At 39.7% G+C, this 57,671-nt stretch carries 37 protein-coding genes and 1 other RNA gene (1 of these 38 running past the window's edge); 19 read left to right on the forward strand and 19 right to left on the reverse strand.

Features of this window, described 5'->3' with window-relative positions:
* Positions 1–186, forward strand: a 186-nt coding sequence (locus QNI15_RS10690) for a hypothetical protein (RefSeq protein WP_314031716.1), incomplete at its 5' end; no start/stop codon positions are given.
* Between the two features lie 1,346 nt (positions 187–1,532).
* Here QNI15_RS10690 and QNI15_RS10695 read toward each other — a convergent pair.
* Positions 1,533–2,543 carry a LacI family DNA-binding transcriptional regulator gene (locus QNI15_RS10695; RefSeq protein WP_313995175.1) on the reverse strand — a complete coding sequence of 337 codons (1,011 nt, stop codon included), beginning with the start codon at positions 2,541–2,543 and terminating at the stop codon, positions 1,533–1,535.
* A gap of 328 nt (positions 2,544–2,871) precedes the next feature.
* Here QNI15_RS10695 and QNI15_RS10700 point away from each other — a divergent pair, with 328 nt between their 5' ends.
* From QNI15_RS10700 to QNI15_RS10725, 6 genes are all read left to right on the forward strand, one after another.
* Positions 2,872–5,913 carry a SusC/RagA family TonB-linked outer membrane protein gene (locus tag QNI15_RS10700; protein ID WP_314031717.1) on the forward strand — a complete coding sequence of 1,014 codons (3,042 nt, stop codon included), beginning with the start codon at positions 2,872–2,874 and terminating at the stop codon, positions 5,911–5,913.
* A 108-nt stretch (positions 5,914–6,021) separates the two neighbouring features.
* Complete coding sequence (locus QNI15_RS10705; protein ID WP_314031718.1) at positions 6,022–7,503, forward strand: RagB/SusD family nutrient uptake outer membrane protein; 1,482 nt, start codon at positions 6,022–6,024, stop codon at positions 7,501–7,503.
* Between the two features lie 95 nt (positions 7,504–7,598).
* Positions 7,599–10,232, forward strand: a complete 2,634-nt coding sequence (locus QNI15_RS10710) for a glycerophosphoryl diester phosphodiesterase (protein ID WP_314031720.1) — start codon at positions 7,599–7,601, stop codon at positions 10,230–10,232.
* 26 nt (positions 10,233–10,258) lie between these two features.
* Positions 10,259–11,965, forward strand: coding sequence for a sodium:solute symporter family protein (locus tag QNI15_RS10715; RefSeq protein WP_314031721.1), 1,707 nt, complete (start codon positions 10,259–10,261; stop codon positions 11,963–11,965).
* 81 nt (positions 11,966–12,046) lie between these two features.
* Entirely contained in the window at positions 12,047–14,938 is a 2,892-nt protein-coding gene (locus QNI15_RS10720; RefSeq protein ID WP_314031722.1) for a glycoside hydrolase family 2 TIM barrel-domain containing protein, read from the forward strand.
* 70 nt (positions 14,939–15,008) lie between these two features.
* Complete coding sequence (locus QNI15_RS10725; protein ID WP_314031724.1) at positions 15,009–17,291, forward strand: FAD-dependent oxidoreductase; 2,283 nt, start codon at positions 15,009–15,011, stop codon at positions 17,289–17,291.
* A gap of 170 nt (positions 17,292–17,461) precedes the next feature.
* Here QNI15_RS10725 and ssrA read toward each other — a convergent pair.
* The 3 genes from ssrA to fbaA all read right to left on the reverse strand — a co-directional run bounded on the left by ssrA (position 17,462) and on the right by fbaA (position 20,347).
* Positions 17,462–17,825: a transfer-messenger RNA gene (gene ssrA, locus QNI15_RS10730) on the reverse strand.
* 131 nt (positions 17,826–17,956) lie between these two features.
* Positions 17,957–19,060, reverse strand: a complete 1,104-nt coding sequence (locus QNI15_RS10735; protein WP_314031725.1) for a sensor histidine kinase — start codon at positions 19,058–19,060, stop codon at positions 17,957–17,959.
* A 213-nt stretch (positions 19,061–19,273) separates the two neighbouring features.
* Positions 19,274–20,347 (reverse strand): class II fructose-bisphosphate aldolase, encoded by a 1,074-nt coding sequence (gene fbaA, locus QNI15_RS10740; protein WP_313977024.1) that lies wholly within the window; start codon positions 20,345–20,347, stop codon positions 19,274–19,276.
* Between the two features lie 208 nt (positions 20,348–20,555).
* On the opposite strand from fbaA, the gene QNI15_RS10745 reads away from it, so the two are divergent.
* The 3 genes from QNI15_RS10745 to QNI15_RS10755 all read left to right on the forward strand — a co-directional run bounded on the left by QNI15_RS10745 (position 20,556) and on the right by QNI15_RS10755 (position 23,099).
* Entirely contained in the window at positions 20,556–21,134 is a 579-nt protein-coding gene (locus tag QNI15_RS10745) for a DUF6452 family protein (protein WP_314031727.1), read from the forward strand.
* Complete coding sequence (locus QNI15_RS10750; RefSeq protein WP_313995201.1) at positions 21,082–21,843, forward strand: DUF6048 family protein; 762 nt, start codon at positions 21,082–21,084, stop codon at positions 21,841–21,843. Before QNI15_RS10745 ends, QNI15_RS10750 begins: the two co-directional genes overlap by 53 nt.
* Positions 21,844–21,914: 71 nt before the next feature.
* A complete protein-coding gene (locus tag QNI15_RS10755; protein ID WP_314031728.1) occupies positions 21,915–23,099 on the forward strand; it encodes an aspartate aminotransferase family protein in 1,185 nt (394 codons plus the stop codon).
* Here QNI15_RS10755 and QNI15_RS10760 read toward each other — a convergent pair.
* The 3 genes from QNI15_RS10760 to QNI15_RS10770 are packed head-to-tail and all read right to left on the reverse strand — an operon-like array spanning position 23,093 to position 26,404.
* The gene (locus tag QNI15_RS10760) at positions 23,093–24,514 is read right to left on the reverse strand and encodes a hypothetical protein (protein WP_314031729.1); all 1,422 of its coding nucleotides are present in this window, start codon (positions 24,512–24,514) and stop codon (positions 23,093–23,095) included. The genes QNI15_RS10755 and QNI15_RS10760 overlap by 7 nt on opposite strands.
* A complete protein-coding gene (locus QNI15_RS10765) occupies positions 24,489–25,406 on the reverse strand; it encodes a glycosyltransferase family 2 protein (RefSeq protein WP_314031731.1) in 918 nt (305 codons plus the stop codon). Before QNI15_RS10765 ends, QNI15_RS10760 begins: the two co-directional genes overlap by 26 nt.
* Complete coding sequence (locus QNI15_RS10770; protein ID WP_314031732.1) at positions 25,403–26,404, reverse strand: glycosyltransferase family 2 protein; 1,002 nt, start codon at positions 26,402–26,404, stop codon at positions 25,403–25,405. The genes QNI15_RS10765 and QNI15_RS10770 overlap by 4 nt, the downstream gene beginning before the upstream one ends.
* 34 nt (positions 26,405–26,438) lie before the next feature.
* On the opposite strand from QNI15_RS10770, the gene QNI15_RS10775 reads away from it, so the two are divergent.
* Entirely contained in the window at positions 26,439–27,440 is a 1,002-nt protein-coding gene (locus QNI15_RS10775; protein ID WP_313995215.1) for a glycosyltransferase family 61 protein, read from the forward strand.
* Between the two features lie 32 nt (positions 27,441–27,472).
* Here QNI15_RS10775 and recG read toward each other — a convergent pair whose 3' ends face one another.
* The 5 genes from recG to ispE form a co-directional block, all read right to left on the reverse strand.
* Positions 27,473–29,617: an ATP-dependent DNA helicase RecG gene (gene recG, locus QNI15_RS10780; protein WP_314031733.1), complete on the reverse strand. Its 2,145-nt coding sequence runs from the start codon at positions 29,615–29,617 to the stop codon at positions 27,473–27,475.
* Between the two features lie 183 nt (positions 29,618–29,800).
* Positions 29,801–30,865, reverse strand: a complete 1,065-nt coding sequence (corA, locus tag QNI15_RS10785) for a magnesium/cobalt transporter CorA (RefSeq protein ID WP_313995221.1) — start codon at positions 30,863–30,865, stop codon at positions 29,801–29,803.
* A gap of 44 nt (positions 30,866–30,909) precedes the next feature.
* Complete coding sequence (locus tag QNI15_RS10790) at positions 30,910–31,806, reverse strand: PhzF family phenazine biosynthesis protein (protein WP_314031734.1); 897 nt, start codon at positions 31,804–31,806, stop codon at positions 30,910–30,912.
* A gap of 16 nt (positions 31,807–31,822) precedes the next feature.
* Positions 31,823–32,890: a tetraacyldisaccharide 4'-kinase gene (gene lpxK, locus QNI15_RS10795; RefSeq protein WP_314031736.1), complete on the reverse strand. Its 1,068-nt coding sequence runs from the start codon at positions 32,888–32,890 to the stop codon at positions 31,823–31,825.
* 133 nt (positions 32,891–33,023) lie between these two features.
* Positions 33,024–33,839 (reverse strand): 4-(cytidine 5'-diphospho)-2-C-methyl-D-erythritol kinase, encoded by an 816-nt coding sequence (gene ispE / locus QNI15_RS10800; protein ID WP_314031737.1) that lies wholly within the window; start codon positions 33,837–33,839, stop codon positions 33,024–33,026.
* Positions 33,840–34,056: 217 nt separating this feature from the next.
* Between ispE and QNI15_RS10805 the strand changes: the two genes are divergently transcribed.
* The 3 genes from QNI15_RS10805 (at position 34,057) to QNI15_RS10815 (ending at position 39,528) form a co-directional block, all read left to right on the forward strand.
* Positions 34,057–35,379: a glycoside hydrolase family 140 protein gene (locus QNI15_RS10805; RefSeq protein ID WP_314031738.1), complete on the forward strand. Its 1,323-nt coding sequence runs from the start codon at positions 34,057–34,059 to the stop codon at positions 35,377–35,379.
* 366 nt (positions 35,380–35,745) lie between these two features.
* Positions 35,746–38,493, forward strand: coding sequence for a non-ribosomal peptide synthetase (locus tag QNI15_RS10810; protein ID WP_314031740.1), 2,748 nt, complete (start codon positions 35,746–35,748; stop codon positions 38,491–38,493).
* A gap of 246 nt (positions 38,494–38,739) precedes the next feature.
* Complete coding sequence (locus QNI15_RS10815) at positions 38,740–39,528, forward strand: DUF4476 domain-containing protein (RefSeq protein ID WP_314031742.1); 789 nt, start codon at positions 38,740–38,742, stop codon at positions 39,526–39,528.
* A 70-nt stretch (positions 39,529–39,598) separates the two neighbouring features.
* On the opposite strand, the gene QNI15_RS10820 is transcribed toward QNI15_RS10815, so the two are convergent.
* The 4 genes from QNI15_RS10820 to QNI15_RS10835 form a co-directional block, all read right to left on the reverse strand.
* The gene (locus tag QNI15_RS10820; protein ID WP_314031743.1) at positions 39,599–40,885 is read right to left on the reverse strand and encodes an amidohydrolase family protein; all 1,287 of its coding nucleotides are present in this window, start codon (positions 40,883–40,885) and stop codon (positions 39,599–39,601) included.
* 75 nt (positions 40,886–40,960) lie between these two features.
* Entirely contained in the window at positions 40,961–41,476 is a 516-nt protein-coding gene (locus QNI15_RS10825; RefSeq protein ID WP_313995240.1) for an O-acetyl-ADP-ribose deacetylase, read from the reverse strand.
* A 26-nt stretch (positions 41,477–41,502) separates the two neighbouring features.
* Complete coding sequence (locus QNI15_RS10830) at positions 41,503–42,321, reverse strand: sterol desaturase family protein (RefSeq protein WP_313995244.1); 819 nt, start codon at positions 42,319–42,321, stop codon at positions 41,503–41,505.
* A gap of 146 nt (positions 42,322–42,467) precedes the next feature.
* Positions 42,468–45,530 carry an amidohydrolase family protein gene (locus QNI15_RS10835; protein ID WP_314031744.1) on the reverse strand — a complete coding sequence of 1,021 codons (3,063 nt, stop codon included), beginning with the start codon at positions 45,528–45,530 and terminating at the stop codon, positions 42,468–42,470.
* 438 nt (positions 45,531–45,968) lie between these two features.
* Here QNI15_RS10835 and QNI15_RS10840 point away from each other — a divergent pair, with 438 nt between their 5' ends.
* From QNI15_RS10840 to QNI15_RS10855, 4 genes are all read left to right on the forward strand, one after another.
* Complete coding sequence (locus QNI15_RS10840; RefSeq protein ID WP_314031745.1) at positions 45,969–47,126, forward strand: lycopene cyclase family protein; 1,158 nt, start codon at positions 45,969–45,971, stop codon at positions 47,124–47,126.
* Between the two features lie 202 nt (positions 47,127–47,328).
* Positions 47,329–48,585, forward strand: coding sequence for a methionine adenosyltransferase (metK, locus tag QNI15_RS10845; RefSeq protein ID WP_314031746.1), 1,257 nt, complete (start codon positions 47,329–47,331; stop codon positions 48,583–48,585).
* A 368-nt stretch (positions 48,586–48,953) separates the two neighbouring features.
* Positions 48,954–49,778 carry an FkbM family methyltransferase gene (locus tag QNI15_RS10850; protein ID WP_314031748.1) on the forward strand — a complete coding sequence of 275 codons (825 nt, stop codon included), beginning with the start codon at positions 48,954–48,956 and terminating at the stop codon, positions 49,776–49,778.
* 131 nt (positions 49,779–49,909) lie between these two features.
* A complete protein-coding gene (locus tag QNI15_RS10855; RefSeq protein WP_313995257.1) occupies positions 49,910–50,710 on the forward strand; it encodes a DUF5672 family protein in 801 nt (266 codons plus the stop codon).
* A 36-nt stretch (positions 50,711–50,746) separates the two neighbouring features.
* On the opposite strand, the gene QNI15_RS10860 is transcribed toward QNI15_RS10855, so the two are convergent.
* Positions 50,747–52,087, reverse strand: a complete 1,341-nt coding sequence (locus tag QNI15_RS10860) for a sensor histidine kinase (protein ID WP_314031749.1) — start codon at positions 52,085–52,087, stop codon at positions 50,747–50,749.
* Positions 52,088–52,221: 134 nt separating this feature from the next.
* The gene (locus tag QNI15_RS10865) at positions 52,222–53,604 is read right to left on the reverse strand and encodes a sigma-54-dependent transcriptional regulator (RefSeq protein ID WP_313977066.1); all 1,383 of its coding nucleotides are present in this window, start codon (positions 53,602–53,604) and stop codon (positions 52,222–52,224) included.
* A gap of 223 nt (positions 53,605–53,827) precedes the next feature.
* Here QNI15_RS10865 and bglX point away from each other — a divergent pair, with 223 nt between their 5' ends.
* Positions 53,828–56,110, forward strand: a complete 2,283-nt coding sequence (gene bglX, locus QNI15_RS10870; protein WP_313995263.1) for a beta-glucosidase BglX — start codon at positions 53,828–53,830, stop codon at positions 56,108–56,110.
* 847 nt (positions 56,111–56,957) lie between these two features.
* Here bglX and QNI15_RS10875 read toward each other — a convergent pair.
* On the reverse strand, positions 56,958–57,671 hold the final stretch of the coding sequence (locus QNI15_RS10875) for a M28 family peptidase (RefSeq protein ID WP_314031750.1). 873 nt of this gene lie beyond the right edge of the window; the window shows 714 of its 1,587 coding nt (coding positions 874–1,587); the start codon falls outside the window, past its right edge; the stop codon is at positions 56,958–56,960.

Consider the following 57,671-nt stretch of genomic DNA (forward strand, 5'->3'; position numbering starts at 1 on the left):
GGTTTAATTAAAGATCATTTGCTACTTTTTCTACTTAATCCCACCATATATATGGTAGATTATCAACAACTTATTGAAAGAATTAAAAAATACAAGATCCCTTGGCGACCAGGACGTACCTTCCCTAGACCCAGACAGAAAAGTTCCCGACGAAAATTTCCTACTCATAAACGATCTGGATTGTAAACAGTCCTTAAGTTGACAGCATTGAGCGGACGCTTGTGTCCATTTTGAAAGCAGCATCCGCTGCGTTGGTCGGTAAAACCCTGTTTGGGGGCTATCACGAATCTAGATAAGGTACCACCCATCTGAATAACGTACCATACACCTGAGCTTGGCTCTCTTTGTCCCAACGCAACGGACGTTGCTTTCAAATTAGGTCCGAACGGACGTTCGAACCAGTGCTCTCTTTTAAAACATTTATTTCCAGAAAAGTTATGGGACAGGATAAGGGGCCTTATCCTGTCCCATAACTTTTTCAGAAACATGGTTTGTAAATAAAGAAGAAAACACTCTTCCTGTCCTCCTGAAAGGATCTCTTGACAAATAGAGCCATGCATGGTTTGTGAGAAAAACAAATACATTCCAAATCCAAAGGCCGCCGGTCTTGCCACGAGATCCTTTCAGGAGGACAAAAAAGGGGGTAAGGGCACAAAAAAGAGATTATCCCCTAAAAGCTGCAAAATTGAAAAAGTTATGGGACAAGATAAGGATAAGGGGCGAGCCCTGCCCCTACATGGTTCTGATGACCCCATTGGGTGTGTTTGATTGTGTCTGAAATGCCCTGTATCGACATAGAAATACTCCAGGCAACACCCTAACCACTCCCATTGATCGATTTAAAGCGCCTTTAATCGCGTTTTGAGAGGTGTTGTTGTTCATGTGTAGCAAGTCTGTTTGTCTGAATCACAGATGACACGGATTAGAGGATTTTACGGATTTTTATGTGCTCTATTTGTGCTATTCGCGTCTTGGATATATTTGTCAAACTCTACAGATGGTTGATTAGTGGATGACTAGTCGGCTGTTTTTTTAATCCGTGAAATCTGTGCCATCTGTGTCATCTGTGATTCAGACAATAGTTGTGTTTTTAGTAATTCAATTTGTACTTATCTTACTTTATGGGTAAGGTGGGTAAGATGCGGGTAAGATCCTGGGTAAGATTAACTGACTGATACTAAGGGCGGGTAGGATGGGTAAGATTCGCTCTATATATTATATAGATATATTATTCTATTTATAGTATATATAGAGCTCTATATTCTCTTTTTTCTTTTTATATAGAAAAGTTTCGAGCCAAAAAAGCCACCCATCTTACCTCTATTGATTATCAAATAGTTACGCTTACCCAATAATCTACCCAGTTTACCTATTCTGCCCAATTGTGTATATCTGGTAGCTTCGCTCTTTGACCCAATAGCCGTATCGCTTTTGGTTTCCAGTACACCTGTCTGAGAGGCAAGTCTTTCTGAAAGTTGTGAGGATTCCTGTCTGAATTTTCACAAACAATGGTATAAAAGTGATTTAGAAACTCAGACTGTTGACCTTCTGATAATCAGTTCCGTTTTTAATTGCTTTATGATGGGTTTGTCGCAATCGGTTTCGATCTGGTTGATCAATAAGCGGGCAGCGGTGCTTCCGACATCCTGCACTGGTTGAGCCACTGTGGTTAGACTAGGCTCAATATAGGCTGAATAATAATCATTGCTGAATCCAACAACAGCAATATCATCGGGAATGCGCAGGCCACGTTGTTTGATTACTTGTATAGCTTGAATGGCTGTTGGATCATTAATACAAAAAAGAGCATCAGGTCTATTTGCGAGATTCAGCAAATGATTGACATAGATATCCACTTTCTCCATAGTCAGGTCATAGGATATAATCAGCGATTCGTCTGAGGGGATGCCATAGCGGCGTAGTGCGTCCCGGTATCCGTCAAGCCGTTTGCGGCTGATTGCCAATGTAGCAGGCCCAGCCAGATGGGCAATTCGTTTCCTTCCTGTTGTAATGAGATGTTCTGTGGCTCGGTAGGCTCCTTCATAATCATCTACAATCACTTTTGGTACTTCCATGTCTTCGCACACCCGGTTAAAGAATACGACTGGAATGCCTTTGCGCTGAAATATTTTTAAATGGTCATAATTAAGTGTCTCCTTAGTCAGCGAGACTAACAGTCCATCTACCTGGCTAGCCAGCAACAGACGCGCGTTGGCTACTTCCTGTTCGTATGACTCACTGCATTGTGTAATCAAAACCGTATACCCACTCGTTCTGGCTACCTGCTGAATTCCAAGAATAACCTGTGGGAAGAACGAAGACATAAACTCAGGAACAATCACACCAATGGTATTGCTCTTATTTTTGACAAGGCTCACAGACAGCATATTGGGTTGATAGTCCATCTGAACAGCCAGTTCAAGGACTGCCTTTCTGGTCTCTGGGCTTACTTTCGGATGTCCGGTTAGCGCACGCGAAACGGTTGACTTAGAAATATTCAACTGCCGGGCAATGTCAAGGATAGTAATCTGGTGCTTTTTCACAATAGAAAATCTTTACGACATATAATTTTTTCTAGTTGCTGATTGAAAAATTTTCTAGGCGATAGATCAGATAGTGCAACCGTTCCCACTAAATGCAACCGTTCCCACTCATATTTTTTCAGTAATGTATATGTAAAATATGAGTTTTAAATCAATTTTTATGAAGATTTCAATGAAATTTAATTTTCATCTCAATACCAGCAGCGATTTAACAGGCAGTAGTCCTACTAATCAATACTTAACAAAAGTTTATGAGTATGCAAGGACGAATCCTTTAATAAACCATTTTCTTGTACTATACCTATCTTTTACCTTTACTCATATTTACATGCAATACCTTTACCAATTCGTAAAACGGCCACTTCAACGGTTGTTTCTGGGGCTACTTGTGTTGCCCTTGTCTTATACATATGGACAGGTAGTAATTAAGGGCAAAGTCACCGATGACGCCAATCAACCCATGGCTGGAGTAGCCGTTTTTGAGAAGGGCTCAACGAACGGCACCAGTACAAGTGGTAGTGGTGATTACGCTATTACTGTTAGTAGTGATAAAGCAGTACTCGTTTTCAGCTTTATCGGTTACAATCCCGAAGAGATTACAGTAGGGAATCGTACCCAGATCAGTGTTAGCCTGGTTCCTGACATTAAATCCTTGTCAGAAGTTGTCGTCGTAGGGTACGGTACTCAGAGACGGGCAGAAGTAACTGGGTCTGTGGCCTCTGTAAAGTCTGCTGATATCACCCAAACTCCGGTAACCAATGTAGCTCAGGGTCTGCAGGCTCGGGTGGCAGGTGTGCAGATTACTCAAAACTCATCAGCTCCTGGAGGCAACATTAGTGTACGTGTCCGAGGTACCAATTCCATCAATGGCACCTCTGAACCGCTCTATGTCATTGATGGAATTCAGATTTCCAATGGTGGCGGGGTGAATGATGTCAGTCCGTTATCAACGATTAGCCCTAATGACATTGAGTCGGTAGAAGTCCTCAAAGATGCTTCCTCTACCGCTATCTATGGAGCCAGAGGTGCCAATGGGGTAGTGATAATAACTACCAAACGTGGCAAGGCAGGAGCAACCCGCTTTACCTATGATGGCTATTATGGCGTACAAAATGTTACCAAAAAACTGGACATGCTCAATGCTGTAGAGTTTGCCAGGCTTGAAAACGAAATTTACAAAACCAATGTATATGATAACCCTGAAAGCCTCGGCCAGGGAGTAGACTGGCAAGATCTGATTTTTCGGCAAGCACCAATCCAAAGCCATCAGCTTTCGGTAAATGGTGGTAATGAAAAAACACAGTTTCTCCTCTCTGCCAATTATTTTAATCAGGAAGGGGTCGTTCTTAATTCCTCCTTTGATCGCTATTCACTACGCCTGAACCTGGATCATACGCTCAATGACCGCTTTAAAGTAGGAACCAGTATTTTTGGCAGTTATTCAGTCAACAACCGTATCCGTACCGGCGAATCGTCTATTGATAACCCAGTAGTTACCAACAGTATGGTGGGTGCTGCACTGGGTGCCCCTCCAACTCTGCAACCGTATCGTCCTGATGGCTCGCTTTTTCCCTTTGCCGATCAGTTTAATGGCCGCTATCGGGAAGTAGTGAACCCGCTGGGATTTGCCAACATCCTGGACAGGTCTGGAACCATTCGTACGCTGGTCAACCTTTATGCCGAAGCTCAGATTGTCAAAGGATTGACTTATCGGGCTACATTTAATGTAGACCTGAGCGATGGAGCCCGTGATTATTATAGTCCTATTTTTATTGTAGCAGAACGGGATCGGAACGCCACAACGGGTTTTGGTGGGAAATACGCCGAACGCAGTACTACACTGTTACACGAAAGTATTTTAACCTATAGCAAAACAATTGCCCAGCATCATTCGCTAAAAGTGACAGGCGTACTTGCCAGTCAATCTAACAACTATACCAACAGTACAGCTGAAGCGTTTGGCTTCCCCAACGATGTAACTCTAAACGAAGCACTTGGCTTTGCACCACCAGCCAACCGTAACACCAACAGCTTTCGAAATCGGGAGAGACTCGATTCTTACATGGCACGGATAAATTACGGTTTCAAAAGCAAATACTTTCTGGATCTGACAGCCCGCTATGATGGTGCCAGCAAGTTTGGTGAAAACAATAAGTATGGTTTCTTTCCAGGCATTTCAGCAGGATGGCGTATTAGCGAAGAAGGGTTTATGAAAACTATTCCGTTTGTGAGTGATCTGAAATTACGGGCCAGCTATGGTTCAACTGGTAATGCAGGAGCAATAGGCCCATATGGATCACTGGCTTTGTTTAATCAGAGTAGTGGTTACAGTTACAATAATCAGCCTCCTTCGGTGGGTATTGCTCCTGTGCGTATTCCCAATAAAAACCTTCGTTGGGAACGTTCGATACAGGCTGATATTGGCTTGGATATCGGCTTGTTCAACAATCGTCTGAATCTGGTTGTCGATTACTACAATAAAAGGACCAAAGATCTGCTTTTTGTGAAGAACCTGCCGCTTTCATCTGGGTATGGTACCTATACTGGTAACTTTGCTGAAATTGAAAACAAAGGAATTGAGCTGGCTGCTGATGCTCATATATTAGACGGTGACTTCAGCTGGAATGTAAATGCCAATATTACCTTTAATCGCAACAAGTTGATAAGTCTGGTGGACAATCAACAGGAGTTTATTGTCAATAACTACAGCATCATTCAGGTAGGGCAACCACTAGGTATCTTCCGTACTTTCTTATTTGATGGCATTTACCAGACAGGTGAGACAGTACTTCCCGGATCTGATAGCCGTGTAGGTGGCGTCAAAGTAAAGGATCTGAACAACGACGGCCAAATTACCGGAGCTGATCAGGCCATTACCGGCAGCGCCAATCCAAACTTCATCTTTGGGTTCTCCACCAATCTGAAGTATAAAAACTTTACTCTTGATGCCTTCTTTTCGGGTGTGCAAGGCAATCAGGTTTTTAATCTGGCACGTTACTCATTCGAAAACCCACTGGGACAGCGCAACTTGCTGGCAGGTACTGCCAATCGGTGGTCACCGGAAAATCCAAGCAATGAGTATACCAATGGCTTTCAGGGTGGCCGTATTCCTATCTCTAACCGATTTATGGAAGATGGGTCGTACATACGTTGTAAAAACCTGACGCTAGGATATAACATCTCTAAAATCAAAGGTATATCCGCTGCCCGTGTGTATATAAGCGCCAACAATCTGTTTACTCTTACCAAGTACACTGGTTATGATCCTGAGGTTAATACGTTTGGTAATTCGAATGTGCAGGTAGGAGTTGATAATGGAGTGTACCCATTGGCAAGATCAATTCTGGGCGGAGTGCAGCTTACTTTCTGATCAAAAAGCTACCTGGAACCAATAGTTTTTTTGAAACATGATAATAAGTAAAAACTATCAGTCTTTTTAATTATACCTGACAACATTCACATATAAAATACCTGACATATGAAAAAATATGTTTTTAGTGCCTGTATCCTGCTCTTTGCATTAGGTTCATGTCAGCTAAACGAAACGGTATATTCTTCTATTGCCGAAAATAACTTCTACAAAACCGCCTCTGATGCGGAAGCGGGGCTTACAGCTGTTTATGGAGCACTGGGTGATCTTTACTCTGGGCCTTCTCCACTGATGATTGCCGATTTTAGTGCTGATCAGGTATATCCACGTCCAGTGGTGGGACGCAATACCTATACCTTATACAGCTATGATCCCAATTATACAACTGCCAAAAGTTTTGGAAGAGCCTTTGAATCACCTCTGGATGTATGGCAGAATTGCTATCGTGGCATTGAACGAGCCAACTGGGTTATTGACCGTGTGCCATCTATTGCTATGGAAACTGTCAGACGAGACCAGATCGTAGCTGAAGCATACTTTCTACGGGCTTTTTTTCATTGGATGCTAGCCAAAAACTTTGGCAGTGTGCCTGTTAAAACAAATCCAACCCTAAGTGAGGCAGATGCCTATACACTCAAAAGTGAATTAGCAGATGTTTACACACAGATTTATAGTGATCTGGAAAAAGCTGAAGCAGCTTTGCCTTCCTATTCAGCTGCTATACCGACTGGTCGTCCCTCTCTGGAAGTGGCTGCCGCTTTGCATGCTAAAGCCGCATTATATGACCAAAAATGGTCCATAGCCTTACAAAAGGCTCAGGAAGTTATTAATTCAGGTAAGTATAAGCTACTACCTGATGTACAACAGGTATATGGAGCCTCTAACGAACAAGTGGGTCGAGCTGAGAATATGTGGGCATTCGAAAGTGAAAGTGTTTCAGGTGGCCGCTCTTCTCAGATCATGAGTTTATATGGTCCTCGCAACAGTGATGGCCCCGCATACGGAAAGTCTTCGTTTGGATCAATATTCGCTTATCAGGCATTTTTTGATTCATTTGAGGCAAATGATAAACGTCGGCAGTTGCTTGATACAACCTATATCAACGTACAGGGAAAAGTAGTACACCAAAAAGATATTACACCCGTTACAACGCAAGGTGTACTGGTCAAAAAATACCAGGACCCTAATTCCAATGGAGGAAGCGCCGCCGCCAACATCCCGATTTTACGCCTGGCAGATGTGTACCTGATAGCAGCTGAGGCAGAGGCTCATCTGAACGGAGCTACAACTACTGCGTATCAATACATAAACATTGTTCGTGCACGAGCAGGACTGGATGACTTGGCTGAAGGGCTCAGTCAGGATGCTTTTATTGATGCAGTCTTACAAGAACGTAGCTGGGAGTTTTTTGCTGAGGGAGACCGCTGGTATGACTTAACACGCACAAATAAATTTTTGACTGTTATACCTGCTGCTGTCAATAGTGTATTTCCAGTTCGCACACTCCTGGCAAAACACAAGTATTTTCCTATTCCACAGGATGAAATCAATGCCAATCCCCGTATTGAACAAAATCCGGACTGGAAATAATTTTCTTGTGCTAGTTCTATCTTGTGTAAAAGAAGTATTGACTTCCAATACAATAAACTTACTTGTAGTGAACAGGTTCTTTTTGAAACATTCGTATGAATATAACTCACTATCTAAGGCTGTCTACTATAACGATATATCTGGTTGTCTTGTCAGCACAACTACAGGCAGCTGCTCAGACAAGCTTGACGCTTTCAGATGCTGCCATACAAATCACCTGGAAGAAAGGAAACGTTGGGTATCAGGTTAACAAGGTCAGTGTGAAAAAAGATGGTAAGTCTACATCCCTGAATTTTCCATCCGGAGAGTATACTATTTTGTACTCTCCGGCCAAACCTGATTCCTTGCCCTTACTGGATCAGGTAGACGCCCATACAAAAAATTTTCCTGAACCGATTTATAAGTATATCATCAATACCTGGCATGAAAATCTAAAACCTGTGCCAATGAATACTGCGGGTACAGCCCTGCATTTTTTTCCTGAACAAGGTACAAAATCGGGTCAGGAGATTGTTTTTATACATCAAACCAAACAAGCTTCCCTGCAAGCCACCTGGAAGCTAGACGCCCGGTATCCAGGTGACTTGCTAGTGAGTATGCAACTCACCGCCCGTCAGGCAGGTTATTTTTCACTCGCAACACCCACACTGGCAACTATTTCTGAAAAGGACTTAAGCTGGGGTATTATACCTGGTCATTTGCAGGGAACAACCCTACAGAATGATCTCGTCCTTGCCTATGCGTATGGCCAAGGGATTCCACGACGTCCTATTGTAGTTCGTGACCGTACAGCAACTACACTGGCCCCTCTGCTGAGTCAGAAAAACGGACTTACACTTGCTGTCATTCCTCAACCTGGCACCAGCCGTGATCCCTGGCAAAAAGACCACAATACCCATAGCGACTGGCAACTAGGTCTATCCTTAATGAACCGCAAAGGACAATTAACGCCTACAACCTATCATCCGGTGCTGGGTGAAAAAGGTTCGTATCTCAAGGCAGGCGAAAGTCAGACCTTTACCTTTCGATATAGTCTGCAGGCTTCCGACTGGTACACAGTTTACAAACATGCCATTTATGATATATATCATTTCCGGGATTTTCTATCTTTAAAACAGACTCGGCAGTCCTTAACATCCCGCATTGAGTCCATGCACCGATATGTAAACAGTGATAGTACATCCCTGTGGCGCACTGAACAATTTAATGGACAAACTATTGGAGCTCAAGCCTACCTGGGCGGAGTAGTAGGTTCAGATAAGGATGCGATGAAAAATTCTGATTACGGAGCTATGTGGATGCTAACTACCATTACAGGTGATTCCTTACTAAACAAAACCCGTTTGCCTTATGCCCGCAACTTTAAGCTTATGCAGCAACAATCCGAGCCCGGCTTTTTTCAGGGAGCAGCTGTTGGGCAGTATTATCTTTCCAAAAGTCACCGGTTTACCGAAGAATGGGGCCCATACGTTGAGCCTATTGGCCTGACATACTATACAATGCTTGATATGGGCAATATCCTGCTCTTTGAGCCTAATGATGCCGAACTGAAAGACCGCCTTCGTCAGGGTGCCGAGCGGTTATTATCCTGGCAGTATCCGGATGGACATTGGGAGGTGGCTTACGACAGACAGAGTGAGAAGCCCCGCTTTACTGAGCTACAGGACTTACGTCCTACATTTTATGGATTGCTGGTTGCTTATCGGATTCTGGGAGATGAACGGTATCTGTTTGCTGCCCGTAAAGGTGCTGATTGGTTTATTCACAATGCTACTGAACGGGGAAACTTTCTGGGTGTATGTGGTGATCTGCGTTTTGTCCCCGATTTTGCTACCGGGCAGAGTGTACAAGCACTACTTGATCTATTTGATATAACGGGAGACAGTCGCTATAAGACAGCAGCCCTAAACACTGCCAGAATTTATACTGCTTCTATCTATACACATCCAATACCCACCAAAGAAATAAAAAACGTCAATGGAACGACCCGTCAGGATTGGGAGATTAGTCAGGTTGGGCTTAGCTTTGAACACGGCGGCAGCATAGGTTCGGCCAATATGCATGGTCCTATTCCGCTGGCTAGCCATGCAGGAATGTTTATCCGTCTCTTCGCTATCACACAGGACTCTCTCTTTTTGGATATGGCTCGGGCTGCGGCTTGGGGACGGGATGCGTTTGTCCATCAACCCACAGGAGTTGCCTCCTATTATTGGCGTACCATGAATGCTGGTGCTGGTCCATATCCGCACCATGCCTGGTGGCAGATTGGCTGGATTACCGATTATTTGCTTTCTGAAGTAAGTCTGCGTTCAGAAGGAAAGATTACTTTTCCGCGTGGGTTTATTACACCCAAAGTCGGACCACATCAAACATATGGCTTTGCCAATGGCAAAATCTTCGGACAATTGACTCGGCTATATATGCCTGATGGACTCATACAAGTAGATGACCCACAGGTGGACTACTGGACAGCGACAGCAGTGCAGACCCCACGCATATTTGTACTCTTATTGAACAATGACGATCAGGCCAAAACAAGTACACTCAAATTGAATAGTCAAAAAATACTACGCAATGGACAGGCAACTATACGATCAGTTGCGCTATGGGATGCCAAAGGCAAACAAATTAAACAGCTTGATACATCCGGAAAATGGGATGTATCTGTGCCTGCTTTCGGATTAACCATTGCAGTGATAGACTATGAGTCAAACCGTACTAACCGCTAATTCACACCAGATATTTACAATTTCTTATGAATCATACTGTTGATACGATTGTCATTTTTGTTTTTTCCGCTTTTGTTCTTGGAATTGGCTTGCTGTTTGCCCGCACAGGCCGTAATCTGAAATCGTTTTTTGCAGGCGGAGAGGCTGTGCCGTGGAGTATTGGAGGGCTGTCACTATTTATGAGTTTCTTTTCTGCCGGAACATTTGTTGCCTGGGGGTCGATTGCCTACAAACACGGATGGGTAGCTATCACTATTCAGTGGACAATGTGTATTGGGGCTTTGATTACAGGACTTTGGTTAGCCCCACGATGGAAAGCTACTGGTAATCTTACAGCTGCAGAATTCATCCGCAGTCGACTTGGGACCCAAGTACAGAAAATATTCATCTATGTTTTCATCCTCGTTTCAGTATTTATCAAAGGATCGGTATTATATCCGGTGGCTAAGCTAGTGAGCGTCTCACTGGATTTACCACTGGTACCATGCACTATTGTTCTAGGTTTGTTTATGATTGCCTATACTGCTGTAGGAGGGCTGTGGGCTGTAATGGTAACTGATATTCTCCAATTTGTGATTCTGTCAGCGGCAGTGTTTATTCTCTTGCCTCTTTCCTTACAAAAGGCAGGAGGTGTTGATCAATTTATTCAACATGTGCCATCAGATTTCTTTAGCTGGTTTGCAGGAGAATATACTATAGGATTTATATTTTCTTTCCTGATCTATCATATTTGTTATATCGGAGGCAACTGGACATTCGTGCAGCGCTACACCAGTGTAGACAGTCCACAATCAGCACGGAAGGTAGCTTTCTTGTTTGCAGCCCTTTATCTGATTAGTCCGGTTATCTGGATGCTCCCTCCTATGCTGTATCGGTCTATCAATCCTACCCTAAGTGGATTGGATACTGAAAATGCATACTTGTTGGTATGCAAGCTGGTACTACCACCCGGGCTACTCGGGCTCATGCTCACAGGTATGTACTTTTCTACTTCGGCTAGTGCTAATACTGCACTTAATGCGGTATCAGCTGTATTCACTAACGACATATACAAGGGGTTTCTCAAACCAGAAGCAACGGATCTGCAATTGATGCGCGTAGCCCGATTATCCTCCTGGTTTTTTGGGTTGGGAATGATCGTAATTGCGCTACTGGTACCAGCAGCTGGTGGTATGGTTGAGGTAGTATTGAGTATTTCAGCCATTTCGGGTGGCCCTCTGCTGGCTCCGCCCCTATGGGCTTTGTTCTTCAAGCGTCTCACAGGCAAAGCTACACTTTGGATAAGTGGTATAGGTCTTAGTGCCAACCTGTTTTTTAAGATTCTGGCCCCTTGGCTGCTTCACTTCAAGCTGAGCCGTACACTGGAAACATTCATTGGAATTGGGTTGCCATTACTGCTATTGCTCGGTTATGAGTTATGGGCTGTCCGAACTAGTAAAATAGCACCCGAATATGAAGAATATCTGAATAATAAACGTGCAAAAAAAGCTGAGCAACTCTTTGTGAAAGATGCTGAGAGAGTATCCATTGCCCAGCAAAATCGCTTTGGCTTGCGCATCATTGCCTTTGCGTTGGTTTTCACAGCTTGTATGTTATTTATACTGAGTCTGCTCACTACCTCTGGAAGTATACTAACAGCGGGCATAGCTGTCATCATTCTGTTTGCAGCCGTTATTCCCTGGAAGGCCGCCCGACGTAACACTGAACAAATTATTACCCCAGAGAAAGTATAATAGGCTTGCTTTAGAATAAGCAGTCTTATCAAAGAGAGCTACCACAAACCATTTTTATTCATTAGAAACTGAAATTATGTGATGAAGTATATAGTAAATATTTTTGTTTTATGGCTACTCTATGTTCCAGTAGTCCTATTCGCCCAATCTACCAGCAATCAGGAATCTTTGCTATTGAATGGCAAGTGGGATTTTCGTATTGATCCGGAAAACATTGGTGAGGAACGAGGATGGCATACCTCTGGTTTTCAGGCGACAGGCTGGGATGCAATGGAAGTTCCAGGTAATTGGGACCTATACAATCAGTATGCAACCTACAGTGGCAAAGGATGGTATCGTCGTTCGATAGAGATACCTGCCAGTTGGCAGGGCAAAACTATTCGTTTGGCATTTGAAGCAGTTTACCACGATGCAAAGGTCTGGCTTGATGGCACCTTACTTGGTCAAAGCCATAGTGGCTTTTTCCCATTTGAATTTGACATTACCAAACTCATAAAGTCCGGTCAGCGAAGTACACTGGTAGTATGTGCTGATAACACGTTCCGGCGTGGAGCTATCTGGAACTGGGGTGGCATTCGTCGACCAGTTTCCCTTATTGCAGCTAATCCAGTACATATTGAACAAATACATATTCTGCCAGTTGCTGATCTGAAAAGCGCTACTGCTTCTGTGACTGTTAAGCTACGGATCAAAAACAATACCGATCAACCTCAATCAGTAAAATGCGACATTGTTCTCAAAGATAAAAGTGGACATATACTAAAGGCCAGTAAAAATTTACCACCTTCTCTAACCATACCTGCTCAAAGCAGTCAGGAATATAGTGTGCAAACATCAATACCAAAAAGTGACACTCACTTATGGCATTTTGATGATCCGTATTTGTATACAGCTCAGGCCACACTTTATATGGCAAATACACTTTCTGGTAAGCAACCCAACAAATTGACTAATACTCTACCATTACTTCATATGGTGAGTGACCGGTTTGGGATTCGTAAAGTAGAAATTGATGGTCTGAGTGTAAAGCTTAATGGCGAGCCGGTACGGTTAATGGGCTATAACTGGGTACCTGATGACAGAACCACTGGCAATACGCTGCCCGCATGGCGATACCGTCAGGATATTGACCTGATGAAAAAATCAGGTGCGAATATGGCACGCCTCTCACATTTGCCATTGCCCAAAGAGGTGCTTGATTATCTGGACGAAAAAGGGATGCTGGTATTTAGTGAAATACCACTCTGGGGACGTGACCAGCTCGTAGATCCAGACAATCCACTCCCTAAACAATGGTTGAAAACTTTAGTCAACCAGCAATTCAACCACCCTTCGATTATTGGCTGGTGTGTAGGCAATGAAATTGGTTTTATCGGGGCCAATCCCAAAGTGCTTGAGTACGTTGAGTCTGCTATTGGGTATGTAAAAAAGCAGCTTGACAGTTCACGTCTGGTAGTGTATGTCAGTAATTCAGCAGATATACAGCAGCGTGATCCGGTACAGTTTTCAGATATGATTCTTCTTAATAAATACGGAGACTTAGGTAACAATGCGGATAAGGCGCACCAGAAGCATCCGGGAAAGCCTCTATTTTACTCTGAATATGGTTACAACCTTACTGGCGAGACTCCAGACCAGGGTGTAATCAATGGCACTAAAATGTTGAATGACATGCGGGGCCGTGACTATCTGATGGGTGGTGCGTTGTGGACTTTCAATGATTACCGCAGCCATTGGCAGGCTCATCAATCCTGGAATACGGCACCCTCTGGCAACCGATCCTGGGGAGTGGTCAATGTATACCGCCAGCCTAAGCAAGCTTATGAAATCTTCCGTCGCCAGTACGCTCCTATTCGTTCACTCACAGCCTCAGGTACGGGTAAGTCTGTAACAATTAGCATTGAACCCAGAACTGTACTCGATCTACCTGCTTATACATTGAAAAATTATACACTGGTCTGGCAGGCAACAGATAGCCAAGATCGCTACTTAGATGGTGGCTTTACAACTCTTCCTACTATCGCTCCTGGAAGTAAAGCCTTCCAACAATCTATTACCTGGAAGGCTTCTTCTACTCAGATTGCCAAGACTACCTATACATTACTTTCGCCAACGGGGTATGCTGTTTATGACACAACCGTATATCTGCAAAAGCCTACCCCACCTGTTATAAAGCAAATGATTACGGGTGAAGGAGGGGTACGCATCCTGTTTGATAAAGTAGCTTCTGCTCAGCAGTACTTTCTTCGTTATGGCAAAACCTATTTTTCATCTGTCAGTGATACAACTACCCATCATTTTATCGATATAAGCAAATTAGAAGCTGGTCAATCATATCAGTTCCAGCTAGTGGCAATTAATGCCGCAGGTGAAAGTATACCGTCTGCTACGGCAAAGACCACCCCAGAAAGTCAATTGCTACCTCCTATAGTCTGGCATGCTGAAGCAGCCAATAATGCTTTCTTTATTGGATATAGCTACGCCAACTATGATTATCTCTACCAGATTCGTTACGGAACTGACCCAGCCAATGAAGATACATGGAAGTCGTTAAAAGTAACTACCAAAGGCATGTGCCGCATACCTAATTTGCAAAACGGCCAGACCTATTATTTCCGCATGAAACGTACCGATCAGGCATATGTAGAAAGTGGATGGTCTGAAATGCATAGTATAGTGTTACCTGGAAATACTGATCCTCAAGCGGTAGAAGCTAAGGCAGTCCTGCGTTCAGGATCGAAGGCTGTGATCGCCATTCACCCAGTTCCACAAGCAGCCGGATACCAGGTTCGGTATGAGCAGGATGGCAAGACACAGTCTGTTATTATCCAGGGATCGTCGCTGGACTATCTACCCATTGATGGACTCAAGTCAGCAAAAAACTATTCATTTCAGGTTTCTACACTTGGGAAAGAAAGCTCAGGTATTGTGCAAAAAGCATCTACACAGATAGGAGATTTATTAACAAGGTAGATTCTGCCATTTTAAAAGATATTATTCTCTTGGCCTAGTAGCCAGACAAATCTGATTTCTATTCAAAGCTATGATAAAACAAGACGCAACTGATCATCGACAGCTACATATTGAGTCATACCAGGCTGATCTGGTTGTAGTCGGGGGTGGACTTTCCGGCACATGTTGTGCCATTACGGCTGCCCGTGCAGGCATCCGGGTCATTTTGGTACAGGACCGTCCTGTGCTGGGTGGTAACTCTTCCAGTGAAGTTCGATTGTGGGTGTTGGGTGCTACCTCTCATATGGGGAATAACAACCGATGGGCCCGCGAAGGGGGTTTAATTGATGAGATTCTACTGGAAAATACATACCGAAATCCAGAAGGTAACCCGGTTATTTTTGATACTGTACTACTTGAAAAAGTAATGCTGGAGCCTAACATCAGATTACTACTCAATACGGCTGTTTTTGATGTAACAAAATCCGATGCTCAGACTATAAGCAGTGTTAAGGCATTTTGCAGTCAGAACGGGACACTTTATGAGCTTTCAGCGCCGCTGTTCTGTGATGCATCCGGAGACGGAGTAGTTGCCTTTAGTGCGGGTGCTGCCTTTCGCATGGGAGCTGAGTCTACAACAGAATTTGGCGAAAAATTTGCCCCATCCACTGAATATGGCGAGTTGTTGGGTCATTCAGTTTATTTTTATACCAAAGATACTGGCAAGTCGGTGCGTTTTGTGCCTCCTGCCTATGCCTTACAGGATATTACTCAGATTCCCCGCTATCGCCGATTTACGGCCAAAGAACAAGGCTGTCAGCTTTGGTGGCTTGAATATGGCGGACGGCTTGATACAGTACACGATACCGAAGCGATCAAGTGGGAACTCTGGAAAGTTGTTTATGGTGTATGGCACTATATCAAAAACTCAGGCAACTTCCCTGAGGCTGATACCATGACACTTGAATGGGTGGGCACTATTCCCGGCAAACGGGAAAGCCGTCGCTTTGAAGGAGATTACATGATCTGTCAGCAGGATATTGTTGAACAAAGAACACATTATGACGCCGTTGCTTTTGGTGGCTGGAGCATTGACCTGCATCCAGCCGATGGCGTATTTTCTGAAAAACCTGGCTGTAATCAGTGGCATAGCAAAGGTATTTACCAGATTCCTTACCGTTGCCTTTACAGTCGTAATATTACCAATCTGTTTATTGCAGGCCGTATCATTAGTGCCACGCATGTTGCCTTTGGCTCTACACGGGTAATGGGAACGAGTGCCTATGGAGCCCAGGCTGTAGGTATGGCGGCTGCTTTATGTTATAAAGGTCAGTTAGTACCCCGCCAGCTCACAGAAATAGATCATATAAAAGTATTGCAGAACGAGTTACAAAAAACAGGGCAGTACATCCCTGGATTTAAGTTAGTTGATCCTGCGGACTTGGTACAAAATGCTCAGATTAGTGCCTCCAGCGAACTTGTATTGACTGAACTACCTACCAACGGAGAGTGGTTTGCTCTGCAGGACAGTGCAGCTCAGCTCTTACCTTTGCGCTCAGGAACACCTATGCCAGAAATTGTTACCTGGGTACATGCCAGTGCTGATACAGAGCTCGTGGTTGAACTTCGGCGTTCTGGTAACGCCACTAATCACACACCTGAAGTAATCTTAAGCAGACAGAGCATTCATATACAATCGGGCAGACGAAGCATTCATTTGAATTTTAATGTCAGTGTTGAAGAAGACACCTATGTGTTTATATGCTTTCTCAAAAACCCACTGATCGAAATGTGTTACAGTAATGTACGTATTTCCGGAATCCTATCTGCTTTCAATAAAACTAATCCGGCTGTGTCTAATTATGGCAAGCAGCAGCCAGTGGAAGACCTGGGAGTAGATGCATTTGAGTTTTGGTGTCCGGATCGTCGTCCTAATGGTAAAAACATTGCTATGCAAATTAATCCAGGTATTGCTTTATTTAAGGCAGATAATGTTCGTAATGGTATTGCTCGTCCTACAAATCAACCCAATGCCTGGATAGCCGATTTGACGGATGAAAAACCCACCCTTTCACTCGAATGGGCAGATATACAAACTATTCGAAAAATAGAACTCAGCTTTGACACCGATTTTGATCATCCGCTGGAAACAGTTCTCATGCAACATCCCGAAACCATCATGCCATTTTGTGTTCAGGACTTCTCGTTGTGTAATGATCGGAATGAACGGATCTATGAAAAACAGGGCAATTACCAAACACGTCATACTATTCAGTTTGCTACTCCTATTCATACTCGCCAGTTAAAGCTCCACTTACAGAAAAGTCATCAGATGGTAGCCGTATCACTTATGGAAATTCGCTGCTATCAATGATATAAAGGATGTGATGATAAAAAAATCTACTTATCAAAAAGTAGAATGAATTTTCTTTAAGCAAAAGCATTCTTTGACTTAGTGAAAAAATGAAAAGCTTTTGCAGATCAGGCTTACCTAATCCATCAAAAACAAAAACCCTCTGAATATCAGAGGGTTTTATCATTAACTTGTGGAGCTGGAGGGATTCGAACCCTCGTCCGGACAAGGAAACCGTCGAGCCTTCTACATGTTTATTGGCTGGTTGATTGTCGGATTAATGCAAGGTAGCCACACCCCGCACATTAACCTTATTTACTAATACTGTATGTTGCGCGTAACCTTACAACACAAGACACTTACCTGATGATGCCCTGAGCGTTATCCCGGTAGTGTGTAGAGATAACAGGACACATGCGACTTAATTCTTAATTAAGCGGCAAGGGCGTAGTTAGATTCGCCAATTATAGTTCGGAAGAATTTTTAACAGGAGGTCCTTCCAACTCCCGACATGCTTACTCGCAGCCGCACAGGCCGTCAAAACCGGTCAGCCCCAAATACATTTTGAGTATCGCTACAAGAGATTACAAAATTCACACTTTTTTAGTTTCATTCATACTAGAAAAGTGTTTTTCTTTTAAATAAATCTGAAAATTCATTCCCACATAATACAACCTTATATAATTTTATACTGGATTCAATAAAGGAAGGGTAACAGAAAACTCCTGTCCGTTATCAACAACCAAGGGCTCTGGCTGATCTAACATGCGATATTTTGTAATAATTGTACTAAGCCCTACCTGGTTAGATAAGACACGTGTTTGTTTGCGTTGCAGATTATTTTTAACAATTAACTGTGCATGCTTCGTAGTTTCAAGTTGTATAATTAATCGTTTATCATGCAAGATCACATTATGTTTCACTGCATTTTCAACCAATAGCTGTAAGGTCAAAGGAGGAATTTGATAACAGGTATAATCTTCATGAATATTGATAATCAGATCCAGTCCATTGCCATGCCGGATTTTCAACAAATGGTAATAGGACCGAATAAAATCCAGTTCAGAAGAAAGAGTGGTAAGGTCATGATCGTTAGCTCTTAACAGGTAACGGTAAACCTGGCTTAACTCATTTAGGAAATGTTCAGCTTGTTGCGGATCTTCCTCTATCAGGGTAGAAAGAGAATTTAAACTATTAAATAAGAAATGAGGATTTACACGACTTTTTAACGCTTCCAGCTGATTGTGCAGACTGATCTTTTTCAATTCTTCATTCTCCTGCTCAGCCAGATAGAGTCGTTTGGTATCTCCACTTGCCTGTTGGATAAAAAACCAAAGTTCATATACAATAAAGAGCAGAATAAAAGAGAAAGTCCCCAACAAAAAATCGATCTTATAGATATTGAGAGATAACGTTTTGTGATTAAGTCCAATATGTGTTGTTTGTCCGGGAGATTCAAAAAAACCTTTTAATGTGCCATATTTAACTATATACTTACTTATTCCAGCTACCCAGCTTATAAGTGCCACACTCACTGTACCTGACAGGACAGTAAACAAAATCCTCTGAAGAAGATGTTTTCCCAAAGAATATTTTCGTCTGAAATAGATGATTAGAAAGCGGGAAACTTGCCAGGAAAGTATAATACTCCCCAAAAGAATCAAAACCCGAAGGACTGTAATGAGATTCCATTCTTCAATATAATTAACCTCAATTACGGCATTAAGAATAAACACCAGCAAAACTCCAGCAATCCGGAGCCATTTATCATTCAATCTATTCTTATTCACAAGGCTGATGGTTTTACATAGAGATCAACAAACTGTTAAAATTACACAAGCAAGAATGAAAAATCAAAGAACTTAGATTACGAGTGGTTATTCTTTTGGTTAACAGGCGTTTACAGCCTATTCTTTGGTAAATAAATTCCTGTTATCTACATAAAATAAAGCAATGACCAGGAAAAATAAAGCCTCTCAATAATTGAGAGGCTTTGTAAAATATTACAGTCTGTTTATTGCATTCAAATCTTCAAAAGCAACCTTCAAACGTTTGATCATAGATTCTTCTGCTTTACGCAACCATACACGTGGATCGTAGTATTTTTTGTTTGGAGAATCTGGTCCTTCAGGATTACCTAACTGACCTTGCAGATAGGCTTTCTTATCTTCATAATAATTTTTAACACCTTCCCAGGTAGACCATTGCATATCAGTGTCGATGTTCATCTTAATCGCACCATATTTAATAGCTTCCCGAATTTCTTCTCTGGATGATCCTGAACCTCCATGGAAAACGAAGTTAACAGGATTAGGACCAGTCTTGAATTTCTCCTGAATATAATCCTGAGAGTTTTTCAGAATGATTGGAGATAATTTAACGTTACCTGGTTTGTATACACCATGTACATTACCAAAAGCAGCAGCAATGGTAAAACGATGACTTACTTTAGAGAGCTCTTCATAGGCATAAGATACCTCAGCTGGTTGTGTATACAATTTTGAGCTATCTACATCTGAATTGTCAACGCCATCTTCTTCACCACCTGTAACACCCAATTCTATCTCCAGTGTCATGCCTATCTTCGACATACGTTCCAGATATTTCACACAAATCTCAATGTTTTCATGTAGGGGTTCTTCTGAAAGATCAATCATGTGTGAGCTAAATAATGGCTTACCATGTTGTGCAAAGAATTTTTCACCTGCATCTAACAATCCATCAATCCAGGGAAGTAATTTTTTAGCAGCGTGATCTGTATGTAATATTACAGGTATGCCATATAGTTCCGCCATCTGATGCACATGCAATGCGCCAGAGATAGCACCCGCTATAGTAGCCTGTTGTTTATCGTTAGGTACACTTTTACCTGCATAAAACTGAGCTCCACCATTTGAAAACTGTATAATAACAGGAGAGTTTACAGCTTTTGCTGTCTCTAATACTGCATTCACAGAGTTTGTACCTACTACATTGACAGCAGGAAGAGCAAAATCGTTTTCATTTGCATACCGAAAAAGTTCGGTAACCTGCTCACCAGTTACAACACCAGGAGCTATAGTTAGTGTGTTATTCATTATTTGTATATTTTAAAGGTATTATTTGATGAATTCCAGAAAAAAACTTTTCCTCTGCAAATCAGGGCCAAAATATCCGCATTTTTTCGATAAGTCCCTACTTTTGCGGAACAATTCTTGTTGAGAAATTATACCTACATCCTACTCAATGTATCTATAATAGAAACAGTTTACTATTTTTGCCAGATCCTTTTTGACTTCTGTTTACATGTTTTATATACAAGTTAAACGCTTTCTTTTTTTAGGAATCCTGATTTGTGGGTTTCTTAGTGCCTGCACAGATTCGGAATGTACTGTCAGTACAGATCCTCGTTTGCGTATCCGCTTTCTGGTGCGTGTTGCAAGAATTACAAATGGGACAACTACCTATACTCAGAAAGATACAACTATACGGATTATCAGTGTAACCGGTATAGGCAATCCTTCTGCCTATCCGGTAAGCCAGATTGGCGATGATACACTCACATCAGGAAATATTGTTGCTTACTTATCGCAAATTTCAAACACTACATCATTGGTAATCAAATGGGATACAGCAGGTGTTGCCGCAAACAGAAATGAAACCTCTGTTTTTACAGATACACTAAAAATTAAGTATAAGCCACAACCTTATTTTGTCTCAGAAGGATGTGGTTTTAATTACAAATACACAGACATAGAACTTACTAAAGAAACTTTTACCAGTTCCACATCCCAACAGATAAGAACTGTCACAGTCGCCAACTCAACTGCTGATGAAACTTTACAACCCAATATCAATATCATTTTTAACCATCGTACTAAGTAGTTTTCTCACTGCACTTTATACACCTGCTTATTCACAGAAATCTGCCTCTGACACCATATTATCCAATGGTTTACGGATAGGATTTGATTTGGGCAGGATAGCAAACTTTTACATGAAGAATCAGAAGAACTTTTCATTAGAAGGAAGTGCAGATATAGGGTATCAGCGTTGGTTGGGAGTAGCTGAATTAGGCTATGCCAATATTAAAAGTAGTAAAGACCAGGTTTATGACTATAATAGCAATGGTATTTATGGTCGTGTAGGAGTTGAAAGAAACTTATTAAAGGGTGGAGATGATGTAGTATTCTGGGGACTCAGATATGGTATCAGCCAGATGAATTACTCCTATGGGTATTATAATGTCATTGATACAATCTGGGGAGGCACAAGTGGGAGTATTCCCAAAACTTCCGCCACTCAGCATTGGGGAGAACTGGTTGGAGGTATTAAAGGATTGGTATGGAACAACTTTTATCTGGGATTCACATTACGTTTTCGTTTCAAAATCAGTGGAAGCTATAATGCGGATCTAGGTCCGATAATCATTCCTGGCTATGGTGCAGCAGATAAATCTACAGCCTTTGGAGCTAACTATTATATCTCGTATCGAATTCCTTTCAAAAAACCAGCGACATTCCCTAAAAAGAAGAAGGTCAAAAAGGATAAAAAAGGTGCTCCTTTATTACCAGCAGTACCTGCAAAGAAGTAATACTTTATTTGTAAAAGACTTTTCCATTTGTCAGGTGTCGAACATCATTGTGCAAGACACACAATATTGCTATGTATACTCATCGCCAACAGCTATTTCTTGATCATGTAGCTCAAACATCCGAATTTCCACTATTACTTGAAATAGAGAGAGCAGAAGGTATTTATATGTACTCACCTGAAGGAAAGCAATACATAGATCTCATCTCAGGCATTGGAGTAAGTAATGTAGGTCACCGTCATCCAAAAGTGATTGCAGCTATTCAGGCACAATTGGAGAAACATATGCACCTGATGGTGTATGGAGAATTTGTTCAATCCTCTCAGGTTCTACTAGCTGATGCATTGGCAAAGACATTACCTGAACCGTTGGAAAGTGTATACTTTACAAACTCAGGTGCTGAGGCCATAGAAGGCGCAATGAAGCTGGCAAAACGGTATACTGGCCGACACGAAATAGTATCCTGCTTTTATTCCTATCATGGTTCTACTCAGGGAGCTTTATCCTTGTCCAGTGCAGAATCTTTTAAACAAGCCTATCGCCCTTTATTACCCGGAATAGATCATATCCAGTATAATAATCTAGCAGATCTTACAAAGATAACACATAAAACAGCTGCGGTTGTTATTGAAACCATTCAGGGAGAAGCAGGTATTCGTATAGCAGATGACACCTATTTTACATCTCTTCGTCAACGATGTACCGAAACAGGGACATTGCTGATTCTAGATGAAATACAAACTGGCTTTGGACGTACAGGCACTTTCTGGGGATTTGAACAATATAATGTAGTTCCTGATATTGTTGTATGTGCTAAAGGCATGGGAGGAGGAATGCCGATTGGTGCATTTATTTCATCTAAAGAAATAATGTTTGCATTAGCGAACAATCCTATCCTTGGGCACCTCACTACCTTTGGTGGACATCCGGTAAGCTGCGCAGCCGCCTTGGCTACATTACAAGTGATCCAACAGGAAAATTTGTTGGAAGGTATTACAAGGAAGGAACAACTATTCAAACAATTACTTATCCATCCTAAAATCCGCAGTATTCGCAGCAAAGGATTAATGATAGCTGTTGAGTTTGAATCATTTGAAGTCTTAAAACCTATTATTGATAAGGCAATCCAGAACGGAGTTATCACAGATTGGTTTTTACATTGTGATAACTCTATGCGCATAGCTCCTCCTCTTATAATTACAGAAGAACAAATTGAACAAGCCTGTGCAATTATAGTAGAGTGTGTTAGTTACTGAGTTGTTCTTTCTGCAAAAGTCTCATATTGAGGCCTTCTCCTAAACCAAGTCAATGTATCGATAGCAATCAATAGTATAAATGGATCAGCATAATACCGCCATCTTTGATCAACGAAGAAAATTACAGAAAAAAGAAGAGCAACTATAACTACAAGAAAAGGAATAATTTGTGTCAATATTTCATAATTAAATCTGGATTTTATCAAATTATATAGATATACACAAAACCCAATAAAGAATAAAGAATGTATTAATCCTGTAAAGAACATAGCAAGATTAACTTCTTTAGGATGTAAAAAGTTATCTGGTAAAAAGAAAATCGCAACTTTTCGTAATGATAGCTCCATTTCCTTAGTAGGATTATTAACTATCCAATTTATAGCAAGTTTTTTACGAGCTTGAGCTTCCTCATACTCATTTAATTCATTAATACTAGGAAGCTGTTTACTGATATAAGTATCCCAAGCACTTCCAACTCCTGAATCCCCTAACCAAGAACCTCTCGCATACTCATTATGGCCTTGTAAAAACATAAACCCTGTCTGATTTGAGAGAAATAGTTCACCAAACAACATATGATTTTTATATAACACAGGTATCTGAACTAAAAAAAACAGGAGCCAGTTAGTGATGATTAATAGTAGAAAAACTTTATTTTTAATATAGAAGCTTATTTTTTTTCTTAGATATAAAGCTGAAAGAATCAAAATACCACCTAAACTATAAAAGATCAAAGTAGTATGGGGACGTATTAATATTGCAAATGAAGCTAATAAACAAGTTATTATTAACAAATAAGTAGGAGATTTCTCCTGAAAACCTATAAATCTATAATAGATTTCAACAACGATGACAACGATAGATAATGCAATGTTTTCATAACACGCCATAGAACCTATATAATATAATACAGAAGGATATAATCCATATAAAACTGTAGCTACACTTGCCAGTTGCTTCTTTTTCAAAAAAAGAGTAGCAATTTTATAAAATGAATAGACAGATATACCAAATAAGATAAGAGAAATTATATGTATAATTGCAGCATACCCTCTGAAGTAAGAATCTGTTGGAGTCAATACTATATCTTTACCAGTAAGATTGGTATAAATTCTCTGGCCGAGAATATGTAAAAAGATGGGCAAACTTGTCCTCCAGGCAGTTTTTTGTTTATCTTTTCGGGCGTAGTAACCTTTATTTGCAGCAAATCCATATCCATCATTGTAGTTTTTTGCAATACTCGCAATATCCATTTCATCAGGATTGACAACCAATGAATATTGAAATGGATATTCTGCAAAAGGAGAGTTAGGTCCTGACTGATTACAATCACTAAAGATTATTACCAGACATTTAAGTAAAACAAGGAAAATACAAATCTTCCTGATATCACTTTTTGGAATTATATCCTTCATAAATAGCAACGGTAAGGAGAATATTTACAATTCTGAAATATATTGAATCAAAAGCTGTTTTGTTGGGAAGTCTTCTAACAACAAATTGAATTAAAGGAGAAAAAAAAGATAATACATTCAAAATTATTTTTTTGGTAAAAGAATAAGAAATAGCGACTTCTTGATATCCCAATCCTACGGCTACTTTTCGGGTAGCCCCTCCCCGCCTGCGTCTATCCAGCCACGCATTAATATCCAGACGATCTGATTCGTTGTGAAATAGTCTGCTTTTTGGATAAATATAAAATGTGAAGCCTAAAGCCTGCAGCCTTTTTGCAAACTCATAATCCTCAAAACCTGCATGAGGAAATACTTCATTATACCCTCCAGACTCATTGAAATCTCTCTTAGCCATAGAGAGATACTGGCTTGTTATTCCATGAGTCACAAAGAGTTCTTCATCATTCCAGTCATTACCACGATTCCAACCTTTCAACGAAGTAAATCCATAATGAATCAAATATCGGCCAAAAGGTGTCTGGGCTATCTTAGCACTTCTCTCTGGTGGATAAATCCAGTTTAGGTTAATACAACAACGTTGATATTTCTCATGCAGCCTAAATGTTGTCTGTATATCTTCTGCCTGTATAAGCATATCATCATCAATAAAAAGCAATAGCTCTCCTGTAGCATTCTTTGCTCCAAAATTACGTGCCGATGCCACTCCAGCCTTAGGATTACGCAGCACAGTTACTACATTGGTTAAGGTATCAGGTAAAATAAGAGGCTTTTCTGAGTCATTTACTACCAAAACCTCATTATCAACTCCTTTGACTGCATCGGCAACAGCATTTAGTGTTTCAATCACAAGCTGTGGACGGTCTTTTGTTGGTATAACTATACTGAGTTTCAAGCTGAACGAAGTTTACGAATCAAGGATAAAAAAGTAGCGAATGGTTCTGTTGTACGAAGTTTTAGTTTGCGCAAGAGCCCTCTTTCTGTATCTGTTAATAACTGATGATTTATAGTAGATAACAATAGCCGGGCTTTTCCATTACTAAATGCAGCATACGACTCATCAGCCCTAAATAAGAGATAGTACTGTAAGGCATGTTTGACAAGTTCGGCGCTGTAGTTGTCTACGATCTGGATCTGAAAATCTTTCTTCACAGAAAAACATTTCTCTATTAATTCTTTCTCGTCTGTAAATCCAAACTGATTAGCGAGAGCATAAAAAAAGGAATCATGTTCTACTTGAAAAGCAGCATTCTGTGAGACAGTTTTTGAATTTTGGTGAAGACGAAAATTGACCAGCACATCTGGTATTTGAACAATCCCGTTTAATCCATAACTAAATAAATACTTGATCCACCAATCCCGATCCATTAGATAATGTAGGCGAGTATCCAGCAGCCCTATATGCCGGATCACATCGTGTCTGAAAAAGGTTTCTGGCTGATCCATTCGTGCCCAGCCAATTGTTTTGGCCAGATTGTCACCATATACATCTACGCCTTTTGTATAATGACGGGTAGACCCGGAGTCATCAAATACCCGGCCTTGTCCACTTACAATTAGTGTCTCAGGATTCATAAAAGCCACACCTACTTTTTGCAGGGTATCAGGCTGATAATAATCGTCAGAATTCAACCAGTTTACAACCTCCCCTGTTGCTTTCTGCAAACCTTTATTTATAGCATCACTTTGTCCCTTATCTTTTTCACTAATCCAGAAAGCAAGGTGCTTCTCGTATTTTTTAATAATTTTGACAGAGTTGTCTGTACTGCCACCATCAATGATCATATATTCCAGTTTGGGATAGCCTTGGCTTAAAACAGATTCTATGGTCTGTTCAAGGTAATGGCCTTGATTATAGGATGGTGTAATAATGCTAATAGACGGAAGTGACAACGTTATTTGAAGATAAAATTTAAAGTTCTGAGACTTGAAAAAAACAGTAGTATACGAGTCTGAAACCATTACTCGTCGTGCACCGCTAAATTACGAAGAAATTTCACAATCAGAGGAACCTTTCATCCGGTTGGAAGAAACATTGCCTGCATGTTATCTATGTGAACTGAGTAATGCCCTGGTCTCGCCTTATGGAATTGTATTCAAAAATGGACGTATTATACAGGAATCCGTATATTCTATGTTTACTAAAAACAAGAATGCACTTACTTTTTATAAAAAGCTTCTTTTAGGCAAAGTAAAACGTGTGTCAGCAGATTGTGTAATTGCCCATAATGCCTACTATGACAATTATTATCACTGGACTACAGAAGCTTTGCCTCGTTTGTTTAGCATTCGGGAAAAAGCCCCTTCTCTTACATTACTCCTTCACGAAAAAACACCACGATTCATTGACGAATACCTTCGTTTCTTTTCCTTTCGTGAGATTGTGCGTGTAAAAGATGATGAGATTGTCTGGGCAAAAAAACTCTGGCTACCTATGCATACAGCTCGAGGACTTGCACATCGGTTAGCTGTCGTTACACAGCTGGGAAACTGGATTCGGAGTAAGGAAGGAATAGCGCCTCAAAAAGTAACAAAGAAACTATTCATCAGTAGAGAGAAGGCTAAATACAGACGTGCAATCAATGAAGCAGAGGTATTTCAGCTTTTTGAGCTATTAGGTTACGAAAAAATATACCTGGAAGAACTTACACTACCAGAACAAATACAATTATTTACTAATGCTTCTAAGATAGCAGGCATTCATGGAGCAGGCTTTAGCAACCTATTGTACTCCTCTCAGGCTACCTTACTTACAGACATTATTCATTGGGAACATCAGCAGGATGCCTTCTATAATCTGGCCGATGCAATGAATGTTGACTATCTGCGTATAGAATGTAAAGGAGTTGGCAAAGAAAGCTACTGTGGCACAGATGATATCATTGTCGATCTCAAGCAATTGGAAAAACATCTTACATTATTAACCTAACCCAGGAAAGGAATTATTTCCTTTTCCTGTATTTAACTTATCCTGCTCCAATTGGTTTCTTCTTTGCGAAGTGATTCTATATGGCGGCGGATAGGTTGATTTTGCTGTGAAGAAAGATCAGGATCAGCTTCTAATAGCTGAGTCGCAGCATCTCTTGCTTCCTGTAGGATGTATTGGTCTTTGGCAAGATCGGCGATTAATAGATCTAGTACTCCACTTTGTTGTGTGCCAGAAAGATCACCAGGACCCCGTAATTGAAGGTCAACTTCCGAAATCTCAAAGCCATCTGTCGTACGTACCATGGTTTCAATACGGGTACGAGCTTCTTTGCTTAGCTTATAGTCGGTCATCAATACACAATAACTCTGTTCTGCTCCCCGACCCACACGTCCCCGAAGCTGATGCAATTGGGCTAGTCCAAATTTCTCTGCGCTCTCTATTACCATTACACTGGCATTAGGCACGTTCACTCCTACTTCTATTACGGTAGTAGCAACCATGATGTGTGTTTCGTGTTTCAGAAAGCGTTGCATTTCATAGTCTTTATCTCCGGAGTTCATACTTCCGTGCACAATACTAATCTGATATTCCGGAAAAGCTCTCGCAATACTTTCATAGCCATCCATCAGGTTCTTATACGACATCTTCTCTGATTCCTCAATCAATGGATACACAATATAAACCTGACGCCCCAGTTGTAATTGTTCTCGCATAAACCCAAACACACGCAAGCGATGTGCATCATACCGATGTACAGTCTTAATAGGCTTGCGTCCGGCAGGAAGCTGATCTATCACAGAAACATCCAGATCTCCGTACAAAGTCATGGCCAGTGTACGTGGAATTGGTGTCGCGGTCATTACTAACACATGTGGGGGGGTACTCTCATTTTTCTGCCACAAACGAGCACGCTGGGCTACACCAAAGCGGTGTTGCTCATCAATAACAGCCAGGCCGAGATTTTTGAATTGTACTACATCTTCCAGCAAAGCATGCGTTCCCACAAGGATTTTCATCATTCCCAATTGTAGCTGTTGATGAATATCACGTCGGGCAGCAGCACGCGTAGAGCCTGTCAGACAGCCAATGCGAATACCCAGCATATCCGCAAACTGTTTCAGTCCATTATAATGTTGGTCTGCTAAGATCTCTGTAGGTGCCATCATACAGGCCTGAGCACCATTGTCTATTGCCATCAGCATACAAATAAAGGCAACAATGGTTTTTCCACTCCCTACATCTCCCTGTAAAAGGCGGTTCATCTGCTTACCGGAACTCATATCCCGGTAAATTTCACGGATTACCTTTTTCTGTGCATCTGTCAGATCAAAGGGAATATGTTTGCGGTAAAAGACATTCAGGAATGTATCACCTTCTGGCGAATTTTTAAATATTTGTCCAGGAAACTCAACTTTTCGAATCAGCTTTTGCTTTAACAGCTTTAACTGAATATAAAAAAGCTCTTCAAATTTGAGTCGGTTCTTGGCTTGCTCCAATGCATGTACTGTCTTAGGAAAGTGAATACTCTCCATGGCTTCCATCTTGGATATGAGTTGTCGGCGCTGAATTATATTCTCAGGTAGCGTTTCCCGCAAATGACTACTTGCCTGATCCAGCACCTGCCTCACCATTTGCGCTATTTGCTTACTTCCTACAAACTTCTTACGAAGCTTTTCTGTCAGATTGTAGACAGGTTGCAACCCTCCACTTGGCTGTACAGCTTTAGGGTCATATAGCTCCATCTCAGGATGTAGAACACTATACTTCCCGTTAAAAAACTGAGGCTTGCCAAAAACTATATATTCTTGTTTAACTTTTAAGTTCTTTGCCTGCCACTGAATTCCCTGAAACCACAGTAATTCTATTTCACCTGTACTGTCAACAAAATAGGCGATCAAACGTTTTTTACTTCCTTCTCCAGTTTCTTCTACATAATCCACCTTGCCTCGTATCTGCACATAGGGCATCCCTTCATACATCTCACGAATTGTATAGAATTTTGTACGATCTTCATGTCGGAACGGATAATACTGAATAACATCACCATAGGTGAATATACGTAGTTCGGTATTAAGGATAGCCGCTTTTTGAGGACCAACCCCTTTCAGGAATTCGATTTTGGTATCGAAGAAGCTTCGTCTGACGTTCTGGCTGGGTATGGTTTCAGTTTGCATCATTTCATTTTCAGATTACCGCTTTATAGTATCTCGCTACAAAAATAATATCTTTTCAAAACTAAAGACGAATAACTATCTGAAGAGTTTCTGCCTGTACATTGTACCTCTTATTTTGAATAAATGGATATTCAAAGACATCCACTTCTCCTAAAATATATTTTGGAGTAAATATAGCCCAAGGTATTACAACCAATTCTTCCTTCGAAACCAGGCAATCATACAAAGACAGCAAACAAACATTACGCCTAAAGTCCAGAAATAGCCGTAGCGTAAGTGTAATTCGGGCATATTATCAAAGTTCATCCCATACACACCTGCAATGAAAGTCAAAGGCATAAATATGGTAGAGATAATGGTCAGGACCTTCATGGTATCATTGGTCTTATTACTTAGGCCAGATAAATACACATCCAGTAATCCGGCTGCTATGTCCCGATACGATTCCAGTGTATCAATTACCTGAATAGTGTGATCATAGGCATCTCGCAGATATTTCCTTGTATCTTGCTCAATAAGAGGGCCTTCGTCCTGATACAAGGTATTGATAATCTCACGCATAGGCCATACTGCCTTACGAACAAAGATCAACTCGCGCTTTAGCTTATACAATATAGCCAGATTCTGACGAGAAGGAGACTGGCTTATCTCTTCTTCCAGGCCTTCCAGTTTCTCGCCAATCTTTTCAAGTACCAGAAAATAATTATCAATTATCACATCCAGTAATGAATACAGCAGAAAGTCAGCTCCTCCCCGACGAATTCTGCTACCATTAGATTTAATACGTTCCCGTATGGGATCAAAGACATCTCCTGGCACCTCCTGCAGCGATAGCACATAGTGATCCCCCAGTACAAAACTGACTTGCTCAATAAGTACCTCACCCTTCTTATCATCATACGAAAGCATCTTGCACAACACAAAAACATAATTGTCAAAAAACTCTATCTTAGGGCGAAGCTGGGAGTTTAAAATATCTTCCAATACCAGATTATGTAGGCCATAGGCATTTCCCACTTCTTTCACTACCTCCACTTTCTGAATACCATCCATATCTACCCATTTCACTAGCCCTTTTTCATGGTTAGGGAAACATTGCTCCAGATGTGTAACTTCAGTGACTTGAAAACGATCCTGATTATATGTATGTATACTTATCCGAACATTCCCTACAGGTTTATCCCCAATGTAAATGAGGGTACCGGGAGGAGTTCCTACCCACTGTGTATTATGGTGCAGTTTATGTGACATAGCTGTTATGTAATAATCCTTAGAAGTTCTACTATTCTCTTACCTCATACGTCCCACCATCCATGTGAGACCTTTTGTACTTTTCCCCCGATACGAATCGTATATTGGTCTCTGCCCAGCCGTTTTCCATCATGGTAAAGCAAAGATGGTCGGGACATAGCATATCCCTGTTCTACACGGATTTGCAGAGAATTCTTACTCAACACCTGATTTTTAAGCAAATAGGCTAATAAACAACCATTCGCACTACCCGTAGCGGCATCTTCTACCATACTGTTATTCATAGGGTAAAACATTCTGCTACTAATATGATTGTCTGGTTCATACGTTTCCTGTGTAAACACCATACACCCCATTCTGCTAGTACCCATGTGCCGGTTATAATGTTGCAGAAATCTCAGAAATTTTGCCAGATCTACCTGAATAGATTTCAATGCAGCCAGATTACGTAATGGCACAATCTGAAATAAAATTCCTGTTGATACTTCTTCTACAGGAAAGTCTGATAAAATATCATCAGGAGTCAAACCCAGAAAATCAGCTACCTCATCTTTTAAATACATCTGCCCAAAGCTGGGATTTATTTGTTGCATCCAAAGCACATTGTCTGTAAAATCAACGGGAATGACTCCTACCTGTAAGGATAATACTACTTGGGCTACTAATTGCTTTAGAATTTCTTCACGAATGATATAAGCAGTGCCCAGTGTGGGATGTCCGGCAAATGGCAACTCCTGATCAGGTGTAAATATCCTTACTTCAAAACCATTGGAACTATCAACAGCCCTATTGATAAAGGTAGTTTCGGCAAAGTTGATCTCCTTTGCTATTGCAAGCATTTGTATCTTGTTGAGTTGCCCTTCGTGCTCGAAAACAGCCAGCTGATTACCTTCGTATTTCTTCTCGGCAAATACATCCACAATGTGAAAAGGGATTTGCATAAAACTGACAGATTATTTAATTAACGATCAATTGATTAAAACTCTCTTTTTCCTCAAATAAAAAATAGATCTCAATAGGCAAATAGAAAAAGGAAATTTCAGGTGGCAACTCCAGTTGTGATAACTTAACAAAATCCTTTTCGGTTGTCAATACTGTTGAAACACCTGCTTTCTGACAAGCAGCTTGTATAGTTGTGATATCAGCTTGTGTATAATTGTGATGATCCTTAAAATCCAGATGCGCCTTACAATCAAAATTTTGTTTTATATACTCTTCTAGAATATGTGATTGGGCAATTCCTGATACGAGTATCAATTGATTGGAGAATATATTTCTAGAAAATTCTGAAAATGGCAGAGGAGCACTATACCGAATGCTGGAGAAAAAGACTGGTGTAGTAAGCTTTGTGTATTTGCGGATTTTTGAGGAAATCTGTTGTCGGGCAGAATCGGGCAAATCAGGAGGACATTTGCTTACAATTACGACATCGGCTCTTCGTGCACCTATTCGGGTTTCTCGCAGATTACCCGTCGGCAATAACAGATCATTGTAAAATAGTCGATTGTAGTCTGTTAACAGAATAGAAAGGGAAGGTTTGACAGGTCTGTGCTGAAATGCATCATCCAACAAAATAAGTGGAGAATTCAATGCCGTGTGTTGGGTATTTCTAACAGTCTGCTTTATCCGGCGATAAATCTTTCCAATAGCCGCCACCCGATCTTCTCCTACTGTCACGGTAATTTCCTTGCCAAACTTGCGAAAAAACTGCATGGGTTCATCACCGATTTGTTGTGGTTTCGTATTGTCATCTGCAATAAGGAATCCCTTTGTTTTACGCCCATATCCCCTGCTAAGGATTATCAATGTATGAGTATCCTTCAATAATCGGATTAAATACTCTGTGTGAGGAGTTTTTCCGGTCCCTCCAACTGTTAAATTACCGACTACAATGGTAGGAACCGGAAAAGAATGGGATCTGAATATTCCTTTGGAATAAAGCCAGTTGCGAAGTGTCGTGATTATTGCATAAACACAAGCTATAGGAAATAACAACCAGCGAAATAGTAAAAGAAGTTTCTTCATTAGGCTGTATGGATACAGATAATCAGTAAATCATGCATTTTGACCCTCTCAAATCCATTGAAATGCTTTACAAATTTTATCTAAGTTACAATAGTAATCCAGACTTTCGGCAAACTCTGTGTCACAGAATAAATCATTGTTGAAGAAATCCACTCCATATCAGGTATTCGGATGGAAATATTTCTTTAACAGAAACTTCTTTTTCAAAGATGCCAAAAACAGTGGAGCCAGAACCTGACATAGCAGCATATAGGGCGCCTTTATCATAAAGTGTCTGTTTCACAGTTGCCAAGACAGGATAACGAGCAAAAACTCCGCTCTCAAAATCATTAACCAGTCTATCTTTCCAGGTACTTACGGGTTGCGCAAGCACTTGTTTTAAAGGCATAAAGGGCTTTTGAGGCTTTATGCCTGCATATGCTTCTCCTGTAGATACATGAATAGCAGGATAAACTAATACTATATAATATCCTTTAAGAAATATTGATATCTCTTCAAACTGATCTCCTTTATCATAACAATAACGAGGATAATTTTGTATAAAAAAGGCGCAGTCACTTCCAATAGGTCGTATATAGTCTTCCATTTGTGAAGGACTAAGCTTCATATCAAACTTTTCATTCAGCAGTTTAATCGTAAACGCAGCATCAGCTGACCCTCCTCCTAATCCAGCCCCTATTGGAATAACTTTGTGTAAGTGAATATGTATAGGTGGCAAATTAAAATCCTTTTTCAGCGCATTATAGGCTTTTATACATAAGTTGCTGTCTGGGTTACCCGGAATTGAGATGCCTGAACTTGTAAAAGTTAGTTTGTCAGATTCTATAATCTCAAGTACATCCGTCCATCCGACAGAATAAAAACAGGATTCAAGATTATGGTAGCCATCTGGTCTTTTCTCTGTAATATGAAGACCCAGGTTAATTTTAGCATTTGGAAAAGATAACATCAGATTATGATATATGCCTAACTGGCAAGAAAAATGGTATCTTAGTAAGATAGTAAATAATTAATACAAATAACTAAAATATGAATTGAGGAAACAAATGCTATGAAAAATGGTAAATTTAGTCAATTGTATTCTTTCCTCAGACAAATCCTATTGTTTCATACTATATCGAACTAACTTGTTTTGATTCTATCCTGATAACCACTCCTTAGTAAACATGTCATTTTCAGAAAAATCCAAACATTTAAAAGTTAGTACAAACAAGCGTTTTTTGACTTATTCCAATGGTGAACCTTTTTTTTATCTTGGAGACACCGCATGGGAACTGTTTCACAGATTAACCAGAGATGAGGCTGATTTGTATCTTCAGGATCGTGCTAATAAAGGATTTACAGTTATACAGGCAGTGGCCTTGGCAGAATTGGAGGGACTTACTGTGTCAAACCCTTATGGAGCCCTACCCTTACTCAATAATAATCCAACCACACCCAATGAAAAATATTTCGAGCATGTTGACTACATAATACAGAAGGCAGCCTCACTTGGTTTGTTCACAGGACTATTACCTACCTGGGGAGATAAATGGAATAAAAAATGGGGTGCAGGACCTGAAATATTTACAGTTGAGAATGCCCGGTTATACGGAATATGGATTGCCAATCGCTATAAAGATTATCCAATTATATGGATACTTGGGGGAGATCGTCCTATAGAGACTGAAAATCATAAAGAAGTTATTTGTGCAATGGCAAACGGTATTCGCAATGTGATAGGAAATACACAACTGATAACCTTTCATCCTATGGGAGATCACACGTCTTCGGAAGTGTTCCATAATGATCTTTGGTTGGACTTTAATATGTTTCAGTCCGGACATGTGGCCAGAGATCTTCCTAATTACAAGTTTACTCTAAATGATTACCACAAAACACCTACAAAGCCTGTCCTGGATGGGGAACCTCGCTATGAAGATCACCCTGTGAACTGGCGGATAGAGAATGGATATTTCGATGACTTCGATGTCCGGCAGGCAGCCTATTGGTCTATGTTATCAGGTGCATGTGGACATACCTACGGCAATCACAATATCTGGCAATTCTGGCAAAAAGATCGCAAACCTATATCTGAGGCACATACTCCATGGAAAGATGCTTTAAAACATCCAGGTGCAACCCAACTGGGATATATGCGTCAGTTATTTGAATCACGTCCCTGGCAATTAGCATTACCAGATCAGATAATTGTATCAGCTTCAAAAAATAACCATGTAAAAGCTGCTCTGGCTTCTGATGGAAGTTTTGCCTTTGTGTATATTCCAAATGGTGAAACTATAGAAATAAATCTAAGTAGACTTTCAGGCCAACAACTATTTGCCTGGTGGTTTAATCCCAAGACAGGAGTTACCACTATTATAGGTAAATTTTCTGGTCAGAATTATAAAACCTTCAAAGCCCCAGGAGAACAATTCAGAGGCAATGACTGGGTGTTAGTAGTTGATGATTCTAGCAATTTTTTTCAAATGCCAGATACAAAAATATGATTGTAAGAAGTTAGCTAAGCGTAATCATTTATCTATTTTTCATACTCCAAGCAACAGCAATGTAAGATTTCAAAGATCTTTTCACTTTTTAAACTAAAAGTGTTTACCTAAATGAAGCTCAGTATATTAATTAGTGGTGTTTATTGTACTTATGTTTCAAGCATTTAATAATAAATTAATATAAGATCTTGTTTTAACAGAAGTAATTTTAGTATGTTAAAAATGGAAGTTCACTAGAAAGTGAAAATGTATTATTTCCAACTATTGCTTACAACCTAGCCTCTCTTCAATAGACACATAGATTTACTCTTGATAAGTTACTGATTTGTGTAATCATACCCCGTCTAACGTTCTTAAACTTTGATTATGAAACCCGAAACTATTCCTACAGTATTATCTGTAGAAAATCTGCTAAAACATCAAGCGAATCATCAACCAACCAAAGTTTTTTTATTTGCACGTAATCGAGAGTCACTTACATATCAGCAAGCCTACCTCCATTCCAAAAAAGCAGCTGACGTTTTATATTCCTTAGGAATTCGTCACAATGATCGCATTGCCATGATTATGCCTACTACTCCCGAAACCAAAGTGGCATTTTTGGCATTAACGATGGTAGCAACTTGCGCTCCAATGAATCCAACTTACAGACATTCAGAGTTTGAGTTCTTTTTTACAGACCTTAATGTAAAGGCGTTATTTACCTATGAAGGCTTTGATACTATAGCCCGTCAGGTAGCACAGGAAAAAAATATCCCTGTTATTGAGATTAAAGCTAACCCAGATGCGCCTGCAGGTGCATTTGACTTCGTAAATATTGACTGGGTTACAGAAACAGCGCCTTATGCTGATCTAGAAGATGTAGCAATGGTGCTCCATACATCTGGCACTACTTCTCGCCCTAAAATTGTTCCTTTAACACACCGTAATATCTATCTGGCAGGGTGGAATACAACACAAACACTGGAGCTTACCGCAGAGGATAGGTCCTTGAACGTTTTACCATTATTTCACGTACATGGACTAATCGGGGTTTTGTTCACCACTTTGGTACATGGTGGTACCATTATCTGTACAAACGGATTTGAGGTTGATACATTCTTTGAATATCTGAGAGATACTTATCCAACTTGGTATACAGCAGGCCCAACTGTTCACCAAGCCATATTGGAAAGAGCAGGCCTCTATCCGGATATCATCAAAAATCATACATTAAAATTTATCAGATCAGCATCGGCAAGTTTAAGTCCAAGTGTTTTAAACGCGATAGAAAGTACCTTTAGAGTTCCGTTAGTGGAGTCTTATGGCTTATCAGAGGCATCACATATCCTTTCCAATCCTATGCCCCCACGAGCCCGTAAAACAGGATCCGTAGGAATTCCAGCGGGGACAGAAGTAGCTATTATGGATGAAAATGGAAATTTTCTAGCTGCTGGACAACCTGGAGAGATTGTGGCGAAAGGACTAAATGTGACCCAAGGCTATGCTGATAACCCTGAGGCAAATGCATCTGCATTTATTAATGGTTGGTTTAGAACTGGAGATCAGGGATATTTTGATGAAGATGGTTATTTCTTCATTACAGGCCGTATAAAAGAAATTATCAACAGAGCAGGCGAGAAAGTTTCACCTAGAGAACTGGATGATTTATTGATAACACATGGAAGTGTGGCAGAGGTAGCAGCATTTTCAATACCTCATGAATTATTGGGAGAGGATGTTGCTGTAGCTATTGTAAAAAGAGAGGGCAGTATACTAACAGCTATGGATGTAAAGGCATTTGTTGCACAGCACTTTGCTCACTATAAAGTGCCTGGACGGGTTATTTTTGTTGATCAGATACCTAAAGGTCCTACGGGCAAGGTTCAGAGACGCTTATTACCTTCACTACTGGGATTACTGGATGCTGATGGAAAAGTAATACCTCCAACAGCAGAAGAACTGACTACACATGAAGGTAATCATGTAGAACCCAAAACCTTTCTTGGGTATGTAATTCGGGAAATCTGGAAAAGTGTATTGAAGCTGGAGCACATTAGCATTCATGATAACTTCTTTATGATAGGAGGTAATTCCCTGCTGGCGGCTCGTGTCATTGGAGAAATTGAGCGTCAAACAGGTAATCGCCTGCCTACCTCCATCTTATTCTCTCATCCAACTATTGCAGATCTGAAGAAGCTCATTTTCAATCAGAGTTTAAGTGATGCGTGGAAATGTCTTGTACCTGTTCGAAAAGAAGGTTCCAAAGTTCCCATCTATTGTACACATCCCAATTCCGGAGGAATTGAATATGTATATCGTTTAGCAGAATATCTGGACCCTGATCAGCCAGTATATGGCTTGCAGGCAGTAGGGCTGGATGGAAAAACAGAGCCATTAAATTCAAATGAAGAAATGGCGGAATATTTTATTCAGCAGATATTAGAAGTACAACCCCAAGGACCATATAACCTTGCCGGATACTCTTCAGGAGGGTCTGTTGCTTATGCAATGGCTCAGATTCTAACCTCTCGTGGATATGAAGTAAATCAACTTTTTATGTTTGATACTTATCCGCCAGCCAGATTTCCGTTTAATTCACGTGTACAATTGCCTTATCTGGCAAAGAATGCCCTTTTGTTCCTTACTAATCCATTAGATAGGACATATTATAAGGATACAAACAAATGGAAGGTAATGCAGGAGGAAATAGGATCTTTTACACAGGAACTAAAAAAGAAGGTTGATTCAAAACTTAACAAACAACCAATTCCGGTAATGAAGGCCGAGCATATGAAATCTGACGAATTGAATGACAAATTGGTAGAAACAGAAGATAAGATACGTACAGCTTGTTATGTAGCACATTATAACTACCATATGCAACCATATAAAGGAGATCTGGTGCTAGTTCGTTCATTGAATAATGAAACCCGTCTTCTAAAAAATGTAAGCTTTGGCTGGAATAAACTGGTAAAAGGAAGACTCTCTGTACATGATGTTCCTGCAGATCACTTTGATATCTTTCTCCATGACCACACAACAAAGATGACAGCGGAGATTGTGCAGAGATATCTCAATGAAAGTATAAAAGACAAGGAGACGAGAAAAGAATATTCGAAACAAATGGCATAAAACTGCTATCAACCAGAGTGATTGGTTATAGGAAGGTCTGTCTTACAATAAGAGACAGGCCTTTTTTTATACAGGCACCTTTCTACAAATCAAGTTTCATATAAGGATTATATGTGACTATCTACAATTTTTGTAGAATCATCTATTTTAGTCACTTTATATGTACATGAGAGTCTCTATTCATAGAAATTGGCATATACTTTGATCCAGTCTCTGTAGTAATCTACTGCAAAAATCTGATAAACTATGAGACTCTTTATTAATACACTATGTATATTCTTCGTATCAGTTTATACGGCTTTTAGCCAGGCAAATGTAACCTTCGCTGCTCCTTCCGGCTATAAATTGAAAGTTGTTATAAATAACCAAACGCTGGAAGATGAACAATATATCCGCTTTGTAAACCTAAATGCTGAAACCTATACTGCTCGTATTACGGCAACTATAAATGGAGAAGTATACAATATGCAAAGCAACATCTCCTTACTCAACCAGAAAGAGACAAGTTACTTTATTATTGTTGTCAATAAAACGGCACAGATTCACTGGACCAATGAGACAGAAATCATAACGAACCAACCCATATCCCGCAACCAAACCTATACAGATGAAGAGTTGAGTTCACATAATCTGGAACGATATGGACATCAAAGGTATTCTCAGGAGCCGAGTTATAATCAACAACCTTCACAAAATGGTTATTCTCGTCCAGGAACTATTGTTTGTGATTGTAATAACCCTTTCCCAGTTTTATCTCAACAAGAAGCTAACCGTTTAAAGGCAACTGTGCAACAAACTTCTTTTGATGAAGACAAAATTGCCATTATACATACTGCCCTTATGCGATCCAATATTATGTCAGCAGATGTAAGGGATTTGATGCGGTTATTAAGCTTTGATCATAACCGATTAAAATTTGCCAAACGTGTATATGAACGTACCTGTGATAAGCAAAGCTACTACATAGTATCATCTGCATTTGATTTCTCTTCAAATGCCCGTGAGCTACAACGATACTTACAAATGTATCGATAGTGTACTATCCTATAAAACACAGAAAGCCTGTTTAGAAGCAGGCTTTCTGATGAATTATTTTTTGTATAGCTTATTTTCCGTATTTCTCACTGAAACGTTTATACAATCGTTTCTGTTTGTCATCGAGAACAATTTTCCGTCCTTGAATAAAAGCTTCTGTTACATTATTTGTACGCATATCCAGTAGATCACCAGTAGAAACAACGATATTAGCATCTTTTCCTGTTTCAAGAGTACCAGTACGTGTATCTATTCCCAGAATTTTAGCATTATTAAGTGTCACAATTTGCAGTGCTTCTTCTTTTGAAAGTCCATGACCGGCAGCCTGACCAGCAATAAAAGGTACATTCCGGTAGTTGTAAGGTGTTTCTTCGTAAGCCAGACCTACCAGGATACCTGCTTTGTGCAAGATAGCAGGTAATTTATAAGGCATATCTACATCCTCTTCTGTACGACCTGGCAAACGGTGAAGGGAATTTAACAATACAGGTACATTATTCTCTTTTAGAAAATCGATAATCAGGTATGCATCATCTCCTCCTACTATCACATATTTCTTCACATTGTGAGATTTTGCAAAGTTGACAGCCTCTACAATCTCTTTTGCATAATCAGTATGAATAAATAAGGTTTTTGTACCATCATACAACCCCTTCATAGCTTCCAGTTTTAGATTTACAGGACTTGGATTTTTAATCTGTGAGTAGCCATACGCATCTTTAAATGTACGATCTAACTCCCCCATAACTTCTCCACGTTTATCATTTTTTTTGACTGTGCCAGCTTCTAGCCTCCCTCCCATTGAAAACATGGCAGGCCAGGTCATCCAGATTCCATCATCTTTGCGATAAGCAGCGTCTTCCCAGTTCCATGCATCTAATTGCACAATAGAAGATGTACCCGAAATCACACCGCCTTCAGGAACTGTTTGAGCAATCAAAACACCATTATCACGTGTAACATAAATATGCTCTGAATCTGTATTATACGAAATCAAAGAACGTACATTTGGATTCAGCATTCCTGTTTCTACTTTGTCCTGAGTTGCTTTCACTGCACTAACTTCGTCAAGACCCAGATTGGTATTAGGTGCTATCACTCCTGGATAAATATGTTTACCTGCTGCATCTATCACTTCTGCACTTCCAGTACTTGTCTGTGCGTTACCAACTGCTGAAATTTTCCCATTCTCAAATACCACAACTCCATTCTCTACAACCTGACCATTGCCTATGTGTATGGTAGCACCTTTCAAAGCGATGGCTTTGGATTGCGGTTTCGCGATAATAGGGGGCTGTGCCTGAAGAGATGCAGCACACAGCAATCCAGAGCAAAGCAAAAGATAAATTTTCTTCATGATTGTATTGGTTTAAGTATGTTAGGTTAGGCAACTATGTTTAACAGTAGTTGATTGGTACTCTTTGATACAACTCTACTTTAACAATATCTTCTGATATATTTGATAATTTTCGTTGTCAAAACACACAAATAGCACTTGTTCCAAAGAACTTTCTTCTTCTCCAAACGCCTGTACGGCATGTATAGCTATTTCTGCCGCCTGTTGTTTGGGATAATGGTAGATTCCTGTACTGATGTTAGGAAATGCAATACTTTTTAGAGTAAGTTCATTGGCAATACGTAGTGAGTTCAGATAACAACTTTGTAATAACTGGCTTTCTTTATTACTTCCGCCATTCCATACAGGTCCTACTGTGTGAATGACATATTTTGCAGGAAGATTACCAGCTGTTGTGTATACTGCTTCTCCTGTAGCACATCCACCCTGACGATTCCGAATCTGAATACACTCCTCCAGAATAGCTTTACCTCCTTTTCTATGAATAGCACCATCTACTCCACCACCTCCTAACAATGAACTGTTGGCAGCATTTACAATGGCATCTACAGCTATTGTTGTAATATCGCCTTTGAGAAGTTCGATAGTCATATAAAATCTAGAGTTGTTTAATCTGATTACTTATCATGTCGCCAGCCAGGTCTGCCAAATATGTATTTTAACTTTTGCTTCCAGGAAATATCCTGTTGTAGATCTTTCAACATATGCTTCCATTCATAGGTCACTACCTCATACAGATTATCTGACTCCATTTTGGTAGTAATTCCATAAACGGGCTTTTCTTCTTCTTCTCTGAATGTCCCAAAAATCCTGTCCCAAATAATCAATACCATACCCATATTTTTGTCCAAGTATTTTTCATTAGAAGCATGATGCACCCGATGATGCGAAGGGGTAACCAATATGTATTCCAATATACCCAGTTTACCAACCATCTCCGTATGTACAAAGAATCCGTAGGTTTGGCTTACTGCATACATAAACAATATATCCAATGCCTCAAAACCTACCAGAGCCAATGGGATAAAGTAGAAAAAGCGATACAAAGGCTGGAATACAGAAGAACGAATAGCCACTGTCAGGTTAAACTGCTCTGAAGAATGATGGGTAATATGAATAGCCCAGAAAAACCGACAATAATGATCTACCACGTGCAAAGTATAATAAGCCAGATCTTCTGCCAGAAAAAGCAACACCCAATACTGCCAGGTCTTTTGCCAGTGAAAAGGAGAATAGACAGCCACAAACGTAAGCACTGCCAGTTGCACACCTCTCATCAATACATCAAAGCCAAAGTTCAATGATGTACAAGCAAGATTCACAATCGTGTCTTTGGTGCGGTAGGCCCGATAGCCCAGCCATGCACTAATGACTATTTCTAATACAATAAAGAATGCAAATAAGGGTACTGTGTACGATAATAATTTAACTTCCATATTGGGTATCTTTTAAAACGGTGGTGATTTTAAAACCCAAAAATATTCTAAAAAACGATCTTTAAATAGTTAATTTTCTGTAGAACTTACTTCTAAAAAAGCAAAACAGGCTAACGAATAAATTATTAGCCATTAGCCTGTTTCTATTATTCCGAAAAATTCACTTCCATAAATGTTTTTGCCTTTCCACAAGTACCTTCATTTCCAAATAAACTATCACAATGGTAGTGACGCATTACTTTTGGTGTTGGCATCTGGGCGCCTTGCGGATTACTTGCTTTAGCTGCTAGCATTTTGGTAGCAATACGTGCTCTGTCTTTTTGCAGTTCTTCACGCATTTTGATATCACGTTCCAGGTCATAATAAACTGTACCTTCAATAATGGTTTTTTCCGGACGGGAGTAAATAGACAATGGATGACCATTCCATAACACCAGATCAGCATCTTTACCAGCTTTAATACTTCCTATACGGTTTTCCAGATGCAGCATTCTGGCAGGATTCAATGTTACCATTTTCAAAGCATCCTCTTCTGTTGTACCACCATACTTTACAGTTTTAGCGGCTTCCTGATTCAATCGACGTGCCATCTCTGCATCATCAGAATTGATTCCTACATTCAAACCAACCTTATTCATCAATGTAGGACTATAAGCAATGGCATCCTGCACCTCCATCTTGTATGCCCACCAGTCGGCAAAAGTTGATGCATTAATATTGCGTGACTTCATCTTATCAGCAACTTTATATCCTTCTAAAATATGTGTAAATGTATTGATTTTGAATCCGAGAGAATCTGCTACATGCATTAGCATATTGATTTCTGACTGTACATAGCTGTGGCAGGTAATGAAGCGCTTCTGATTCAGGATTTCAGCTAATGCGTCCAATTCCAGATCACGTCGGACTGGTACAGCATTTGGATCTTTAGGATTATATTTCTTCAGAGCCTGATCATACTCTTTGGCACGTATAAAAGCATCCATCATCACTTGTTCAACTCCCATACGTGTTTGGGGGAAGCGAGTGGATGTCATAGAAGAAGACTGCTTCACATTTTCACCCAAGGCAAATTTGATAAATCCATCAGCATTCTTAATCTTCAGTTCTTCCGGACCTTCACCCCATTTAAGCTTAATCAAAGCAGACTGCCCTCCAATAGGGTTTGCAGAACCATGCAAAATCTGAGAAGTAGTAACACCACCCGCCAATTGGCGATAAATATTAATATCTTCAGAATCTACATTGTCACCAATACGCACTTCCGCTGTACTTGCCTGGAGTTCATTAACTGACTCTGTAGCAATGTGAGAGTGTTCATCAATGATCCCTGCCGTCAAATGTTTACCAGTACCATCGATAACCTTCACTCCGGCGGAAGATAAGTTTTTTCCAACCTGAGCTATCTTACCTCCTTTTATCAATACATCTGCATTTTCCAGTTTTCCTTCAGCTTCATTAGTCCATACCGTAGCATTTTTGATTAACATGTCCTCTGCCTTCAGCTTAGCTTCTACACCAAAAGCAATAAACGGATATACTACTTTTCCTAAATCAGCGACAGCACTCTTTGTGTCTGCCTTATTTTCTTTGGGTGCTTCAGGTTTTACGGCTCCACTGTAGGTTGCCACCCATTTTACAGCTTTACCATCTGTCAGCATCCCTTCGCCTTTCAGATTGTTTCCTGTAAGCCATCCGGTAAGGCGGATTTCTGCTTTATCTTTTTTATCCGCTTTGAAAGAAATTGAGATGAGAGAATTATTTAGTACAGCTTTTGCTACAGCTTTGCCAGTATCTGCTACCCCAATTTTTACTTCTGGTTTCTCTGGCATACCTGCAATAGTCATTTTATAATTCTGACCACCTACAGCCAGAGTGTACTCACCCCGAATATCAACATCTGGCATACCTGTAACTGTGTAACGATTTCCTGCTACATAGTTATCATAAATAACAGTAGTTTTGCCAAACAGATTATCCGAAGTAATCAGAAAGTTAGCTATCATTCCTTTTTTCAAAGAGCCAATCTGATTATCCATTTTCAGGAGTGTTGCAGGAGTAACCGTAAGAGCTTTCAATGCTATTTTTTCATCTAGTCCATATTCTATAGCTTTTCGAAGGTTAGCCCAGAAGTCGGCTTTATTTTTCAGGTCTGCAGCAGTAAGAGCAAAAGGGATACCTGCTTTTGCCAATGCTGCTGGATTGGAGGGTGCAAGTTCCCAGTGTTTCATATCTTCATAAGGTACCATTACCATATCCAGCGGATCTTCTACATCAAATGGCTTGGGAAAGTCCAGTGAGACAACCAAAGGAGCATTTGTTGCCTTTATCTCATCCAGACGGGCATATTCATCACCTTTTGTTTTAATAATGTATTGAATGCCAAATTCATCTCCAATCTTATCTGCTCTCAGAATATTCAGACGTGTATTAGCTTCAAAGAAAGCAGGTAAAGCCCGTTGTTGGTTAAAGGCGTCGAGAGACAAATTTCTTTCCACTTTATTGCCCCCCTTTTTATACCAGTCTGCATCCAGATATGTTTGACGTATCAAAGCAATAGACCCCATCAATGCAACCGGATAAATTTGTTTGGAAGAACCTTTGTCAAAAGAGAAATGGGTTGATGCATTTGATTTTAACAACACCTCATTTTCTTTTCCTGTACCCAGATGTACTACAGCACCTGTTCCTCTGAAAATGCCATCCGGATTGTGAATTAAAGCGGCGCCAAAGCCTAATTTCCTCAATTCTTCTGCCTTCTTTGCATCAATGGCAAATATGTCTGCAGCAGAATTTTCAGGTCGTATTGCTTCATTCCAGTTATAAGCTCCTTTTTTTCCAGAATCATATTGAGGAGGACGAAGATAAAATGCACCCCAGCTAAATCCCTCTTTTTTGACTTCAGGCATTCCATAATCGGAATAAATATCAACCAGACCAGGATAAATGTGTTTGCCCTTCAGATCTGTCACAACAGCACCAGTAGGGACTGTGATACCTGCACCCACTGACTCTACAACTCCATTTCGAATCACTAAAGTGGCATTGCTAATAACAGTTTGATAGTCTGTATGGATGGTTGCATTGGTAAAGGCATATAACTGAGGGCGTTCATCATATACTCCATTACGTGGAAAAGTGGTTGGCTGTGCCCATGCCCGAATACTGAAAATTCCGGCAGCGACCAGTACCAGTAGAGTTTTCTTCATGGTTTATGGTTTTGTTGAATAATAAAAGGTTAGGATTTGGGTAAAATTAAGAAATACGCATCTTTCTCCAAAGAAAGAGTTGTATTTACAGAAGAACAACGAATAAAACACACGTCGACTGGATTTACACAAACATATAAACTTGAATATAGTATTGGAGTAAATAGAGGAAGAGAGGTAACATACTTCTATGGATGTAAAACATACCTGGCCTGACATTAAAAATCGTCTCAGATAAGAGTATAAGTATATTCATAGTTAAAGCTATAATAACTGTGCATTAAACCTGATCACTATATAGTTCACCTTATCATACCTATTTAATTTATCCTGATAATTCTTCAATAGAAAGTCATCGTCAAAACCTTTAGTGGGTAAAGCAGTTTAAAACAGATAGCTTTGATTCTTAAATAAATTTCATTCGCGAAAATTGGCACTATGAACTCAGATACACACTTTGACTATATTATTGCAGGCGGCGGTATGGCAGGACTTAGCCTGGCTTATTATCTAAGCCAATCAAATGTGTTAAAAAATAAGAAGATTTTGATTTTGGATAAGGAGCAGAGGATGCACAATGACAGGACCTGGTGTTTCTGGGAAAGAGGAGAAAAAAATCCATTTGAAAAGATAGTTTATAGAAAATGGCAGCAGCTGGATTTTTTTGGTGATGATTTTTCCAAACGTTATCAACTGCATGATTATTTCTACAAAATGATCAGGGGCATTGACTTTTATCATTATATATGGGATCAATTAACAAATCATCGATACATTACTTTCAAGCAACAAGATATACTTACTATAAAGACTACAGATAAAGGAGCAATTGTACAAACACCAGAAACTTCTTTTACGGCAACTTACGTTTTTGATAGTATTTTTCAACCTGACTTCACAAAGCCAGGTAGTCATTTTCTCCTGCAGCATTTCAAAGGATGGGTTATTACTACACCCACTCCTTACTTTAATGAATCCTGTGCTACCTTACATGATTTTCGTATTAACCAACATGGGGATGCAGCCCGTTTCTTTTATATACTACCTTTTAGCACAACAAAAGCATTAATAGAGTTTACAATTTTCTCTCCTCAGACATTAATAGACGAACAATATATTATTGAATTGAAAAAATATATAAAAGAAACCTTACACATTGATACATATAAAGTAGAAGAGGAAGAATTTGGAATAATTCCTATGAGTGATAGTAAAGTCGCAACTCAAGTAAACAATACTATTGTCAGAATTGGTACTTCGGGAGGATATGTGCGTCCGGCGACAGGTTACACATTTGCCCGTACACAAAGATACTTGCAAACTATAGTTCGAAATCTGGAAACAGGCGGAGAAACAATAACCAAATCAACAAATATGCATAGTCGCTTCCAGTTATATGATAGTATTCTATTGAATGTCCTCACAAAAAAGCGGTATTCTGGAGCAAAATTCTTTACCCAGTTATACCAGCATAATCCTATTGAAAGGATCTTTGACTTCCTTGATGAACAATCAAAATTTACGGAAGAACTCAGGCTTATGTCAACTGTTCCTGTTTCAACTTTTACCAAAGCGGCTATTGATGTTTTATTTTAACTACCTAACATATATGCTCTTTTATTTTTCCCAAAAATACTCTTAGATTTGTAAGAATTTAATAACACATATACCTCCTAAGTAGCAATTGTATCCTTGCTTCAAATTATTTTTGTACAATTAATAAGGTAAGCCTGTTCTTATATTCATTTTAACTTGATTTTGTAATTCTTTCATTCTTAAATTCTTTTATTAATCACCTATGCCGTATCTATTCACTTCCGAGTCGGTTTCTGAAGGACATCCAGATAAAGTTGCCGACCAGATATCTGACGCACTTATTGATCATTTTTTAGCTTTTGATGAGACATCCAAAGTTGCCTGTGAAACATTGGTAACAACTGGACAAGTAGTACTGGCAGGGGAAGTAAAATCAAAAACATATCTGGACGTACAAACTATTGCCAGAGAGGTAATCCGTCGTATTGGATATACCAAGAGTGAATATATGTTTGAAGCAAACTCTTGTGGTATATTCTCTGCCATTCATGAACAGTCTCCAGATATCAATCAAGGTGTTGAAAGAAAAAATCCTGAAGATCAAGGTGCCGGTGATCAGGGTATGATGTTTGGTTATGCAACAAAAGAGACAGAAAACTATATGCCTCTTGCATTAGACCTAGCTCACAAGATCCTTCAGGAAATGAGTTATATCCGTAACAATGAACTTTCTCTGATGCCTTATCTGCGTCCGGATGCAAAGTCTCAGGTAACAATTGAATATTCTGACGATAATCAACCTCAACGTATTGATACAATTGTTGTTTCTACTCAACACGATGACTTTGGTTCAGATGACGAAATGCTTAAGAAGATTCGTCAGGATGTAGTTAATATTGTTATTCCTCGTGTGAAGGCGAAATTAAAGCCAGAACTTCAGAAACTATTTACTAATGAGATTACATACCATATCAACCCTACTGGTAAGTTTGTGATTGGAGGACCTCATGGTGATACAGGTTTAACAGGTCGTAAGATTATTGTTGATACCTATGGTGGAAAAGGTGCTCATGGTGGTGGTGCATTCTCAGGAAAAGATCCGTCCAAAGTAGATCGTAGTGCTGCCTATGCCACTCGTCACATTGCTAAAAACCTTGTGGCTGCCGGTTTGTGTGATGAAGTACTGGTGCAGGTATCGTATGCAATTGGTGTTGCAAAACCTTGTGGTTTGTATATTAACACCTATGGAACGGCCAAAGTAGGTTTAACAGATGGAGAAATTGCTAAAAAAGTAGAAGAGATTTTTGATCTGCGCCCTTATGCAATAGAAACCCGTCTCAAACTACGTAATCCTATCTATTCTGAAACAGCAGCTTACGGACACATGGGACGCGAGCCTAAGAAAGTAACTAAAGTATTTGTTTCTCCTGAAGGTAAAAAACTAGAAAAAGAAGTTGAATTATTTACATGGGAAAAACTAGATTATGTAGATAATGTAAAAACAGCTTTTAACATTTAAGACAAAATCTATCATTCTTTTACTAAAGCTTCTGACAATCCTGTCAGAAGCTTTATTTTTTTCGGTCAATTCAACACTCTGGCAACAGTTAGTTGAAGAATAGAAACTCTACTTTCTGCTACGAAAATTCCCAAAATAGTACTTACAAAGAAGCTAACCTTTTTGATGTATACATTTTGCTATAAAGAATGTTTACATAAACTCCTTTCTATTATTAAAGGAACATAAACTCCTGTTCCATCATAAAAGTATTTTATCTCTTAAAGGTCTCTGATTTAAATTTAAAGTTTGCATAAAAGAATAGTGCATAATGATAGCTATGTAGTTTCATTCACTTTTAATTTTTCAACCTAAACTTTGCAAATAATATGAAACAAGCCTTGAGTAACTTAATTGGAACGGATATGAAAGAAAGTGTAAAAAGGGCACTTTTCCGTTACAAAAATCGCAATTTTACCCCTTATATTGTCGAAAGAACTTTATACGGAACTCGTTTTAAATTCTATGTAGGTAATAAAGATGGAGAATCCTGGTATATTGACTCTAACCCATCCAGTGATCCCAATCAACAAGATTGGAACTGGCCTGAGATGGAGTTTGTGAAAAATAACATTTGTAAAGAAAATGATGTGGTACTTGAATGTGGCGGGCATCATGGACTTACAGCTGTTTTGCTATCTAAATGGATTGGACAAAATGGAAGGCTATTGACTTTCGAGCCTAATCCAGACAATGTGGGTATCCTTCATAAGAATTTAGAAATCAATTCAGCAAAAAACGTACAGGTCATCGCCAAAGCAGTAGGAGCGGCTCCTGGAAAAATTATGATTTCCCATTCCAGTTCAAACTCCTATATACTTAAAGGTAGTGAACACAATGGAATCAATGTAGATGTGGTAACAGCAGACTCTTATCTGGCTCTAAAGCCAACCGTATTGAAAATAGATGTAGAAGGTTTTGAAGTAGAAGTTTTAAAAGGAGCACAGGGATTACTCAAAACATTACCTAAACTGGTTATTGAAGTACATACTGATATGATTCAAAGATATGGTAGTAGCATCCAGGAATTACTCTCATATATTGATCCAAGCTATAAGCTATGGGTGCAATGGGAAATAGATAAAGAACCTGTACCTTATGATCGGGCTACACCTATAAACCATCGGGTACATCTTTTCGCAGTGGCTGCATAAATTAAATATTTCTGTTGCTTGGCAAATTAATCTCAAATAATTAAAATTAAGAGAAATAAGAAGATGAACTATATAGCCAGTTCTTGTTTCTCTTAATTGTTTTCATAACTACCCTACAATCTCCTGAATACATGAAAATGCAGAAATTAGTGGCAGTCGTAATACCTATATATGAGTTACAACCTAATGCCGATGAAACTCAGGTATTAAGCTATTACTTCCGATTGTTTGAGTCATATCCTATTATATTTATGACACAGGAGGGCTTAGATACAAACTTCTATGAACAAATTGGAAAAGAGCAGGGCCATTCTAATTTCTCTTTTGAACGATTTACCTGGAAAGGTTATCAACAGTACATACGTTTATTGGTGTCACCTCATTATTATGAACGATTTTTAGATTACGAATATATCTTATTGGCGCATCTGGACTCTTTTGCATTTAAGGCAGACTTGGAACATTGGTGTAAGCTAGACTATGATTATATAGGCGCAGTAATTTACAACAAGTCTTTCGTTGAAGAGTATATTCAATCTTCTTCTCTTTTGAGGTTATTACGGAAATCCGGGCTGATTCCACGCTTCCCTGCACAAAATGGAGGGTTCTCTTTGCGAAAGGTATCTTCTTTCTATAAAAATAGTCGCAGATTTTCGTATATTATTAAAAACACTTCTATTGTTTATACTGAAGATTTATTCTGGAGTCTACGGCTACCTCAAATGAATCCATTTTTTAAAGTAGCTCCAGAAAGGGTTGCTCATAAGTTTGCCATTGAATTGCCAAGTGAAAAAGCTCCTGACTTTGAACCATTTGTAAACGACTTAAGCGAATTACCGATGGGATGTCATGGATGGAAAGTATATGGATATTCTTTCTGGAAAGCCCATTTGGAACGTGTAATGCAGACCAAACTCTCGGAAATCGCATAAATATGATGCATTGAAGGTGAGTTTACCTTCAATGCATCAGCTATTAAATTTTAAAGTAAAGGTAGTTCCTTCGTTTACTTCTGAAGTAACCTTTAAAAGACCTCCATGCATTTGCATAATCTGTCTGGATAAACTAAGTCCAATACCTGACCCTGTTTTCTTTGTAGTATAAAATGGGATAAAGATTTTTTCCAGAGCTTCCGGAATGATACCAGGTCCATTGTCTGCGATGTCGATAGAGACTTGTTGATTTTCATCCTTATATCCCTTTATTTGTATAAAAGCACCTTCTTTTCCAGCTAAAGCCTCTACTGCATTCTTGATAAGGTTAATCAACACCATTTCAATCTGTTCATTATCTGCCAATACAGATAGATCAGCAGGTTGTATCTCAAAAGAAAGATTTACACCAGCATTCTTTGCATCTGTTTGCATTAGCTGTACAATACTTCCAACTAATTCTCTAACCTGCATTTCTGCCATATCAGGCTTGGGTATATTGGTAAAATTACGATAGGCATTGACAAAATTCAGTAACCCAACACTTCTGTTTTCGATTGTTCGTAATGCTTCCTTAAGATCACCTACTGCTTCACCATTGTTAGAATTCACATCTAGATCATACGTCACAATATCCTGCATAGTCGCAATGAGCGAGGTAATTGGAGTGATAGAGTTCATGATTTCATGACGCAACACCCGTGTCAGATTTTGCCATGCTTCCAATTCTTTCTGTTGCAATTCTGACTGAATATTTTGCAGAGATACTAATTTAATTGTTTTACCACGAAGACGTATTACAGTTGCATATACGGAGAGTTGTTGCTCACTGGGAGTCTGATATAAGCCATTATTCTGAGACCGGAGCTTTTGAACCAAATCTACCAGTTCAGGATGGGTTTTCTGAAGGTCACTTAAAGTTCGTAACCGATAAATTCCCAATAATTTTAATGCTGCATTATTTACAAGCTCTACATTACCTTCAGTATCAAAGGCTAATAACCCAACACTTACGTGATGAACTACAGCATTAAGATATTGTAAGTTAGCCTCTCTCTCTGCACGAGCTTGTCGAAATGCATCCAACACCTCATTAAATTGTTGATTTAAAACCCGAAAGCTATAACCCAGTTTGTTATCTGCTGCAAAACCAATAGAAAAATCAGACCATCTCACTGACTCCAGAAACCGGATTAGTTTTCGGTTTGTACCATCAACATAGAAATATAGATTATACGTTTGTAACGAGATCAATAACAGAAAGGCTACCGCTACCAGGTAGTTAAAAGAAAATAGAAATGTATAACAACTGGCAAAAATGGCCCCAACCAATGCCAGAACCCGAATAATAAGACCAGCACTAAAAGTTCTGAACACGCCGTAATGCAATTAATGAAATGATAGATACGCTAAAGTTAGTATTGTTCAGAGCTGTATGCTTGAAATCGGTAAAATCTTTTATGAAGAAATATCTTCATATCATTCAGGAAACCCTGGATAAGATAAGGATATTATAGTCCATATTTTTCCAGACGGCGATACAGAGAAGAACGGGTAAGACCCAACTCCTGAGCTGCTTCTGTAATATTGCCATTATGTTTCTTCAAGGCTTTCCGAATCAGCATTTTTTCCATTTCATCTAATGGCATAGCGTCCAATGCACTCTCTTCATCCTGTGGTACTTCATGTCCATTGCTAAAGAAAAAGTCTTCTGGTTGCAGAGCCGATCCCTGAGCCATAATCACAGCTCGTTCGATAGCATGTTGCAGTTCCCGCACATTTCCTGGCCAGTGATACTTCTGCATTCGCTTTAGTAATGCAGGACTCAAAGTGTTGACAGATCTGTTATATTTCTTGCGATACAACTGAAGATAATATTCAGCTAGTGGTACCAGATCTTCCTGACGTTCCCGCAAAGGAGGAAGGTGAATTTCTATTGTATTGATACGATATAATAAATCCTGACGGAATGTCTTACTCTTTACCATATCATATACAGGCATATTAGTAGCAGAAATCAAACGAACATCAATGGTTTTAGGCTTGTTTGAGCCTACCCGTGTCACTGTACGACTTTGTAAAACAGTAAGCAATTTAGCTTGTAGAGGTAGAGACAGGTTTCCAATTTCATCCAAGAAAATAGATCCTCCTGAAGCAGTTTCAAAACGTCCGGCTCTATCTTCTTTCGCATCCGTAAAAGAGCCTTTCGTATGACCAAATAATTCACTTTCGAATAATGTTTCACTAATCGCACCCAAATCAACCGACACAAATGGCTCGTCTGTGCGTTTAGACTTCCGATGTAAAGCTCTGGCAATAAGTTCTTTTCCTGTCCCATTTTCACCAAGTATCAATACATTAGCGTCTGTTTCAGCAACACGATCAATGGCTTCATACACACGAAGCATAGCCGGACTTTGCCCAATAATATCTGAGGTATAAGAAGTTTGCGCCTGATTAAGTCCTTTTTGTTTTGCTTTTAACGTAGCGGTTTCTTCACGTGATTGACGTAATCGCATGGCAGAAATCAATGTAGCTAGCAGCTTTTCATTTTCCCATGGCTTCAAAACAAAATCTGTAGCACCGTCTTTAATTGCCCGAACAGCCATCTCAACATCCCCATAGGCTGTAATAAGAACAACGACTGCTGCCGGATCTATTTCTAGTATACGATCTAACCAATAAAATCCTTCTTTTCCACTTCCAATATCTTTGGTAAAATTCATATCCAGCAAAATCACATCATACCGATCATTATTGATCAGGTATGGTATACTTTCCGGATTACTTTCAACATCTACATGAAGAAAATGGCGTTTCAAAAAAAGTCGTGCTGCACTAAGCACGTCGGTATCATCGTCTACGACTAGTATTTTTCCGGTTTTGGTTTCCATGTACGAAAGTTAATTTTTTTACCGATAAGATTACAATAGGTAAGGAAAAGTTGCACGAATGTGCGTATAAACGGAAAAAAAAATGGATAAAAGTATAAAATCTCTTTTGGTCTTATCGATAATCTTGCCTTTTTCTTTGGGAAAACATAATTAATTAAATACTTTGTTTCGCGTCTGATGACCACTTATTACGTAATTGATAACCCCTTACATCCTAATAAAAATGAGAAAACATTTAATCTCTATTTTGTTTTTTGCTTGTCTGAGCAATTTATTTTGCATTGCACAAACTGTTGCCCCCTATAAAAATCCCAAACTCCCAATAGAACAACGAATAAAAGATCTGCTCTCAAAGATGACCCTGGAAGAAAAAGTTGGCCAGCTTAATCAGGTAAATGGCGGTGTAATGACAGGGCCCGCAGCTGAAGGTGATCCTGGGGCAAAAGCCAAACTGGATATGTCACGCAAAGGAATGGTAGGTTCTTTTTTAAATGTAACAGGAGCCAAAGAAACGCGTGCAGTTCAGGAGATAGCCGTAAAAGAAAGCCGGCTAGGTATTCCTCTGTTGTTTGCCTTTGATGTAATCCACGGTTATAAAACCATTTTTCCAATTCCGTTAGCAGAAACCTGTAGTTGGGATCTGGCTCTGATGGAGAGGTCTGCGTCTATGGCTGCAGCGGAAGCTTCTGCAGCAGGTTTGCACTGGACTTTTGCACCCATGGTAGATATTGCACGCGATCCTCGCTGGGGACGGGTAATGGAAGGCGCAGGTGAAGACACCTATCTGGGGAGCAAAGCCTCTTACGCACGTGTAAAAGGATTTCAGGGAGATTTGACAGATGTGTATCATGTAATGGCCTGTATGAAACACTTTGCAGCTTATGGATTAGCAGAAGGTGGCCGCGAATACAATACAGTTGATTTATCCCGGTATGTACTGCAGGACATCTATCTCCCTCCTTTTAAAGCAGGAGTTGATGCAGGTGCCGCAACGGTTATGAACTCTTTTAATATAGTAGATGGTATCCCTGCCAGTGGAAATAAATATCTGGTTACGGATGTATTAAAAAATCAATGGAAGTTTAAAGGATTTGTTGTGTCAGACTGGGCCTCATTTGGTGAGATGATTACACATGGGTATGCAGCAGATAGCAAAGATGCAGCCTTGAAAGCATTTAATGCTGGCTCAGATATGGACATGGAATCACGAGTTGTGATCGAAAATATGGTTCAGCTAGTGAAAGAAGGCAAAGTCACTCAAGCTCGTCTGGACGATGCAGTGAGTCGAATCCTATACTATAAATTTAAACTTGGTCTATTTGAAGATCCTTATAAATTCAGTGATGAACGTCGGGAATCTGTTACACTGCTAAACGACAAATTTGTTCAGGCAGCACGCGAGGCATCACAAAGATCTATGATCTTATTGAAAAATGATACTAATACTCTTCCGTTATCAAAAACTACGAAAAACATTGCAGTCATTGGGCAATTAGCTGATAGCCAGGCAGACGCATTGGATTTCTGGATTGCCAAAGGCGAGCCTAAAGATGTAGTTACGATTCTACAGGGAATAAAAAATAAAGTTCCTCAAAGCAATGTTTCCTTTGCAAAAGGATATACGATTACTACGGATGGTAGTGATGCTTTATATAATTCAACAGAAGCAACAATCGCAGAGGCAGTAAATACAGCAAAATCATCAGATGTAGTTATTGCTGTTGTAGGCTTATCTGGTAAAGTTGCCGGAGAAGCTCGTGCACTTACCAATATTGAGATCCCTGCAGAACAAATGAAAGTGCTACAGGCTGTGAAGGCAACAGGTAAACCTGTCATTGTAGTGGTGAGTACTGGCAGACCTATGGTTATTCCCTGGTTGTCTCAAAATGTGCCTGCTATCTTATATGCCTGGATGCCATGCACTCAGGGAGGAAATGCGGCTGCCGATATATTGTTTGGGGACTATAATCCTTCTGCTAAGACGACCATGTCTTTCCCTTACACAACAGGCCAAATTCCTGTTTATTACAACCAGAAAAGCACAGGCAGACCTTATCAGGATGAACCTAACTCACCAGGGAACTTCTGGGTTTCCCGTTATCGGGACGCACCCAATAGCCCATTGTATCCATTTGGATATGGATTGAGCTATACGACCTTTGACTATTCATCCCCTATACTCAACAAAGCGGAATTAAATCGCGGAGAAAGCCTGATAGTAAAAGTAACCATAAAGAATACAGGAAAATATGATGGGGAAGAGATTGTGCAGCTTTATATACGAGATATGGTAGCTTCTCTGGTACGTCCGGTAAAAGAGCTCAAGGGATTTCAGAAAATCATGTTAAAAGCAGGAGAAAGTAAAGAAGTAACTTTTACATTGACCAATTCAGATCTGTCTTTTTATGATGGGGAAGGAAAATCACATTTGGAACCGGGTACTTTCAAAGTATTTATTGGTGGAAATTCACGGGATGTGAAAGAAGTTTCATTTTCTTTAAAATAAGGATGCTTTTCTAAAAGCATTTTATCTTACTCATTTATGAGGAAATCCAATACTGCTTTTACTTCAAAATCCTCATTTATGAAATGTTCATCTGACAATTCGCAATTTTTATCTAATGTTTTTAAAGGTTTATCTAAAATTTTTGTACTGTTATGTTATACATGCTATTTTAGCATCGTAAGAAATACAGATAGTAATTCTACACAGAATATTATCTTGTTTTTCTTTCCATAGCTGGTTGAAGGATCTTGGGGGTAAGACTGGTGTAAGGCACCGTCTTCCCCAGGTATCTTATCTCAAGCTTCTCCTCCCTCCTGTTTTATACCCAACCCTATTCCATTGTAACCAATATTTTCATTTCTTTTAGAACTGTTAAGTCCTATTTTATTAACTTTTCCGCATTCTCAATCTTTTCCTATTGGCGTTAAATAACAAATTAAGGGTCCCTAGAAATGTAACTATGATCATATAGTATACTTTCGAGCCGACTGCTATCTGCGCATAGTTCACTCTAAGCATGTTGTTTAGCTGACTACGGATTGCCCCTATATTAATCAGCATTTTGATCACAACTCACGACAAGTTGCGTTTTAGCTGGAACTTCAGTTACTCACAGGCTTCAACCTGACTACAGGTAATTTTACAAGATAAGAGAACGTCCCTTTTCGACTGAAGGTAAAAAATAAAAGAGTCATGCACCCATTAACGAAAAGGAAGAATAGAAAGAGAGTTATTTCAAAACAACAAAGCCCACGCTTTTGAGAAAGCATAGGCTTTGTTAGTTGATACTAAGATAATCTCACATCTACATTTTGGAAGGATTCAAACTTGACCTAAAAATCAAGACCTATTTTTTATTGCTATCTACTTTGATGCGTTCTTCCCGATTAGCAACCTCCCATGCGGTATGAAAAACAAGTCTGGCAATCTTTTCTATCTTGGCAAAATTGATTTTCTCAATATCATCTGTTGGCCTGTGGTAATCCTCATGAGTACCATTGAAATAAAAAATTACAGGAACTTTGTATCTGGCAAAGTTATAATGATCCGAACGATAGTAGAACCGATTAGGATCAGAAGGATCGTTGTATTTATAATCAAGAGCAAGTTTGCTGTATTTTTGATTCATCTCTTCACTTATAGCATGAAGTTTACTTGAAAGTTTATCAGAACCAATCAGATACACATAATCAGGGTTACCAGTGTGTGCTTCATCAATGCGCCCAATCATGTCTATATTTAAATCGCAGACTGTATTTTGCAAAGAAAGTGCAGGATGATCCGTATAAAATTCAGAACCTAACAATCCTTTTTCTTCCCCGGCAACTGTCATAAACAACATGGAACGGCGAGGTCCATTTCCATTACGTTTAGCCTCTGCAAAAGCCTGAGCGATTTCCAACACTGCCACAGTACCACTACCATCATCATCTGCGCCATTGTGAATCTCACCATTAATAATCCCCACATGATCATAGTGAGCCGTAACAACAACAATTTCATCTTTCTTATCTGTCCCTTCTACCAAACCCAGTACATTCTCTGACTGAACAATCTGCTC

The organism is Xanthocytophaga flava (assembly GCF_030068545.1).
GTDB lineage: Bacteria > Bacteroidota > Bacteroidia > Cytophagales > 172606-1 > Xanthocytophaga > Xanthocytophaga flava.

What these genes read in the sequence shown, in the direction of transcription:
- bglX (WP_313995263.1), top strand. Translation starts at nt 53,828, where the DNA reads ATGAGAAAACATTTAATCTCTATTTTGTTTTTTGCTTGTCTGAGCAAT.
- metK (WP_314031746.1), top strand. Translation starts at nt 47,329, where the DNA reads ATGCCGTATCTATTCACTTCCGAGTCGGTTTCTGAAGGACATCCAGAT.
- QNI15_RS10840 (WP_314031745.1), top strand. Translation starts at nt 45,969, where the DNA reads ATGAACTCAGATACACACTTTGACTATATTATTGCAGGCGGCGGTATG.
- fbaA (WP_313977024.1), bottom strand. Translation starts at nt 20,347, where the DNA reads ATGAATAACACACTAACTATAGCTCCTGGTGTTGTAACTGGTGAGCAG.
- QNI15_RS10820 (WP_314031743.1), bottom strand. Translation starts at nt 40,885, where the DNA reads ATGAAGAAAATTTATCTTTTGCTTTGCTCTGGATTGCTGTGTGCTGCA.
- QNI15_RS10705 (WP_314031718.1), top strand. Translation starts at nt 6,022, where the DNA reads ATGAAAAAATATGTTTTTAGTGCCTGTATCCTGCTCTTTGCATTAGGT.
- QNI15_RS10865 (WP_313977066.1), bottom strand. Translation starts at nt 53,604, where the DNA reads ATGGAAACCAAAACCGGAAAAATACTAGTCGTAGACGATGATACCGAC.
- lpxK (WP_314031736.1), bottom strand. Translation starts at nt 32,890, where the DNA reads ATGAAGAAACTTCTTTTACTATTTCGCTGGTTGTTATTTCCTATAGCT.
- ispE (WP_314031737.1), bottom strand. Translation starts at nt 33,839, where the DNA reads ATGTTATCTTTTCCAAATGCTAAAATTAACCTGGGTCTTCATATTACA.
- QNI15_RS10760 (WP_314031729.1), bottom strand. Translation starts at nt 24,514, where the DNA reads ATGAAGGATATAATTCCAAAAAGTGATATCAGGAAGATTTGTATTTTC.
- QNI15_RS10700 (WP_314031717.1), top strand. Translation starts at nt 2,872, where the DNA reads ATGCAATACCTTTACCAATTCGTAAAACGGCCACTTCAACGGTTGTTT.
- QNI15_RS10720 (WP_314031722.1), top strand. Translation starts at nt 12,047, where the DNA reads ATGAAGTATATAGTAAATATTTTTGTTTTATGGCTACTCTATGTTCCA.
- QNI15_RS10745 (WP_314031727.1), top strand. Translation starts at nt 20,556, where the DNA reads ATGTTTTATATACAAGTTAAACGCTTTCTTTTTTTAGGAATCCTGATT.
- QNI15_RS10835 (WP_314031744.1), bottom strand. Translation starts at nt 45,530, where the DNA reads ATGAAGAAAACTCTACTGGTACTGGTCGCTGCCGGAATTTTCAGTATT.
- QNI15_RS10750 (WP_313995201.1), top strand. Translation starts at nt 21,082, where the DNA reads ATGAAACTTTACAACCCAATATCAATATCATTTTTAACCATCGTACTA.
- QNI15_RS10725 (WP_314031724.1), top strand. Translation starts at nt 15,009, where the DNA reads ATGATAAAACAAGACGCAACTGATCATCGACAGCTACATATTGAGTCA.
- corA (WP_313995221.1), bottom strand. Translation starts at nt 30,865, where the DNA reads ATGTCACATAAACTGCACCATAATACACAGTGGGTAGGAACTCCTCCC.
- QNI15_RS10755 (WP_314031728.1), top strand. Translation starts at nt 21,915, where the DNA reads ATGTATACTCATCGCCAACAGCTATTTCTTGATCATGTAGCTCAAACA.
- QNI15_RS10830 (WP_313995244.1), bottom strand. Translation starts at nt 42,321, where the DNA reads ATGGAAGTTAAATTATTATCGTACACAGTACCCTTATTTGCATTCTTT.
- recG (WP_314031733.1), bottom strand. Translation starts at nt 29,617, where the DNA reads ATGATGCAAACTGAAACCATACCCAGCCAGAACGTCAGACGAAGCTTC.
- QNI15_RS10855 (WP_313995257.1), top strand. Translation starts at nt 49,910, where the DNA reads ATGAAAATGCAGAAATTAGTGGCAGTCGTAATACCTATATATGAGTTA.
- QNI15_RS10825 (WP_313995240.1), bottom strand. Translation starts at nt 41,476, where the DNA reads ATGACTATCGAACTTCTCAAAGGCGATATTACAACAATAGCTGTAGAT.
- QNI15_RS10850 (WP_314031748.1), top strand. Translation starts at nt 48,954, where the DNA reads ATGAAACAAGCCTTGAGTAACTTAATTGGAACGGATATGAAAGAAAGT.
- QNI15_RS10790 (WP_314031734.1), bottom strand. Translation starts at nt 31,806, where the DNA reads ATGCAAATCCCTTTTCACATTGTGGATGTATTTGCCGAGAAGAAATAC.
- QNI15_RS10805 (WP_314031738.1), top strand. Translation starts at nt 34,057, where the DNA reads ATGTCATTTTCAGAAAAATCCAAACATTTAAAAGTTAGTACAAACAAG.
- QNI15_RS10715 (WP_314031721.1), top strand. Translation starts at nt 10,259, where the DNA reads ATGAATCATACTGTTGATACGATTGTCATTTTTGTTTTTTCCGCTTTT.
- QNI15_RS10810 (WP_314031740.1), top strand. Translation starts at nt 35,746, where the DNA reads ATGAAACCCGAAACTATTCCTACAGTATTATCTGTAGAAAATCTGCTA.
- QNI15_RS10815 (WP_314031742.1), top strand. Translation starts at nt 38,740, where the DNA reads ATGAGACTCTTTATTAATACACTATGTATATTCTTCGTATCAGTTTAT.
- QNI15_RS10710 (WP_314031720.1), top strand. Translation starts at nt 7,599, where the DNA reads ATGAATATAACTCACTATCTAAGGCTGTCTACTATAACGATATATCTG.